At 70.6% G+C, this 57,671-nt stretch carries 47 protein-coding genes (1 of these 47 running past the window's edge); 27 read left to right on the top strand and 20 right to left on the bottom strand.

Annotated elements, in window-relative coordinates:
- The 6 genes from IEY79_RS23180 to IEY79_RS23155 form a co-directional block, all read right to left on the bottom strand.
- Window positions 1–194 carry the 5' end (the start) of a DUF6895 family protein gene (locus tag IEY79_RS23180; protein ID WP_229701058.1) on the bottom strand. 814 nt of this gene lie to the left of the window's left edge, so only the first 194 of its 1,008 coding nucleotides appear in the window; it begins with the start codon at window positions 192–194; its stop codon lies off the left edge, out of view.
- Window positions 191–883, bottom strand: coding sequence for a hypothetical protein (locus IEY79_RS23175; protein WP_189109500.1), 693 nt, complete (start codon window positions 881–883; stop codon window positions 191–193). The genes IEY79_RS23180 and IEY79_RS23175 overlap by 4 nt, the downstream gene beginning before the upstream one ends.
- Before the next feature lie 13 nt (window positions 884–896).
- Window positions 897–1,082: a hypothetical protein gene (locus IEY79_RS23170; protein WP_189109499.1), complete on the bottom strand. Its 186-nt coding sequence runs from the start codon at window positions 1,080–1,082 to the stop codon at window positions 897–899.
- A gap of 77 nt (window positions 1,083–1,159) precedes the next feature.
- On the bottom strand, window positions 1,160–3,226 hold the full coding sequence (locus tag IEY79_RS23165) for a lipopolysaccharide biosynthesis protein (protein ID WP_189109605.1): 2,067 nt from the start codon (window positions 3,224–3,226) through the stop codon (window positions 1,160–1,162).
- 79 nt (window positions 3,227–3,305) lie between these two features.
- Window positions 3,306–4,457, bottom strand: coding sequence for a DegT/DnrJ/EryC1/StrS family aminotransferase (locus tag IEY79_RS23160; protein WP_189109604.1), 1,152 nt, complete (start codon window positions 4,455–4,457; stop codon window positions 3,306–3,308).
- A gap of 255 nt (window positions 4,458–4,712) precedes the next feature.
- Window positions 4,713–5,618, bottom strand: a complete 906-nt coding sequence (locus tag IEY79_RS23155; RefSeq protein ID WP_189109498.1) for an RNA polymerase sigma factor SigF — start codon at window positions 5,616–5,618, stop codon at window positions 4,713–4,715.
- Between the two features lie 328 nt (window positions 5,619–5,946).
- On the opposite strand from IEY79_RS23155, the gene IEY79_RS23150 reads away from it, so the two are divergent.
- Window positions 5,947–6,315 carry an STAS domain-containing protein gene (locus tag IEY79_RS23150; RefSeq protein WP_189109497.1) on the top strand — a complete coding sequence of 123 codons (369 nt, stop codon included), beginning with the start codon at window positions 5,947–5,949 and terminating at the stop codon, window positions 6,313–6,315.
- A 191-nt stretch (window positions 6,316–6,506) separates the two neighbouring features.
- A complete protein-coding gene (locus IEY79_RS23145; RefSeq protein ID WP_189109496.1) occupies window positions 6,507–6,995 on the top strand; it encodes an ATP-binding protein in 489 nt (162 codons plus the stop codon).
- A gap of 115 nt (window positions 6,996–7,110) precedes the next feature.
- On the opposite strand, the gene IEY79_RS23140 is transcribed toward IEY79_RS23145, so the two are convergent.
- Complete coding sequence (locus IEY79_RS23140; RefSeq protein ID WP_189109495.1) at window positions 7,111–8,664, bottom strand: peptide MFS transporter; 1,554 nt, start codon at window positions 8,662–8,664, stop codon at window positions 7,111–7,113.
- 260 nt (window positions 8,665–8,924) lie between these two features.
- Between IEY79_RS23140 and IEY79_RS23135 the strand changes: the two genes are divergently transcribed.
- The gene (locus tag IEY79_RS23135; RefSeq protein ID WP_189109494.1) at window positions 8,925–9,602 is read left to right on the top strand and encodes a response regulator transcription factor; all 678 of its coding nucleotides are present in this window, start codon (window positions 8,925–8,927) and stop codon (window positions 9,600–9,602) included.
- 70 nt (window positions 9,603–9,672) lie between these two features.
- Window positions 9,673–10,938, top strand: a complete 1,266-nt coding sequence (locus IEY79_RS23130; protein WP_189109493.1) for a sensor histidine kinase — start codon at window positions 9,673–9,675, stop codon at window positions 10,936–10,938.
- Here the strand turns inward: IEY79_RS23130 and IEY79_RS23125 are convergent.
- A complete protein-coding gene (locus IEY79_RS23125; protein ID WP_229701057.1) occupies window positions 10,931–11,434 on the bottom strand; it encodes a GtrA family protein in 504 nt (167 codons plus the stop codon). The two genes, IEY79_RS23130 and IEY79_RS23125, sit on opposite strands and share 8 nt — an antisense overlap.
- Window positions 11,435–11,579: 145 nt before the next feature.
- Between IEY79_RS23125 and IEY79_RS23120 the strand changes: the two genes are divergently transcribed.
- The 4 genes from IEY79_RS23120 to IEY79_RS23105 all read left to right on the top strand — a co-directional run bounded on the left by IEY79_RS23120 (window position 11,580) and on the right by IEY79_RS23105 (window position 15,782).
- Window positions 11,580–12,719, top strand: coding sequence for a 5-(carboxyamino)imidazole ribonucleotide synthase (locus IEY79_RS23120; protein WP_189109492.1), 1,140 nt, complete (start codon window positions 11,580–11,582; stop codon window positions 12,717–12,719).
- Window positions 12,716–13,240 (top strand): 5-(carboxyamino)imidazole ribonucleotide mutase, encoded by a 525-nt coding sequence (purE, locus tag IEY79_RS23115; RefSeq protein ID WP_189109491.1) that lies wholly within the window; start codon window positions 12,716–12,718, stop codon window positions 13,238–13,240. Before IEY79_RS23120 ends, purE begins: the two co-directional genes overlap by 4 nt.
- A gap of 7 nt (window positions 13,241–13,247) precedes the next feature.
- Window positions 13,248–14,441 carry a dipeptidase gene (locus tag IEY79_RS23110; protein ID WP_189109490.1) on the top strand — a complete coding sequence of 398 codons (1,194 nt, stop codon included), beginning with the start codon at window positions 13,248–13,250 and terminating at the stop codon, window positions 14,439–14,441.
- A 141-nt stretch (window positions 14,442–14,582) separates the two neighbouring features.
- Window positions 14,583–15,782: a dipeptidase gene (locus IEY79_RS23105; RefSeq protein ID WP_189109489.1), complete on the top strand. Its 1,200-nt coding sequence runs from the start codon at window positions 14,583–14,585 to the stop codon at window positions 15,780–15,782.
- Between the two features lie 79 nt (window positions 15,783–15,861).
- Here IEY79_RS23105 and IEY79_RS23100 read toward each other — a convergent pair whose 3' ends face one another.
- A complete protein-coding gene (locus IEY79_RS23100; protein WP_189109488.1) occupies window positions 15,862–17,208 on the bottom strand; it encodes a UDP-glucose dehydrogenase family protein in 1,347 nt (448 codons plus the stop codon).
- Between the two features lie 229 nt (window positions 17,209–17,437).
- On the opposite strand from IEY79_RS23100, the gene IEY79_RS23095 reads away from it, so the two are divergent.
- Window positions 17,438–18,610 carry an acyl-CoA dehydrogenase family protein gene (locus IEY79_RS23095; protein ID WP_189109487.1) on the top strand — a complete coding sequence of 391 codons (1,173 nt, stop codon included), beginning with the start codon at window positions 17,438–17,440 and terminating at the stop codon, window positions 18,608–18,610.
- Window positions 18,611–18,676: 66 nt separating this feature from the next.
- Here IEY79_RS23095 and IEY79_RS23090 read toward each other — a convergent pair whose 3' ends face one another.
- Window positions 18,677–19,954 (bottom strand): LCP family protein, encoded by a 1,278-nt coding sequence (locus tag IEY79_RS23090; RefSeq protein WP_189109486.1) that lies wholly within the window; start codon window positions 19,952–19,954, stop codon window positions 18,677–18,679.
- Window positions 19,955–20,073: 119 nt separating this feature from the next.
- On the opposite strand from IEY79_RS23090, the gene IEY79_RS23085 reads away from it, so the two are divergent.
- On the top strand, window positions 20,074–20,622 hold the full coding sequence (locus IEY79_RS23085) for an acyl-CoA thioesterase (protein ID WP_189109485.1): 549 nt from the start codon (window positions 20,074–20,076) through the stop codon (window positions 20,620–20,622).
- Window positions 20,623–20,646: 24 nt separating this feature from the next.
- Here the strand turns inward: IEY79_RS23085 and IEY79_RS23080 are convergent, their stop codons facing one another.
- Window positions 20,647–22,224, bottom strand: a complete 1,578-nt coding sequence (locus tag IEY79_RS23080; RefSeq protein ID WP_229701056.1) for an LCP family protein — start codon at window positions 22,222–22,224, stop codon at window positions 20,647–20,649.
- 188 nt (window positions 22,225–22,412) lie between these two features.
- Between IEY79_RS23080 and IEY79_RS23075 the strand changes: the two genes are divergently transcribed.
- The gene (locus IEY79_RS23075) at window positions 22,413–23,444 is read left to right on the top strand and encodes a glycosyltransferase family 2 protein (RefSeq protein ID WP_189109484.1); all 1,032 of its coding nucleotides are present in this window, start codon (window positions 22,413–22,415) and stop codon (window positions 23,442–23,444) included.
- Between the two features lie 131 nt (window positions 23,445–23,575).
- Here the strand turns inward: IEY79_RS23075 and IEY79_RS23070 are convergent, their stop codons facing one another.
- The 4 genes from IEY79_RS23070 to IEY79_RS23055 form a co-directional block, all read right to left on the bottom strand.
- Complete coding sequence (locus IEY79_RS23070; RefSeq protein WP_189109483.1) at window positions 23,576–25,324, bottom strand: LCP family protein; 1,749 nt, start codon at window positions 25,322–25,324, stop codon at window positions 23,576–23,578.
- An 83-nt stretch (window positions 25,325–25,407) separates the two neighbouring features.
- The gene (locus IEY79_RS23065) at window positions 25,408–27,294 is read right to left on the bottom strand and encodes an LCP family protein (protein WP_189109482.1); all 1,887 of its coding nucleotides are present in this window, start codon (window positions 27,292–27,294) and stop codon (window positions 25,408–25,410) included.
- A gap of 224 nt (window positions 27,295–27,518) precedes the next feature.
- Window positions 27,519–28,907, bottom strand: a complete 1,389-nt coding sequence (locus tag IEY79_RS23060) for an LCP family protein (protein ID WP_189109481.1) — start codon at window positions 28,905–28,907, stop codon at window positions 27,519–27,521.
- A gap of 179 nt (window positions 28,908–29,086) precedes the next feature.
- A complete protein-coding gene (locus tag IEY79_RS23055; protein WP_189109480.1) occupies window positions 29,087–29,851 on the bottom strand; it encodes a TIGR03089 family protein in 765 nt (254 codons plus the stop codon).
- Between the two features lie 137 nt (window positions 29,852–29,988).
- On the opposite strand from IEY79_RS23055, the gene IEY79_RS23050 reads away from it, so the two are divergent.
- The 3 genes from IEY79_RS23050 to IEY79_RS23040 all read left to right on the top strand — a co-directional run bounded on the left by IEY79_RS23050 (window position 29,989) and on the right by IEY79_RS23040 (window position 34,415).
- The gene (locus IEY79_RS23050; protein WP_189109479.1) at window positions 29,989–31,257 is read left to right on the top strand and encodes a peptidoglycan recognition protein family protein; all 1,269 of its coding nucleotides are present in this window, start codon (window positions 29,989–29,991) and stop codon (window positions 31,255–31,257) included.
- A gap of 63 nt (window positions 31,258–31,320) precedes the next feature.
- Entirely contained in the window at window positions 31,321–32,403 is a 1,083-nt protein-coding gene (gene manB, locus IEY79_RS23045; RefSeq protein WP_189109478.1) for a mannose-1-phosphate guanylyltransferase, read from the top strand.
- Between the two features lie 980 nt (window positions 32,404–33,383).
- Window positions 33,384–34,415 (top strand): DNA-3-methyladenine glycosylase family protein, encoded by a 1,032-nt coding sequence (locus IEY79_RS23040; protein ID WP_189109477.1) that lies wholly within the window; start codon window positions 33,384–33,386, stop codon window positions 34,413–34,415.
- Between the two features lie 26 nt (window positions 34,416–34,441).
- Here the strand turns inward: IEY79_RS23040 and IEY79_RS23035 are convergent, their stop codons facing one another.
- From IEY79_RS23035 to IEY79_RS23025, 3 genes are read right to left on the bottom strand one after another with little or no spacing between them, the layout of a single operon-like run.
- A complete protein-coding gene (locus IEY79_RS23035) occupies window positions 34,442–35,767 on the bottom strand; it encodes a coenzyme F420-0:L-glutamate ligase (protein ID WP_229701055.1) in 1,326 nt (441 codons plus the stop codon).
- Window positions 35,764–36,732, bottom strand: coding sequence for a 2-phospho-L-lactate transferase (gene cofD, locus IEY79_RS23030; protein WP_189109476.1), 969 nt, complete (start codon window positions 36,730–36,732; stop codon window positions 35,764–35,766). Before cofD ends, IEY79_RS23035 begins: the two co-directional genes overlap by 4 nt.
- A 13-nt stretch (window positions 36,733–36,745) precedes the next feature.
- Window positions 36,746–37,246 carry a cysteine dioxygenase gene (locus IEY79_RS23025; RefSeq protein ID WP_189109475.1) on the bottom strand — a complete coding sequence of 167 codons (501 nt, stop codon included), beginning with the start codon at window positions 37,244–37,246 and terminating at the stop codon, window positions 36,746–36,748.
- Window positions 37,247–37,887: 641 nt separating this feature from the next.
- Here IEY79_RS23025 and IEY79_RS23020 point away from each other — a divergent pair.
- The 3 genes from IEY79_RS23020 (at window position 37,888) to IEY79_RS23010 (ending at window position 43,834) form a co-directional block, all read left to right on the top strand.
- Window positions 37,888–38,151 carry a WhiB family transcriptional regulator gene (locus IEY79_RS23020; protein WP_023541320.1) on the top strand — a complete coding sequence of 88 codons (264 nt, stop codon included), beginning with the start codon at window positions 37,888–37,890 and terminating at the stop codon, window positions 38,149–38,151.
- Between the two features lie 278 nt (window positions 38,152–38,429).
- Window positions 38,430–42,218: a glycosyltransferase gene (locus IEY79_RS23015; RefSeq protein ID WP_189109474.1), complete on the top strand. Its 3,789-nt coding sequence runs from the start codon at window positions 38,430–38,432 to the stop codon at window positions 42,216–42,218.
- The gene (locus IEY79_RS23010; protein ID WP_189109473.1) at window positions 42,215–43,834 is read left to right on the top strand and encodes a DUF5719 family protein; all 1,620 of its coding nucleotides are present in this window, start codon (window positions 42,215–42,217) and stop codon (window positions 43,832–43,834) included. Before IEY79_RS23015 ends, IEY79_RS23010 begins: the two co-directional genes overlap by 4 nt.
- A 29-nt stretch (window positions 43,835–43,863) precedes the next feature.
- Here IEY79_RS23010 and IEY79_RS23005 read toward each other — a convergent pair whose 3' ends face one another.
- Window positions 43,864–44,292, bottom strand: a complete 429-nt coding sequence (locus IEY79_RS23005; protein ID WP_189109601.1) for a metallopeptidase family protein — start codon at window positions 44,290–44,292, stop codon at window positions 43,864–43,866.
- A gap of 272 nt (window positions 44,293–44,564) precedes the next feature.
- Between IEY79_RS23005 and IEY79_RS23000 the strand changes: the two genes are divergently transcribed.
- The 9 genes from IEY79_RS23000 to IEY79_RS22960 all read left to right on the top strand — a co-directional run bounded on the left by IEY79_RS23000 (window position 44,565) and on the right by IEY79_RS22960 (window position 55,004).
- Window positions 44,565–44,993 carry a DUF3499 domain-containing protein gene (locus tag IEY79_RS23000; RefSeq protein WP_189109472.1) on the top strand — a complete coding sequence of 143 codons (429 nt, stop codon included), beginning with the start codon at window positions 44,565–44,567 and terminating at the stop codon, window positions 44,991–44,993.
- A gap of 240 nt (window positions 44,994–45,233) precedes the next feature.
- Entirely contained in the window at window positions 45,234–46,850 is a 1,617-nt protein-coding gene (locus IEY79_RS22995) for an L-lactate permease (protein WP_189109471.1), read from the top strand.
- Between the two features lie 94 nt (window positions 46,851–46,944).
- Complete coding sequence (locus IEY79_RS22990; RefSeq protein ID WP_229701054.1) at window positions 46,945–48,303, top strand: phosphomannomutase/phosphoglucomutase; 1,359 nt, start codon at window positions 46,945–46,947, stop codon at window positions 48,301–48,303.
- Between the two features lie 208 nt (window positions 48,304–48,511).
- Window positions 48,512–48,694, top strand: a complete 183-nt coding sequence (locus IEY79_RS22985) for a Trm112 family protein (protein WP_189109470.1) — start codon at window positions 48,512–48,514, stop codon at window positions 48,692–48,694.
- Between the two features lie 96 nt (window positions 48,695–48,790).
- A complete protein-coding gene (locus IEY79_RS22980; protein ID WP_189109469.1) occupies window positions 48,791–49,927 on the top strand; it encodes an SIS domain-containing protein in 1,137 nt (378 codons plus the stop codon).
- Between the two features lie 115 nt (window positions 49,928–50,042).
- Window positions 50,043–51,212, top strand: coding sequence for a mannose-6-phosphate isomerase, class I (manA, locus tag IEY79_RS22975; RefSeq protein ID WP_189109468.1), 1,170 nt, complete (start codon window positions 50,043–50,045; stop codon window positions 51,210–51,212).
- A gap of 99 nt (window positions 51,213–51,311) precedes the next feature.
- A complete protein-coding gene (locus IEY79_RS22970; protein WP_189109467.1) occupies window positions 51,312–52,379 on the top strand; it encodes a cation diffusion facilitator family transporter in 1,068 nt (355 codons plus the stop codon).
- 366 nt (window positions 52,380–52,745) lie between these two features.
- The gene (gene ahcY, locus IEY79_RS22965) at window positions 52,746–54,203 is read left to right on the top strand and encodes an adenosylhomocysteinase (RefSeq protein ID WP_189109466.1); all 1,458 of its coding nucleotides are present in this window, start codon (window positions 52,746–52,748) and stop codon (window positions 54,201–54,203) included.
- Window positions 54,204–54,389: 186 nt separating this feature from the next.
- The gene (locus tag IEY79_RS22960) at window positions 54,390–55,004 is read left to right on the top strand and encodes a hypothetical protein (RefSeq protein WP_189109465.1); all 615 of its coding nucleotides are present in this window, start codon (window positions 54,390–54,392) and stop codon (window positions 55,002–55,004) included.
- Window positions 55,005–55,038: 34 nt separating this feature from the next.
- On the opposite strand, the gene IEY79_RS22955 is transcribed toward IEY79_RS22960, so the two are convergent.
- Window positions 55,039–55,986 (bottom strand): RDD family protein, encoded by a 948-nt coding sequence (locus IEY79_RS22955; protein WP_189109464.1) that lies wholly within the window; start codon window positions 55,984–55,986, stop codon window positions 55,039–55,041.
- 119 nt (window positions 55,987–56,105) lie between these two features.
- Between IEY79_RS22955 and IEY79_RS22950 the strand changes: the two genes are divergently transcribed.
- Window positions 56,106–57,113, top strand: coding sequence for a stage II sporulation protein M (locus IEY79_RS22950; protein WP_189109463.1), 1,008 nt, complete (start codon window positions 56,106–56,108; stop codon window positions 57,111–57,113).
- The last annotated feature ends 558 nt before the right edge of the window (window positions 57,114–57,671 follow it).

The following is a 57,671-nucleotide window of genomic DNA, read 5'->3' as shown; positions in this document are numbered from 1 at the left end:
GGCTTCAGCGTGCGGTTGACCTCGGCGTCCGGGGACAGCACGTCGCCGGGGAGCCGGAAGAGGTCGCGATGGTCGTGGACCCATCCCAGGGCGGTCCGGGAGACGCGGGCCGCCGCCGACCCCGGGACGCCGTGGGGCAGCCCCGGAAACTCCTCCGACGGTCCGGGGACCTCGGTCGTCCGGGGCGTACTCATCCTCGTCCCCCGGCACGGATGTGCCGCGCGGCGTGGACATGCAGACCGACCCGGGCGTCGGTCCCGGCCATCTGGCCGACGAATTCGAGCCCGGTGTCCAGCCCGAGCGTGTCGGGGACACCGTCGATGACGCTCAGCCAGCGCCCGGCACCGGCCGCCTGGAGCCAGTCACGGCGCCTTACCGCGCGTACGAAGCCGCGCGCCACGTCCACGGGCCTGCGTGCCGCCGCCTGGGCGACCGCCGAATCGGCGCCCGGGACTGCGAGCGCCCCGAGGAGCGAAAGCTGGTGCGTCAGCCGGGGCCAGTCCAGGCCGTCCAGCCAGGAGGCGTCGGGCCCGTCGTGCGCCCCGGTCGCGGGTTCGTCGAGCCGGTGCAGCGTCTGGGTCATCGCCCAGTGGCTCCACACCGTCGTCTCGGACGACCTGGCGCCGGGGGCGAAGGCGTGCAGGGCGCGCTGGAAGACCGCCAGGTCGTCCGGGAGCGGCCGACGGCGGGTGAGCACGCTGGGCAGCAGGACGTCGGCGCCCAGCACGCGCACCGCCGCCAGGCCCAGCCGGTCGTCCGCGAGGGTGCCCACGGTGCCGCCCACCACAGAGGAGTGGCCCCCGTCCCGCAGGACGGAGACCACCTCTGAAGCGAGGTCATGCACCACGCCCGCCAGGCGCGGAGAGGTACCTGACTGCTCCATTCGACGTCTCCCGTCAGCCCTTCTTCGGGCGGGGGGTGGGAGGCGAGAGGAGGACGGCGCCCGCGCCGCCCACCAGCGCGAGCGCGGCGCACTCACGGCTGTCGCGGTAGGTCCCCTCCGCCTCGCTCGGGCTCAGGACGGCGTCGATGTCGAGGTCGAAGTCCCTGGTGGCTTCACGGGCGTTGGTCTCAGTGGACATGCCATTCATCCCCTCAGAAGGAAGCTGATTTCCCGTACCCACTCAGTTGACATCACGGGTGTGATACTCGCAAACGCTCACCGGCCGGACGGGGCTCTTCCCCTGGTGATCCGCGAGAGTACGGCGGTGACGGCGGCCACCAGCAGACCGATGGTCACCGGGACGGCGACCGTGGCGAACGCGCCCTGTGCCGACCAGCCCACCACCGCGAGGCACCAGACCGCCGTCGCGACCGCCCGGCCGTCCAGCCCCCCGCCCCCGCGCCCGCGTGACGCGCGGAGCGCGACGGCGGCCAGCCCCAGGCAGAGCAGTTGCAGTGCGACGGGAAGAAGCACCAACGCCCTTGCCTCACCGACCAGTTGGGCGAGAGCGTCGGTGAGCGGCCGGTGCCAGGGGCCGGACACCTCCTCGGGCCGGACGCCGAGGAGGGCCGGCGCCCCGTGCAGCGCGCCGAACAGGGCCAGCAGGCCGGCTGTGAGCAGGAGCGGACGCGACCGTACAAGCGCCACGGCCGCGCACTGGACGACGACGAGCAGCACCCCGGCGCCCACGGTCCACGGCGGAAGCGCGGCGATGAGCTGGGCCCCCGACACCCGGTCCGCGCCGATGCCGGCCGTACCCCACAGCGGTATCCAGAACAGCCCGGCGGCCACAGCCAGCAGCAGCCACAGCGCGGCGGCCGACAGGTGCCCCCCGCCGCGCGGCGGGGGGGCCGTTCGGGTCGGTGGCCTTGGCCGCGGGGGAGCCGTGGACTTCGGTGCCCGTACCACCGGCAGCCCGAAGGCCGGGGTCGCCGTGTCGTACCCGCCTCCCGAGTACGTGGTCCGCCTCACCGCGTCGAGCGGTTCGTCCCCAGGACGCTGCCCTCGCTCGGCGGCCTCGCGCGCCCACGTCGTCCCGTACTCCTTGTCCCGGTCCCGCCCGTGTCCTTTCAGCGCCGACCGCAGCCCCGGCGCCGCGACCAGCGCGACCAGCGTCATGGACAGGAGCATCGCCAGCCCGGCCCCCGAGATCCCGGCGGGCCCGAGCAGCACGACCGCGCTGCCGAGGACACACACGCACATCGCGCCCTGAAGGGCGGCGAGCATGCCCGTACGGCCCTGGACACGCAGCACGCCGATGTACAGCTCCACGACGACCCGGGGCAGCGCGGCGGCGGCCAGCAGCCGCAGCACCGTCGAGCCGTGCTCGGCGTAGTCCGCCCCGAAGGGCGCGAGCACCTGCGGCGCGAAGACCACCAGCACCAGCACCACGGGCACCAGCAGCAACGCCATCCGGCGCAGCGCCCCCCGTACGCCCTCGGCCAGCCGCTCGGGGGAGTGCGAGGCGTGCGCGGTCAGGGACGAGGCCATGTTGATGGCCATGAACTCCATCGTCCCGCCGACGGTGTAGGCGGTGTAGAAGAACGCGTTGTGCGCCGCGTCGAAGCGGACGGCGACCATCACCGGCAGCAGGTTGATCATCGCCAGGCTGAACAGGGCGCCGACCGAGTCGCCGGCCAGGAACCGCCCGATGTCCCCCGGGCGCGGCGGCTCACGGTCCCGGTCGGCGGCGGCCTGGCGCGGGATGAGCCGGCGGAACACCAGCCAGCCGAGGGGCAGTACGGACAGGGCGATCGCCGCCGCCCACGACACGAAGACGCCGAGGACCGGCATCGCGGTGGCGAACGCGACAAGGAGCACCAGTTTGCCGAGGGAGAAGACCGCGTTGCCGACCGGCACCCAGAAGGCCCTGCGCAGCCCGGTGAGCACCCCGTCCTGGAGGGTGAGCAGCGCCCAGGCCACGCACGCGCCGGTGAAGACGAGCCCGGCGGTGACGCCGTCGAGCGGCGCGTACGACGGGCCCCACAGGTCGAGCGTCAGCAGGAAGACCACACAGGCGACGCAGACGACCGCCGAACTGACCGCGTACGCCCGCCGGACCAGCGCCCCGGTCGCGCGCCCGGCCCGGGGCACGTAACGCACCACCGCCCCGATCATGGTGGTCGCGGTGATGGATGACAGCAGTCGCATGGCGGCGATGGCGGCGGAGCCCTGGCCGACGGCCTCCTCGGTGTAGTAGCGGGCGGCGACCAGCCAGAAGCCGAGACCGAGGGCGGCGGAGACGCCGGTGGAGAGCATCAGCGCGTACGCGTTGCGGAACATCGAGTCGCTGTTGGCCGCGCCGCCGCTCCCGCCTTCGCCGGCGGGCTCTTCCCGCGCCACCGTCTCCGTGCGCGAGGTGTCAGTCACCGACGCGCTCCGGGGGTGAAGCGGGCTCGGCCCCCGACTCGCTCAGTACGGCGATGACTTGGGGGGCCCGTAACGGATCGGCCGGCAGCGCGTGCCGGGCGAACCAGGCTGCGGGCGCGGGGTGCGGCGACGCGTCGGTGAAGACGTCACCCGCGTACACGTCGAGCGGCGGGTCGTACAGATAGCCGGTGGTGATCCGGCGACGGGCGAGCGCGGCGACGGCGGCGTCCCGGTCGGCGACCAGCAACGGCACCCGGAACAGCGGCTGCGCCGCTCCGTGCGGCCCGGGAGCCGCCCACGACGTCCCCAACAGCCGCCGCGTGCCCTCCCGGTGGGCCCCGAGCAGCGGATCGAGCCCGGACAGCAGCCGTTCGGTACGTCCGAGGCGGACGCGGCCCGGCGTGATGCGGTACCGGTGCATGTCCACCCGCACCCACGAGTCGAAGCCGCCCAGCCCCGGCTCACCGGCCAGCGCCTCCTTCAGATCACCCGGCCGCAGCTCCATCCGGATGTCCCGGCGCTCCTCGGCACCGGCCGCGCGCAGCAGTCCCCGCGCCGCCCGCACCAGCCGCATCCCGCGCACGCCTGCCTCCGCGTACGGGCGTACGGCGTAGGTGAGTTCGGCGGCGAGCCTGGACGGTTCGAGGAGCGCGTCGCGGGCCGCCGCCAGTTCCGTACGGAGCCCGGGGTCGGCCACGGCGAGGAACCCGCCGGTCTTGGCGCCCACATGCTTGGAGAGGCTGAAGACGGCCGCGTCCCCGAAGGTGCCGACGGCCTGCCCGCCGACCTCGCTGCCGATGGCATGGGCGGCGTCCTCGATCAACGGGATGCCCAACGCGTCGCAGCGGGCGCGCAGTTCGGGCGCGGGATCGGGGTTCCCGTACAGATTCGTGGTCAGTACGGCGGACAGCCCGCGCCAGTCGGACTCCGGGACGGCCGCCAGGTCGATCGACCCGTCCCGCGCGTCCAACGGCGCCTGGACCGGGCGCAGTCCGGCGGCGAGCACCACGAACATGATCACGTCGTCGTTGACCGGCGACATCAGCACCCGGCCGCCGGGCGGGCACCAGTGGCGCAGCGCCACATAGAGCCCGAGCCGGCACGACGGCACGTAAAGACACTCCCTGCCGAGACGTCGCCGCATCAGACCTTCCAGCGCGGCGTACGGCGTCGGACAGCCCACCCCAAGAGCCATACCGTTTCCCCCTGCCCCCGGATCAATGTGGCCTTACGGGATGCTCCCGTCAATACGGTCTCCGGCCGGTCCGGCGCATCAGGGGCGGGCGGTCGGTGCGGCGGTGCGCCGCGCAGGGCCGGCCGGTGGGGGCCGTGGAGCGACGAACGGGGCGCCGCGGCCGTAACTTCCAGGCCGCGACGCCCCGTTCACCGAAATCCCCGCTCACTCGTCGAGGGTCAGACCCTTCCGCAGCTTGACGAGGGTGCGTGACAGCAGCCGGGACACGTGCATCTGGGAGATGCCGAGCTCCTCACCGATCTCCGACTGCGTCATGTTGGCCACGAACCGCAGCGAGAGGATCGTCCGGTCGCGAGCCGGAAGCCCGGCGATCAGCGGCTTCAGCGACTCGACGTACTCGATGCCCTCGATCCCGTGGTCCTCGTAGCCGATGCGGTCCGCGAGCGCGCCCTCGGTGTCGTCCTCCTCCGGCTGCGCGTCCAGCGAGCTCGCCGTGTACGCGTTGCTCGCCGCCATCCCCTCGACGACCTCGTCCTTGGTGATGCCGAGCCGGCCGGCGAGTTCGGCGACGGTCGGCGCGCGGTCCAGCTGCTGGGACAGCTCGTCGCCGGCCTTGGCCAGTTCGAGACGGAGCTCCTGGAGCCTTCGCGGGACCCGTACCGACCAGGAGGTGTCGCGGAAGAAGCGCTTGATCTCGCCGACGATCGTCGGCATCGCGAAGGTGGGGAACTCGACGCCCCTGCTGAGTTCGAAGCGGTCGATGGCCTTGATCAAGCCGATCGTGCCGACCTGGATGATGTCCTCCATGGGCTCGCTGCGGGAGCGGAACCGGGAGGCGGCGAACTTGACCAGGGCGAGATTCAGCTCGACCAGGGTGTTGCGCACGTACGCGTGCTCGTGGGTGCCCTCTTCCAGGCCTTCGAGGCGCCCGAAGAGCGTCTTGGACAGAGCCCGGGCGTCCAGTGCGCCGATCTCGTCGAGGGGCGGGATCTCTGGCATGCCATCGAGGCCCGGGAAACCGGCCGCGAGTGTGGCGCCGGTCTCGTCAGGTTCGGACGGGATTGTCGACGGCGCGTCTTGGGTACGCGGTTCGTCGAGCCGGGGTGACATGGTCTCCTCCATACGTTCTCGGCATATGGCTGCCGATGCCAATACGCGCTGCTGCGGTTTGCGGCGCCTCCATGGCCGGTCGTTTCGGTCCGGATTCTTGTGTCGGTTACTAGCCCTATCGGTTCAGCGCGGACGCGTGCAAGTGTCAATTCGTACGTATGTCCGCCTTGTGGGGGAGATTGGCTTCCGGAGACCGTTTGAAAGGCGTAATGTTCCGTCGAACGTCACGGCACGTGGCGCGACGACGGGCACGATCAGAGCGCGACTGCGACAACTTCTGAAACATCTGACGACGGCGCACGACATGGCAGAAGAGGGACGGACGGGCATGGACCGCCAGACGGTCGGCAGCACGAACCGGGGCCGGCTTCGGGTCGAAGTTCGGACCGAGGGCCGGAGCGAGGTCGTGACAGCCGCGGGTGAGTTGGATCACCACACCGCCGAGCTGTTGCGCGCACCTCTGGACGAAGCACTCGACCAGGGCCGGGTACGGCTCGTGATCGACTGCTCGCAGCTCGAATTCTGTGACTCGACCGGGCTGAACGTACTGCTTGGTGCCCGTCTCAAGGCCGAAGCGGCCGGCGGGGCCGTCCATCTGGCCGCGATGCTGCCGGTGGTCGCCAGGGTCTTCGAAATCACCGGCGCCGACGCGGTCTTCACCGTGCACGATTCGCTGGAAGCGGCTCTTGCCGACTGACCCGGGGGCCCTGCGAGGTCCTCGCGGGAACCAGATGTTGCAAGAGTCACGTCACCCACGTAGGTCTTGTGGGTGTTGTCACGATTACGCCGGGCAGAAGAGACCCCAGGCCGGTCGGGACAGGCCAGACACTCTCTGTACCGAGGTAACGACTAATTCGCGAACCGGTGAATCGGTGAGGTGAAGCGCTGATGAGCACCACCCGGCAGTTTCCGCCGGGCGATTTCGGCTCCGAGCCGGACGGCGCGGGTACCCACTCCGCCGAGCCCGAAGGCCGGGTACGCACCCTGGCACTGGGCAACGCCAGCGGTATCGTCCCGATGGCCCGCGACTTCACCCGGCAGGCCCTCTACGACTGGGGCTGGCTGCCGGCGGAGACCGCGGACCGCCGCGCCGCCGCGGAGGACGTACTGCTCGTCGTCTCCGAGCTGGTCACCAACGCCTGCCTGCACGCCGATGGCCCCGAAGAGCTGCGGGTCTCCTCCGACAGCAAGATGCTGCGCCTTGAGGTCACCGACCGGGGCGCCGGCCAGCCCGCGCCCCGTACGCCGCACCGCGCCGGACGACCGGGGGGGCACGGCATGTTCATCGTGCAGCGGCTCTGTCTGGACTGGGGCGTCTCCCGTACGCCGGGAGCGCCCGGCAAGACGGTCTGGGCGATCCTCGCGGCCCCGTCCTAGGCTCGTGTCCTCAAGGTCCCGCCCGGTCCGCGACGCCCGGCACGGCACCTCGCCGCGTTGGGGCCGGAGCCGCGGTCCCGGCATCGGACATCGGCCCGTCAGCGCACGTCCCCCATCAGCGCACGTCCCCCATCAGCGCACGCACCTTCCTGCGGTACATGAAGACCGCGAAGCCGGCGAGCGTGGCCAGCGCCGCCTCCAAGGCGACCACCCCCGTACGGCTCAGATCGACACCGGCGATGGAGAGCATCCCCGTCACCGAGTCGCCCGCGGTGACCGCGAGGAACCACACGCCCATCATCCGACTGGCGTACTTCGCCGGAGCCATCTTCGTCGTCACCGAGAGACCGACCGGTGAGACGCACAGCTCGCCCACCGTCTGGATCAGATAGATGCCCACCAGCCACACCGGGCTGACCAGGGTGCCGTCCGCCGCCAGCATCAGCGGGATCAGGAAGAAGAAGAACGAGACGCCCACGAAGGCCAGGCCCGCGGAGAACTTCACGACCGTGCTCGGCTCCTGGCCCCGCCGGTTCAGCCAGAGCCAGAGCCAGGCGACGACCGGGGCCAGCGCCATGATGAAGACGGGGTTCAGCGACTGGTACCAGGACGTCGGGAAGCCGATGCCGAAGACATGGTCGGCGGCCTTCGTCGTCCCGAACGCCTGGATCGTCGACCCGCCCTGGTCGTAGATCATCCAGAAGACGGCGGCGGCGACGAAGAACCAGATGTAGCCGGACATCTTCGTCTGCTCGGACGGCGAGAGATCCTTGTCGCGCTTTATCCGGATCAGCACCCCGGCCGGGATGACGATGCCCGCCAGCGTCAGCGGCACCATCGCCCAGTTGATCGTGAAGTGGCCGGTGAAGACGACCAGTCCGTAGAAGACCGAGCCGATCAGCAGCCAGGTCAGCCCCTTCGTCAGCCAGCTCGCCCGTTCCTCGCGGGACAGCGGCGTCGGGACGATGCTGCTCCGCGGGGCCAGGTGCTTCGTACCGAGCAGGAACACGATCAGGCCGATGCCCATGCCGAGCGCCGCGAGCGCGAAGCCGAGGTGCCAGCTGTACTTCTCACCGACGGTGCCGATGATCAGCGGCGCGAAGAAGGCACCGATGTTGATGCCCATGTAGAAGATGGTGAACCCGCCGTCGCGGCGCGGGTCGTCGGTGCCGTCGTAGAGATGGCCGACCATCGTGGAGATGTTGGACTTCAGCAGCCCCGAGCCGAGAGCCACCAGCGCCAGACCGGCGAAGAAGGTGCCCGAGCCCGGCAGGGCGAGCGTCAGATGCCCCACCATGATGGTGCAGGCCGCGATCGTCACGGTCTTGCGCGGGCCCCAGACCCGGTCGCCCAGCCAGCCGCCGGGCATGGCCAGCAGATAGACCATCGACAGATAGACGGAGTAGATGGCCGTCGTGGTGGCCAGGGTCAGCCCGAGGCCGCCCTCCTGGAGGCTCTTCGACGCGTCGGGGCCGCCCGAGATCAGATAGATCGTGAGCAGAGCCCTCATGCCGTAGAAGCTGAAGCGTTCCCACATCTCCGTCATGAAGAGCGTGGCCAGTCCGCGCGGGTGGCCGAAGAACGTCTTCTCGGGAACGCCGTGGGGGCCGGTGGCTGTGGGGCGGCCGCCGGTCGGGTCGGGGGAGTCCTTGGTGAGGCTGGACGCCATGGGGGGATCCTTGCTCGATCGGGTTCATGAAAACGGGATCTTCGGCCGCCGAGCTGCCAAAGATCCCCAATTGGTCCTACGGAACGCCATGCCACCCTAGGGCATGACAGAGAGGCATATGGAATGACTTGAGGGATGAATCACAGGCATCTGTGTCACCGTGGGCCTCATTCGAAGGCGGGTGGCCCAATCGCATCCCAGAGCCACAGGCATCGGCGATCACTGCCCGGAGGCTCCTCCACGCGGACTACCATCACCTCATGACCCGTGTACTGCTCGCCGAGGACGACGCGTCCATCTCGGAGCCACTGGCCCGCGCACTGCGCAGGGAGGGCTACGAGGTGGAGGTACGCGAAGACGGTCCCACCGCGCTCGAAGCCGGCCTCCAGGGCGGAGTGGACCTGGTCGTACTCGACCTCGGGCTCCCCGGCATGGACGGTCTCGAAGTCGCCCGGAGACTGCGCTCCGAGGGCCACTCCGTGCCGCTGCTGGTGCTGACCGCCCGCGCCGACGAGGTGGACACGGTGGTCGGCCTCGACGCCGGCGCGGACGACTACGTCACCAAGCCCTTCCGGCTGGCCGAACTGCTCGCCCGGGTCCGGGCCCTGCTCCGGCGCGGCGCGAGCGAACCGGCCGCCTCGCCCACCACGCACGGCGTCCGCATCGACGTCGAGTCGCACCGGGCCTGGATGGGCGAGGAGGAACTCCAGCTCACCGCGAAGGAGTTCGACCTGCTGCGGGTCCTCGTCAGGGACGCGGGCCGGGTCGTCACCCGCGACCAGCTGATGCGCGAGGTGTGGGACACCACCTGGTGGTCCTCCACGAAGACCCTGGACATGCATATCTCCTGGCTGCGCAAGAAGCTGGGCGACGACGCGGCGAACCCGCGGTACATCGCGACGGTACGGGGTGTCGGTTTCCGTTTCGAGAAGAGCTGAGGCGGGCGGTCCGGCCCGATCCGGCCCGATCCGCCGGACAAGACCAAGGGCCGAGCAGAAGTAGGGCACAGTGCGCCGTCGTCTGATCAACTCCACGCTCGCCGTGGTGCTCGTCGTGATCGCCGTCTTCGGGGTCTCCCTCGTCATCGTGGAGACCCGCACCATCAGCAACAGCGCCCAGGAGAGAGTGGACCTGGAGGCCGTACGGCTGGTCAGCATCGTCGACAGCCGGCTGCTCGGCGGCGAGCGGGTCACCGAGGCGATCCTGCGGGAGCAGATCGACGGCGGGCGGTACGCCAAGGTCGAGATCCCGGGCCGCCCGACCGTCGAGATCGGCAATCGTCCCGACGACGGCGCCATCAGGGGCAGCGCCGAGGGCGAGCAGGGCGAGACCGTCACCGTCGAGGAGTCCCGCGCCTCCGTCACCCGTGAACTCGGCCGCACCCTGATGATCATCGGCGCGGTGGCACTGCTCGCCGTGATCGCCGCCGTCCTGCTCGCCGTACGCCAGGCCAACAAGCTCGCGTCCCCGCTCACCGACCTCGCCGAGACCGCCGAACGCCTCGGCTCCGGCGACCCGCGCCCCCGCCACAAGCGCTACGGCGTGCCCGAGCTGGACCGGGTCGCCGATGTCCTCGACGCCAGCGCCGAGCGGATCGCGCGGATGCTGACCGCAGAGCGCCGGCTGGCCGCCGACGCGTCCCACCAGCTCCGTACGCCCCTCACCGCGCTCTCCATGCGCCTGGAGGAGATCTCCACCACCGACGACCCGGACACCGTCAAGGACGAGGCGACGATCGCCCTGACACAGGTGGAGCGGCTGACCGACGTGGTGGAGCGGCTGCTCACCAACTCGCGCGACGCCCGCACCGGCTCCGCGATCGTCTTCGACCTCGACGACGTCGTACAGCAGCAGATCGAGGAGTGGCGCCCGGCCTACCGCAGCGCCGGACGGGCGATCGTCTGCTCCGGCACCCAGCACATGCGGGCCGTCGGCACCCCCGGCGCCGTCGCGCAGGTCCTCGCCGCGCTGATCGAGAACTCCCTGATGCACGGGGGCGGCACGGTCGCCCTGCGCAGCCGTATCACCGGCAACCAGGCCGTGATCGAGGTCACGGACGAGGGCCCCGGTGTCCCGCCGGACCTCGGATCACGGATCTTCGAGCGCGCGATCAGCGGGCACAACTCGACGGGCATCGGGCTCGCGGTCGCCCGTGACCTGGCGGAGGCGGACGGCGGGCGGCTCGAACTGCTCCAGCAGCAGCCGCCGGTCTTCGCGCTCTTCCTCAGCCGTGAGGTGCGGATCCGCAAGGAGCCGAGGAAGACCGTCAGGTGACCCGGCCGGTCTCCGCCTCCGGGACCAGCTCGGGCACGGCCGCCGGCTCCGGCTGGAGGCGGCGGAACACCCAGGTGCGGTACGACCAGAAGCGGAACAGCGTCGCCACGCCGATCCCGAGGAACTTGAACACGTTGCTCTGCAGCGGCCCGTCCCAGCCGAAGCCGTACGTCGCGGTGTAGAGCACACCGTTCTCGATGACCAGCCCGACCGCGCTGAACAGCAGGAAGAGAGTCAGCTCCTTCGTCCGGCGGCTCTTGTCGCGGTCCCGGTAGGCGAAGTACCGGAAGCCCACGTAGTTGCAGGCGATCGCGACGACGGTGGCCAGGATGCTGGCCCGCACCACCTGGAGTTCGGTGGTGTGCCGTACGAGGTTGAAGACGGCCAGATTGACCAGCAGACCCACCCCGCCGACCGCGCCGAACTTGGCGATCTCATGGGTGAGCAGGAACAGCCGCTCCCGCAGGGCTGGTCGCTGCGTAGGCGCGGCAGTCATCAGGTCGCTCAGCCCCGTCCGGTCGGCGTGCTCGGTCGACGACGCAGTCTCGTCGGTGAAGTCGTCCGCGGCGCCGCGGACGGCGCCGACCGGCCCACTGTAACCACCGGACCGTGCCGCACCGGGCGACGGATACCCTGGGAGTGTGACGTTCCCGGTAGTCGGCATGGTCGGCGGCGGTCAGCTCGCCCGTATGACCCACGAGGCGGGCATCCCCCTCGGCCTCAGATTCAAGCTCCTCTGCGAGACCCCTCAGGACTCCGCGGCCCAGGTGGTCGCCGATGTGGTCGTCGGCGACCACACCGATCTGGAGACCCTGCGTGCCTTCGCGCGCGGCTGCGACGTGATCACCTTCGATCACGAGCATGTGCCGATCGAGCACCTGCGTGCCCTGGAGGCGGACGGTATCGCCGTACGCCCCGGGCCCGGCGCCCTCGTGCACGCGCAGGACAAGGGCGTGATGCGCGCCAGGCTCACCGAGCTGGGCGCGCCCAGCCCGCGCCACCGCATCGTCACCGGCCCCGCCGACGTCGCGGCCTTCGCCGCCGAGGTGGGCGGCTTCCCGGTCATCCTGAAGACGGTGCGCGGCGGCTACGACGGCAAGGGAGTCTGGTTCGCCCGATCGGAGGACGACGCCGAGCAGCCCTTCCGGGCCGGCGTCCCCGTCCTCGCCGAGGAGAAGGTCGACTTCGTCCGGGAGCTCGCCGCCAATATCGTGCGCTCGCCGCACGGCCAGGCGGTGGCGTACCCCGTGGTGGAGTCCCGGCAGGTCGACGGCGTGTGCGACACCGTCATCGCGCCCGCGCCCGGCCTCTCCGAGGAACTGTCCGGCGAGGCGCAGCAGCTCGCCCTGCGGATCGCCGCCGAGCTGGGCGTCGTCGGTCATCTCGCCGTCGAGCTGTTCGAGACGGCCGACGGCCGCATCCTCGTCAACGAGCTGGCCATGCGCCCGCACAACTCCGGCCACTGGACGCAGGACGGCGCGATCACCTCGCAGTTCGCCAACCACGTACGCGCGGTGCTCGACCTGCCGCTCGGCGACCCGCGCCCGCGCGCGCCGTGGACGGTCATGTGCAACGTGCTGGGCGGCGACTACCCGGACATGTACGCGGCCTATCTGCACTGCATGGCCCATGACCCGCAGCTCAAGATCCACATGTACGGCAAGGACGTGAAGCCCGGCCGCAAGGTGGGCCACGTCAACACCTACGGTGACGACCTGGACGACGTGCTGGAGCGCGCCCGCCACGCCGCCGGCTACCTCCGAGGAACGATCACCACATGAGCTCTCCCCTCATCGGCGTCGTCATGGGGTCGGACTCCGACTGGCCCGTCATGGAGGCCGCCGCGCGGGCGCTCGACGAGTTCGAGATCGCCTACGAGGTCGACGTCGTCTCCGCGCACCGGATGCCGCGCGAGATGATCGCGTACGGCGAGGAGGCCGCCGGGCGCGGACTCAGGGCGATCATCGCCGGCGCGGGCGGCGCCGCCCATCTGCCGGGCATGCTGGCCTCCGTCACCCCGCTTCCGGTCATCGGCGTCCCCGTACCGCTGAAGTACCTGGACGGCATGGACTCACTGCTGTCGATCGTGCAGATGCCCGCCGGCGTGCCGGTCGCCACCGTCTCCGTAGGAGGAGCCCGTAACGCCGGACTGCTGGCCGCGCGGATCCTCGCGGCCGGCGATCCGCAGTTGCGGGCCCGTATGGAGGACTTCCAGCGCAGCCTGAACGAACAGGCGACGGACAAGGGCAGACTCCTGCGAGCCAAGGTCAGCGGTCACGACAGCTTCGGCTTCGGGAAGTGAGGGCCCCATGGGCACCGAGGACTATCTGGAGCAGGCGCGCGAACTGCTCGAAGACTTCCCCGTGGTCGACGGGCACAACGACCTGCCCTGGGCCCTGCGCGAACAGGTCTCCTACGACCTCGACCGGCGCGACCTCGCGGACGACCAGTCGGCGCACCTGCACACCGACATCCCGAGGCTGCGGGCGGGCGGCGTAGGAGCGCAGTTCTGGTCGGTGTACGTACGCTCCGACATGGCCGGCGACACGGCAGTCAGCGCGACCCTGGAGCAGATCGACGTCGTCGGGCGCATGATCGCCCGCTACCCCGACGACTTCGCCGCCGCCCGCACCGCCGACGACATGGAGAACGCCCGCCGCACCGGGCGGATCGCCTCCCTGATGGGCGCCGAGGGCGGCCACTCCATCAACAACTCCCTCGCCACGCTGCGCGCCCTGTACGCGCTCGGCGTGCGGTACATGACGCTCACCCACAACGACAACCTCGCGTGGGCCGACTCGGCGACCGACGAGCCCGGTGTGGGCGGCCTCTCGCCCTTCGGCCACGAGGTCGTACGCGAGATGAACCGCACCGGCATGCTGGTCGACCTCTCGCACGTGGCCGCCACGACGATGCGCGACGCGCTCGCCACGAGCACCGCGCCCGTCCTCTTCTCGCACTCCTCCGCGCGGGCGGTCTGCGACCACCCGCGCAACATCCCGGACGACGTGCTGGAACTGCTGCCGGCCAACGGCGGCGTGGCCATGGCCACCTTCGTACCGAAGTTCATCCTTCCCGAGGCGATCGCCTGGACGCGGGCCGCCGACGAGAACATGCGCGAGCACGGCGCGCACCCGCTCGACACGACCGAGTCCGGGATGAGGATCCACCGGGCCTTCGAGGCGGTCAACCCGCGTCCGGCGGCCACCGCGGCGACGGTCGCCGACCATCTGGACCATATGCGCGAGGTCGCGGGCATCGACCACATCGGTATCGGCGGTGACTTCGACGGCACGGCGTTCACGCCGGAGGGCCTTCAGGACGTCGCGGGCTACCCCAACCTCGTCGCGGAGCTTCTCGCCCGCCGCTGGTCGCCCGAGGACCTGGCGAAGCTGACCTGGCACAACGCGGTACGGGTGGTGCGCGCCGCGGAGGACGTGGCCCGGGTGCTGCGCGAGGAGCGCGGTCCGTCGACGGCGACCATCGGGGAACTGGACGGCTGAGGGGTCCGCGTACGGGGCGCGGGGCCGGTTTCGCCGGGCCCGCGCCCCGCGGCGTACCCCCGAACGCCCCGTCCGCCGCGACCCGTCCGTCCGCCCGTGGCACGGTGGCCGTACTGCCTTCGCACCCCACGGAGCCTCGTCATGGCAGATCTGCAGGACGACCCTTACGACACGGACACGACAGCCGCGGCCGGTGATCTCGACGCGACGTCCCCGCGGCCGGCCGCCGAATCGGCGGCGCCGACGGACACGGCTTCCGTGGCCACGTCCGCCTCGTCCGCCGAGCGCGCCCGCGCTCTGCTGTCCTCGCACCCCGTCGTCGACGGCCACAACTGCCTCGCCCCCACGCTGCTGCGGCGCCGCGGGGCCAGTCACAGCCACGACCTGGAACAGGGCGACAGCTTCCTGGACACCGACATGCCACGGATCAAGGCGGGGGCGCTCGGCGGGCAGTTCTGGTCGCTGGAGGTCGACGCGGACGAGGTCCGCACGGGCCGGGCCGTGAGCACCACGCTGGAGCTGATCGACCTCGTACGGGACCTGATCGCGTCCTACCCGGAGAGCCTGCGCATGGCGCTCGGCGCCGGGGACCTGGCCGACGCGCGCAACTGCGGACGGGTCGCCTCGCTCCTCGGCCCCGTCTCGGGCCCGGCCATGGGCGACTCGCTGGCCACGCTGCGCGCGTTCCACCTCCTCGGTGTGCGCGCCCTCGCCCTCGCGGGCGCGCGCTGGGCCGATGACGGGCTCAGCCGCTTCGGCCACGAGGTGGTGCGCGAGCTGAACCGGCTCGGCGTCGTCATCGATCTGTCCGGCGCGTCCGACGAGACGATGCGGGCGACGCTGGCCGTCACCAAGGCACCGGCGATGTTCTCCCACTCCGCCGTGCGCGCCCTCGGGGACCGCCCCGGCGACGGCGGCGTCCCGGACGACATCCTGACGCTGCTCGGCGCCAACAACGGTATCTGCATGGTGAGTTTCGCGCCCGACCAGCTCACCCGCGATCCGGCCGCCCGCGACGGCAAGAGTCCGTCTCTCACGGAAGTCGCGGACCATGTCGAGCGGGTACGGGACGTGGCGGGCCCGGCGTGCGTCGGTCTCTCCGGGACGTACGGCCGCGAGTCGGACACGCCGCACACCGTCGGCCTCGAAGACACCTCGTGCTACCCGCGGTTGATCACCGAACTGCTCGACCGCGGCTGGGACGACACCGCCGTCACGGATCTCACCTGGGGCAACGCGGCACGCGTGCTGCGCGACACCGAGTTCCTGGCGCGCGCCGCCCAGCAGCGCCGGTCGCCGTCGACGGTGACGATCGAGGAACTGGACGACGCCCGACGGTAGTTGGTGCACCGCGATCCGTGCCCGCGACCGGTGCCACCGCGACCGGTGCCCCGGCGCGGAGGAGCCGTGCCGGGCGGCCTCAGGCCCTCGGCCGGCCCATCGCCCGGTAGGTCCAGCCCGCCCCGCGCCACACCGCCGGGTCCAGCGCGTTGCGCCCGTCGAGGATCAGCCGCCGCGTCACGGCCCCGCCGAGCTCCTCCGGGTCCAGCTCGCGGAACTCGCGCCACTCGGTCAGATGCAGCACCACATCGGCGCCGCGCACCGCCTCCAGCGCGGACCCGGCGTAGCCGAGCGTCGGGAAGAGCCGGCGGGCGTTGTCCATGCCCTTCGGGTCGTACACGGTGACCTGGCCGCCCTGGAGATGGATCTGCCCGGCGACGTTGAGCGCGGGGGAGTCCCGTACGTCGTCCGAGTCCGGTTTGAACGTCGCGCCCAGGACCGCGACGCGCTTGCCGAGGAACGACGAGTCGCCGCCGACGGCCTCGCGGGCCAGCTCCACCATGTGGCCGCGCCGCCGCATGTTGATCGAGTCGACCTCGCGCAGGAACGTCAGCGCCTGGTCCGCGCCCAGCTCGCCCGCCCGTGCCATGAACGCCCGGATGTCCTTGGGCAGACAGCCGCCGCCGAAGCCGATCCCGGCGCGCAGGAACTTCCTTCCGATGCGCTCGTCGTAGCCGATGGCCTCCGCCAGCTTCACCACGTCACCGCCGGCCGCCTCGCAGACCTCCGCCATCGCGTTGATGAAGGAGATCTTGGTGGCGAGGAAGGAGTTCGCCGCGGTCTTCACCAGTTCGGCGGTCGGGAAGTCCGTCACGATGAACGGTGACCCCTCTCCGACGGGCGTCGCGTACACCTCGCGCAGCACCTTCTCCGCGCGCTCGCTCCCGGTGCCCACCACGATCCGGTCGGGGTGGAGCGTGTCCTGTACGGCGAAGCCCTCCCGCAGGAACTCCGGGTTCCAGGCCAGCTCGACCTCGCCGCCCGCCGGCGCCAGCTCGGTGAGCCGGCGCGCGAGCCGCTCGGCGCTGCCGACGGGCACGGTCGACTTGCCGACCACCAGCGCCGCGCGGCCCAGCTGCGGGGCCAGCGAGTCGAAGGCGCTCTCCACATAGCTCATGTCGCAGGCGTACTCGCCGTGCTTCTGCGGGGTGTTCACGCAGACGAAGTGGACGTCGCCGAAGGCGCCGATCTCCTCCCACGAGGTGGTGAAGCGCAGCCGGCCGCTCGACCCCTCGATGCCCGCGACATGCTTGCGCAGCAGGTCCTCCAGGCCGGGCTCGTACATCGGGACCCGTCCCGCCGACAGCATCTCGATCTTCTCGGGGACGACGTCGAGCCCGAGGACTTCGAAGCCCAGTTCCGCCATGGCCGCGGCGTGGGTGGCGCCGAGGTAGCCGGTACCGATCACAGTGATCTTGAGGGCCATGTCGTGCTCCTGGGAGTGCGGTCGGGATGCGGTGCGCCCGGCGTGCGATCGAGGCTGCGATCGCACCGTGAGTGCGCGGCCGAGCATAGCCCCGCGCTCCGGACGTCCTTTCGGTCGCCCGTACGGCAAGGTGCGGAAGCTGTCGGAAAACTCACGTACATCACGGCGCCCCGGACCTCTAAAATTAGTGTTACTTAACGGTAGTTAGCATTCAGGGGAGTGAAAGACCGTGGCCGGATCGGCTGATTTCGACCTGTACCGCCCGTCGGAGGAGCACGACATGCTCCGGGAGGCGGTGCGTGCGCTCTCCGAGGCGAAGATCGCGCCCTTCGCCGCCGCGGTCGACGAGGAGGCCCGCTTCCCGCAGGAGGCGCTCGACGCGCTGGTCGCCGCGGATCTGCACGCGGTCCACGTCCCCGAGGAGTACGGCGGCGCCGGGGCGGACGCCCTGGCCACGGTGATAGTCATCGAGGAGGTCGCCCGCGTCTGCGCCTCGTCCTCCCTGATCCCGGCCGTGAACAAGCTCGGCTCGCTGCCGGTCGTCCTCTCCGGCGGTGAGGACCTGAAGAAGAAGTACCTCGGCCCGCTCGCCAAGGGCGACGCGATGTTCTCGTACTGCCTCTCCGAGCCGGACGCGGGATCGGACGCCGGCGGCATGAAGACCAAGGCCGTACGGGACGGCGACGGCTACGTGCTCAACGGCGTGAAGCGCTGGATCACCAACGCCGGCGTCTCCGAGTACTACACGGTGATGGCCGTCACCGACCCCGACCGCCGTACGAAGGGCATCTCCGCCTTCGTCGTCGAGAAGGGCGACGAGGGCGTCTCCTTCGGCGCCCCCGAGAAGAAGCTCGGCATCAAGGGCTCCCCCACCCGCGAGGTCTACCTCGACAACGTCCGCGTCCCGGCCGACCGCCTCATCGGCGACGAGGGCACCGGCTTCGCCACGGCGATGAAGACCCTGGACCACACCCGCATCACGATCGCGGCCCAGGCCCTCGGCATCGCCCAGGGCGCGCTCGACTACGCGACGGGCTACGTCCAGGAGCGCAAGCAGTTCGGCAAGCCGATCGGCGACTTCCAGGGCGTGCAGTTCATGCTCGCCGACATGGCGATGAAGCTGGAGGCGGCCCGCCAGCTCACCTACTCGGCGGCGGCCCGCTCCCAGCGCGTCTCCGACGGCGGCGGCAAGGAACACCTGACCTTCTTCGGCGCCGCGGCCAAGTGCTTCGCCTCCGACGTGGCGATGGAGATCACGACGGACGCGGTCCAGCTCCTCGGCGGCTACGGCTACACGCGCGACTACCCGGTGGAACGGATGATGCGCGATGCCAAGATCACCCAGATCTACGAGGGCACGAACCAGATCCAGCGCATCGTGATGGCGCGCAACCTGCCGTAGGTCCCCGTACAACGAGACGCCCCGGCCCGCACGAGCGGGCCGGGGTGTTTCGTTGTACGGGCGGTCTCAGTTCGAGGTGACCGTGACCTTCTCGTCGTTGTTCAGCTGCTCCACCAGTTGCTTGACCTTGGCCTTGTCCCAGACCAGGTTCCCGCCGGTGCTGCCCGTGATCGGTATGTTCATCGACTTGCCGTCGCCGCCCGTGACGCCCTTCATCGCGAAGAACATCTGGCTCAGCGACCAGAGCGACATGTCCTTGTCGACGATCAGGGTGTCCAGGCCCGCGCCCATCGTCGGGTAGAGCTTGAACGGGTTGAGGACCGTGCCGGGCGTGGCCGTCTGCGAGGCGAGGGCCGCCAGGAACTTCTGCTGGTTCTTCGTACGGTCCAGGTCGCTGCCCGCGAAGGCGTACCGGGTACGGACGAACGCCAGGGACTGCTCGCCGTCCAGCGTCTGCTTGCCCGCCTTGAAGTCGGCGCCCGACTTCTCGTCCTTGAAGGCCTTCGGGATGTCCAGCTCGACACCGCCGATCGCGTCCACGATGTTGGCGAAGCCCGCGAAGCCGATCTCCACGTAGTGATCGATGCGCAGACCGGTGTTGAACTCGACGGTACGCACGAGCAGTTCGGGCCCGTCCTCCGCGTACGCCGCGTTGAGCTTCGTCTCGCGGCCCTGGTTCGGGAACATCTTCCCGGACTCCGAGCCGCGGAAGGACGGGATCACCACGTTCGAGTCACGCGGCAGCGAGATCAGCGTCGGGCCGTTCGAGCCGTCGTGCAGGATCATCATCGAGTCGGTGCGCTTGCCCTCCGCGCTGCCCGTGTGGAGGTCCTTCTTCTCCTCGTCGGACATGCCCTCACGGCTGTCGGAGCCGACGATCAGATAGTTCGTGCCGTCGCCCGCCTCCGGGCGCTCGATGACCTTCGAGAGGTCCACCTCGCGCTTGAGCTTGGAGTCGGCCCAGAAGTAGGTGCCTATGGAGACGACGAGGAAGACGGCGACCAGGGATATCGCGGTGATCTTGATACGGCGCCGCCAGTCCGGTGCGTGGTCCGGCGGGTAGCCGCCGCCGTTGTTGTACGACCCCTGCGGAGGCACCCGGGGCGGGCCGCCCTGACCGCGGTCGGCGGGGGTGCCGTAGACCTGGCCGGTGTTGTAGTCGCTGTTGTACGGGGGCGGGTCGTATCCCCCGTCGTACCCCTGCGACGGCTGCTGGGGGACGGCGCGCCGCTGCACGTGCGGCATCGCGCGTACGCCTTCGGGCTGTCCGCCCGCGCCGCGTCCGTAACGCTCGCCGCCACGGTCAGCGCGGTCGCCGTTCCATCCGTCAGGCCAATCGTTCATGCCGACCAGTGTGCGGCTCGCAGGTGTCGCGCATACAGGGGTGGAGGAAAATCACAGCATCCCTGTTGCCAAGCTGATGCAATGCGGGCCGTCACGGACCCCCGCATAGGGTGGAGGGCATGACAGACCAGGCCGTCCGCCCCGAGACAGATATTCCGGGTAAGCCCACCTCAGCGTCCCGCACCACGCTCAGCCACATCATGAGCGGCAGTGACACCAACCTTCTCGGCACGGTGCACGGCGGCGTGATCATGAAGCTCGTCGACGACGCCGCGGGCGCGGTCGCCGGCCGGCACTCCGGAGGGCCCGCGGTCACCGCGTCCATGGACGAGATGGTCTTCCTGGAGCCGGTACGGGTCGGGGACCTGGTCCATGTGAAGGCCCAGGTCAACTGGACGGGACGGTCGTCCATGGAGGTCGGCGTCCGGGTGCTCGCCGAGCGCTGGAACGAGTCGACCCCCGCCCAGCAGGTGGGCAGCGCCTATCTCGTCTTCGCCGCCGTCGACGCGGAGGGCAGGCCCCGCCCCGTACCGACGGTGATCCCGGAGACCGAGCGTGACAAGCGGCGCTACCAGGAGGCGCAGATCCGGCGTACGCACCGGCTCGCCCGGCGGCGCGCGATCATGGAGCTGCGCGAGAAGCGTGCCGCCGACGGGATCGACGACTGATACGGAGTCCGTACGCGGCCCTCGTCACGGGCACACCACCTGGTCGCCCGTCACCGCGCCGAACTCGCCCTGGTGCACATCCTCGGCGCGCACCGGTCGTACCGTCCTGTAATCCTTTCCTGCCATCACCTTCAGCGTGGCCCCCTGCCGGGGCACCGGCTTCAGCTCACAGCCCGGCAGGGCGGCCGCCAGGGACTTCGCCGAGCGGTCCCAGCGCGGGTCGAACAGCACCTGCGTACGCGTCACCTCTGGGCCCGTGTGGTTCAGCGGGGCACGCGTCGTACGGAAGCCCGTCGCGCGCAGGGCGCCGTCCACGCGCTGGCCCAGACCGTCCCCCCGCGTCGCGTTGTAGACCTGCACCCTGATCTGCTGCGGCGACACCTCGACCATCGTGGCCGGCGGCGGCTTCGGGGCCCCCGGCCCGCGCGGCCCCAAGGGGGCCGGGGGCGTCAGCGACTTGTCCTCGCGCAGCGCCCGGAACAGCTTCTTCGACTTCACCGGGTCCCATTTCAGCGTTGAGCCGATGCCCTTGACCGGGAAGCCGCCTTCGGTGACCGGCACCGACGTGAACTCCGACGACGCCGGTGTGAAGTCGCGCATCGCCTTGCCGAGCGTGAGCATCTCCTGTGTACCGAACCCCTTGTCCGCCCGGACCGAATCGAGCATGGTCGAGGTCACACCGCGGAATTTCACCGGGTTCAGCAGCACACCGCTGCTGGTGGCCTGTTTGATCAGCGCGGCCATGAAGCGCTGCTGGCGCTGCATCCGGCCGAGGTCGGACGAGCCGTCGAGATAGCGGGACCGTACGTACTGGAGAGCCTTGCCGCCGTCCAGCTTGTGCGTCCCGGCGTTCAGGTCGAGGCCGGTGTGCGAGTCCTTGAGCGGCTTGGCGGTGCAGATCTCCACCCCGCCGAGCGAGTCGACCGTCTTCATGAAGCTGGTGAAGTCGATCTCCAGATAGTGGTCGACCTTCACGCCGGTCATGCTCTCGACGGTCCGGACCGTCAGATGCGGGCCGCCCTCCGCGTACGCCGCGTTGAGCTTCACCGGGTGGGGCCCGTGCTTCTCACCGGTGTTCCCGTCGGTGTGCGGGGGCAGCTCCGCGTAGCTGTCGCGCGGCAGGCTCACGACGCTCGCGCGCTCACGGTCCTCCGAGATGTGCACGAGCATGATCGTGTCGGTGCAGCGGCAGGGAGCGCCGCCGAGCCGGTACTTCGCCCGCTCCTTCTCGGTGATCTTGTCGCGGCCGTCGGTGCCGACCAGGAGGATGTTCATGCCGTGGCCCCCGTCGGGGCGGTTCTTCATGTCCTTGAACGGGTCCACCCGGCCGATCCCGGTGTCGAGACTCGTCACGACGGCGTGCCCGATGCCGCCCGCGCCGAGCACCAGCACCGAGAGTGTCGTGGCCACCCGCATCCCCCAGCGCGGCCGTCCGGGACGGCCCGGCCGCCCGTTCCGCCGTCCGCCACGGAGGCCGCGCGCACCTCGGACACCGCGCGCACCACGGGCGGCGCCGGCGGTCCGCTCGGACCGGACGCCGGTCTGCGCCGGTCCGGGCCGGCCGGCGGGCCGGGGGCGGGGGGAGCGGGGTGGTGTGGGCACGGGGGGACACCTCCGCGGGTGACGGGAACGACTGGACTGCCGGGGGACGGGGCGAGGGCGGCCAGGGGACGCAACGTAGGCCCATACGATCAGCAGCCTTGCGCTGAGCCCGCCCGACGCGCGTCGGGGTCCCCCATTCGCGGTAACGTGGCGTGCCAGAACCCGCCTCCGGACGCCCGAAGGATCACATGCCCGCCCAATCCCCAGCCGTGTCCGTGATCATGCCGGTGCTCAACGAGGAGCGGCATCTGCGGAACTCCGTCCGGCACATCCTGGAGCAGGAGTACGACGGCGAGATGGAAGTGGTCATCGCCCTCGGCCCGTCCACGGACCGTACGGACGAGATCGCGGCCGAACTCGTGACCGAGACCGCCGACAGCGCCCGCGCGCGGGTGCAGACCGTGCCCAATCCGACCGGTCGCACGCCGGCGGCGCTCAACGCGGCGATCAAGGCATCGAAGCACCCCGTCGTCGTACGCGTGGACGGCCACGGCATGCTCTCGCCGAACTACATCGCGACCGCCGTACGCCTCCTGGAGGAGACGGGCGCGCAGAACGTCGGCGGCATCATGCACGCCGAGGGCGAGAACGACTGGGAGCGCGCCGTCGCGGCGGCGATGACCTCCAAGATCGGTGTCGGTAACGCGGCCTTCCACACGGGTGGCGAGGCGGGACCCGCCGAGACCGTGTATCTCGGAGTCTTCCGGCGCGCGGCGCTGGAGCAGCAGGGCGGCTACAACGAGGAGTTCATCCGCGCCCAGGACTGGGAGCTGAACTTCCGGATCCGGGAGGCCGGCGGTCAGATCTGGTTCTCGCCCGAGCTGCGTGTCCAGTACCGGCCGCGGCCGTCCGTCCGGGCGCTCGCCAAGCAGTACAAGGACTACGGCCGTTGGCGCCATGTCGTCGCCCGCTTCCACTCGGGCTCGATCAATCTGCGCTACCTCGCGCCGCCGGTCGCGGTCAGCGCCAACGCGCTGGGTCTCGTCGTCGGTCTGGCCCTCACCCCCTGGGCGCTGATCGTCCCCGGCGGCTATCTGGCCGCGATCGTCGCGGGCTCGATACCGGCGGGCAGGGGCCTGCCGCTCAAGGCGCGGCTCCAGATCCCGCTCGCGCTCGCCACGATGCACATGTCGTGGGGGGTCGGCTTCCTGACCAGCCCGCGCTCGCTCGCCAGGAAGGTCATCGCGAGCCGCCGCCCGGCGGTCCAGCAGACCGCCTGAGCGAGGCCGTCACGTACGGCGCCGTCATGCACGGCGCTGTTGCGTACGGCGCCGTGACCTACGACGCCGTGACGTACGAAGGAGCCCCGGGCGTGTCGCCCGGGGCTCCTCGTCGTACACCGGAACACACCCTAGAAGGTGAAGCCGGGCTGGATCTCCATGCACTCGGTCTCGTCGGCCCCGTTGAGCGCACGCGCCGTGTCCGGCGTCTTCGTCTCGTCCGGCGCGGCCGACTTCGGGTAGGTGTCACCGGAACGCCAGTCGGCGCCCACGACCACCGTGACCCCCGACACGTCCGCCGACTTCTTCGCCGAGGAGACCGGAATCCCGAGCGACTTGGCGACCGCCTGCGCGTCGCCCTCCAAGTCGGCGCTGGGGAACAGGACTTGGGTGCGTTCGGTGGGATCGGGCGTCGAGTCGGACACGGCCTTCGTATAGCCCTTGCCGACGAGCAGTCCCGCCACCGCCGTGGCCCGCTGCGGCGTCGGCGCCTGCGTGGTGCTCCCGGTGCCGTTGCGTACGAGCACCCCGGTGTCGGCCGGAGCCGCCGCCGGGTCCTTGGTCTCGGCCGGGGGCTTGCGCTTGGACGCCTTGCCGTCGAGCGGCACGTCGTCGCGGACCATGGTGAACAGCTGCTCGGCGTCGCCGGGCTTCGGGAAGACCCGCCCGGCCTGGGTGCCCTCGCCGTACACGTTGGGCATCGTCGCCATCGTGATGCGGTTCGTGGGGACCTTCTTGAGCTCTTCCGCCAGGTCGTACAGCTTCTTGACGCCGCCGAGGCCCTTGTCGACGGTCAGCGCGTCGGTGGCCGCCTCGGCGAGGCTCATCAGCTTTCCGGGGTCGGTCAGCTTGGCGCCCTTGCGCAGCTCCCGGACCATCGAGTTCATGTACATGTGCTGGGCGTGGGTACGGGCGAGGTCGCTTCCGTCCTCGAAGCCGTAACGCGTACGCAGCCACTGGAGGGCCTGCTCGCCCTGGATGACGTTCTCGCCCTTCTTGAGCTTCAGCCCCGAGCCCTTGCCCTCGGCGTTGCGGGAGTGGACGTTCGCCTGGACGCAGACCGGCACGCCGCCGATGGCGTCGGCCATCGACACCACACCCGCGAAGTCGATCATCATGAAGTGGTCGATGGTGATGCCGGTCAGCTCGTACCAGGTGGCCACGGTGCACCCGGGACCCCCGCGCCCCAGGCTCTCGTTGGTCTGTACGTTGTCCGTGCTCGCCGGGTACACCTCGCGGGTGTCCGGGTCCGTGCACTTGGGCATCTTCAGCATGGTGTCGCGCGGCATGCTGACGACCGACATGTTGCTGCGGTCGGCCGAGACATGGAGCAGCATCTGTACGTCGGCGAGAGGCGTGCCGCCGAAGGTGTCCTTGGCGCCGCCGAGCTTCTGGTTCTCCTTGGAGTCCCGGGCGTCGGAGCCGATGAGAAGGATGTTGAGCGGGGTCTGGCCCGCGGAGTTGGCCTTGTGGTCGGCCATCGGCTTGTCGCCGAGCGTCAGGTCTTCCTTCTTGAGCTTGCCGTCCAGATGACGGTAGTAGAGGTATCCGGCGCCGGCCGTACCGAGGACCAGCAGGGCGAGGGCGGCGGAGACCCAGAGAAGTATTCGGCGCTTGCCGCGGCGGTTGCGCGGGCGTGAGCCGTTGCGGCGGGAGCCGCCCTTTCTCTTCCGGCCGGAGCGGTCACCACCCTCACCGCCGGCGGCGGCACCGTCGCCGGAGGGGGAGACGGAACCGTCACCGGGACCGGCGCCGCCGTTCCCTCCGCCTGACGCCCCGTCAGGACCGGCCGTGTCGCCCGGACCGTCCTCGTACAGACTGTCGTCCCAGCCCAACTCGCGGGCGTGCGGGACGCGTTGCCGCGTCCCGGGTCTGCGCATGCTCTGCCCCACTCCGTACCCCCCTACCCCTGTCGTTCAGGCGCTCCGCACGAGTCGGGGCTCCGGGCCTGCCGGAGCCGGGCTCACTTGGCGCACACTTGCTTGTCCGCTTCCACCTTCTGCACGCCTTCCGGCGCCTTTGCCGGTCCGACGATGGGAATCCCCGCGCCCTTGAAGTCCGCGCCGAGGGTGAGGGTCATCGCCTCCAGCCCCACGGCGTCCTCCTTGCCCGGCTTCATCGCTTCGGCGGGAAGGCCCATCATGTCCGCGAGACGGCGGGCCTGGTCGGCCTGGTTGGGCGCGTACTCCAGCGATGTCTTGGCCAAGTCCTCGGGCGCGTTGCCCTTGTTGGTGGACTTGTTGACGCCTTCCTCGTTCTGCAGCCAGGCGAGCGTCTCCTGGGCGGAACCCTGCGGCCCGCCACCGTTGAACACATCGACCCTGACATCGGCGGGGTCCGCCTTGGTTCCCTTCAGAAGCGCCGCCTGCTTGCTCTTGGCGGCCTTCTCCTTCTGCTTCACCTCGGTGAGGGAGGTGTCGCTCTGCATCATCGCGAAGAGCGGCTTCGCCTGCGCCTCGTTGACCACGACCGTCGCCTTCACGACTTCGGCCGGGTTGTCTATGACAGGCAGCGTGGTGAAGCTGATGTTCTTCGGATTGACCTTGGCCAGCTCCATACCGACGTCGCGCAGCTTCTCGATGCTGCCGATCCCGGTGTCGACCGTGAGCGCGTCGGTGGCCGCCGTCGCCAGGTCCCACAGCTTCGCGGGATTGGTGAGCGTCTCGCTCGACTTCATCTTCCGGATCAGGGAGCCCAGGAACTGCTGCTGGGTCTGGATCCGGTCGAGGTCGCTCTCGTTGCCGAAGCTGTGCCGTGTACGGACGAAGGCGAGAGCCTGCTCGCCCTTGATCACGTGCTTGCCCTTGGTCAGTTTCAGATGCGAGTCGGGGTCGTCGACGTCCTTGGCGACGCACACCTCCACGCCGCCCACCGCGCTCGTCAGTGTCTTCACCGCGTTGAAGTCCGCCATCATGAAGTGGTGGACCGGCAGGCCGGTCAGCTCCTCGACCGTGCGCATCGTGCAGCCCGGGTCGCGCTCGGCCTGGCCGAGGCTGGTGTTGAACCGGACGCCCTGCTCGCCGGGGATGACCTTCGTGCCTTCCTCGGTCTTCGTCTCGCAGTCCGGGATGTCGGTGATCAGGTCGCGGGGGATGGAGAGCGCGGTCGCGTTCGTCCGGTCCTTGGAGACATGGAAGAGGATGGTGGTGTCGGCGTGGCCGACGCTGTTCTTGTCGCCGTAGCTCTCGTTCCCGGCCCCGGTGCGCTTGTCGGTGCCGATCACCAGGATGTTGACGGCCTGGTCCTTCTTGAAGCCGCCGCCCGCACCCTGGACATCGATCGTCTTGATGTTGCCGTTGAGCTCCTGGTACGCGTAGTAGGCCGCGCCCGCGCCACCGATGAGGACGAACGCGGTGATGCCGCCGGTCCAGCCGAGAATCTTCTTCTTGCGGGACTTCGACGGGGCCTTGCGCTTGCGGCGGCCCGCGGCGGCGGCCCCGCTGTCGGCGTTGTTCGCGGCACGGCGGCCGCGCTGGCCGGGTACGTCACGGCGGGACGTACCCGAAGCGCCGGTGGAACCGGAGGAGTTACGGGCGCGGGGGATGCGCGCGCCGGCGCCGTCACTCGCGCCGTCGGCTCCGGCTGCCGCTCCGGCGCCCGCACCCGCTCCCGCGGCGCCGGGCGCCCTGCGGTCCCTGGCGGATCGGCCGCGCGGCGAACCGTCGTCCGTGGGAGGCGTGTTTCTGGACCGGCGAGGGGCGCCGGACCCGTTTCCCGCATCACGGGAAGGGGCGGACGGCTGCCCTTCGGAGTGGTTCAGTCGCAATTCGTAATTGCCGGTCTGCGGGTTGAGTACCCACTGGTCGGCGGGGTCGATCCCGCCCGACTCGCCACGGCTATGCGCATCCACGGTTGCTTGAGTCCTCCGTCGGTGCCACGCGAAGCGCCTCTTCCCCCAAAGGCGCTCGGTCTTTCGATCCGGCAGTGCGCGACCGCACGGTCCGATGAACCGGATCGAGTCACACTATCCGCCCAGTTCAGCGTCGAGCGACGCCGGTGACAAATTCGACTCCTCTTACAAGGGGGCAATCTGCCCAATCGTCATAGACTGCCGACGACTCCTTGGTATTCCTTTTACTCGCACAGTCCGGCGGCGGCATTTGTGCCCGGGAAACTCGGGGTCGGAGTGGCGTTCGACGATCCGGGGCCGTCCGGTTTCTCGTCCGTTTCCGAACTTCCCTCGTCACGCTGTGTGTTCTCCTTCTCCCCGGCGGGAGCGATCGAGACCGGCTCGTCCTTGCGCAGTTGCGAGAAAAGGCGCCCCGCGTCCGGCTGTACGAGTTCGTCACGATTCGGATCATTGACATAGGGCTGGCGTGGGACCGTCATGAACTGCACCTTTTCCGTCGGTACGTTCCGCAGGCCGCGCGCCAGGTCGTAAAGGTCCTTGAGCGTGTTCAGACCGGGGTCGGTCGTCAGGGACTTGGTCGCCGCGTCCAGTACCGGATACAGCCGTGCGGGATTGAGCAGAACACCGTTGCTCTGCACCTTCCTGACGAGAGACCCGAGGAACTGCTGCTGGCGCTCCATCCGTTCGGTGTCGCTGCCGTCGCCGATGGTCTTGCGCGCCCGTACGAAACCGAGGGCTTCCTCACCGCTGAGGGTCTGCTTGCCCGCCGGCAGCTTCAGATGCGCGTCGACGTCGTCGACGGGCCGCTTGAGGCAGACGTCGACACCGTCGACCGCGTCCACCATGTCTTTGAAGCCGCTGAAGTCGATCACCATGTAGTGGTCGATGCGAATGCCGGTGAGCTTCTCGACCGTACGGATCGAACACGCCGTACCGCCGAACTGGAAGGCCCAGTTGAACTGCGCGGACTGCTTCTTGGAGCGTCTGCCGTCCGAGGTGAGGCAGCTCGGGATCTCGACCATCAGGTCGCGCGGAATGGATACGGCGGTCGCGCTCTGCCGGTCGGCGGCCAGGTGCAGCAGGATCGTGGTGTCGGAGCGCTGCGAGCCGCCGTCGTCCCGGCCGTACTTGCCGTTGCCCGCGCCCGCGCGGGTGTCGGAGCCGATGAGCAGGATGTTCTTCGCGTCGACGGCGATGGGCCGGGGGCGTTCCTTCTCGTACGTACGCAGCTCGGCGGCGGCGGTCGTGTCGGTGGTGATGTTGCTGTCGAGCTTCTGGTAGAACCACCAGCCGACTCCGGCGGCTGCGAGGACGACGACGGAGGTGCCGAGGGCGGTCCAGCGGAGCCAGTGGCGTTTGCGGGGGGCGGCGGGGTCGGGGTCGGGGTCGCCGGGTGACTCGCCCTCCGGCTTCTCACCGTCCTTGCCGCTGCCGTTGCCGTTGTTGCCGCTGTGGCTCCCGCTCCCACTCCCGCTCTCTGTCGAGCTCGCGGTCTCGTTCTCGTCCGGGTTCGCGTCGCCGTCCGACCCGGGCGACGCGGTCGGCGGCTCGTCGTCTGCCCGGGGGTCCGGTTCGGGCGGCGTGCCAGCGCTGTCGGTCACGGCGAAGTCCATCCTTCATGGCGTCGGCGGCGTACGGCTCCGCCGGTTTCAGGGGTAGACGGCTGAATCGCACACTTGGTTGTGCACTGAACTAGAACTACCGACGATCATCTACCGGAGGCGGCGTTCGGAGCCGGAACCCGTCGGGCCGTCAGGTCACCGTGTCGCCGACCGGACGGTATCCCGAACGCTCAGCCCTTGCCCTCCGCCGTGGCCGTGACCCGCTCGCTCTCGACCCGCTTGGCCAGCCCTTCCGCCGGCAGCTGGTCCAGATTGCGGCAGAGCACCACCGACGACCCGGCGGCGAGCGGTGCGTACAGCCCGGCCGACAACCCGTCCCACGTGTCGTACGGCTTACCGGACAGCAGCCGGCTGCCGGGCGCCGTCAGACCGAGGGCCGCCGCGTCGGCGCGGGAGCGCTCGACGAGCTGGGCGGCCGTCAGCTCCGTACCCGCGACGACCAGCGCGGGGGCGTCCGGGTCCACCGGCTCGAACGGCGCGAAACGGTCGCCCTGGCCGGGCACCTCGACCGCGTAGTCCGCGAAACCGTCGGGCGTCCGCGGGAAGCGGCCGCCGAGCGGACGCAGCGCGAGGGCCAGCCGTTCGCCACGGCAGGCTCGGGCGGCGTCCAGCGTGTCGGGGCCGGTGACGACGAGGTCCGCGCCGGCCGGGTCGCCGCCGATCTCGACGGTCACTCCGACCGAGGAACAGGCGAGCAGCCAGACCGCGGTCTGCCAGTGCGCCGGCAGCAGCAGCGCGAGCCGGTCCCCGGGCGCGGCGGCGAGGTCGCCCTGGAGGAGGTTGGCGGTCTTGGACACCCAATTGGCGAACGTGGCCACGGACAATTCCACGCGTTCACCGGTGGCATCGTCGTAGAAGGTGACCAAGGGGCGGGCCGGATCCGTGGCGAGGGCGGATCGCAGCAGGTCGGCGGGGGTGCGGTCGCTGGCGTTCACCCGGGCAAGGGTACGCGGGGCGGCCGGGCGCGCACCGCCGTACCGGTGACGCCGTCCACCGATTGGTCCGATGGCCCGTCAGTTTCCGCCGTTGTTCCCGGAAGGCGGCCACCGCCCCGCGGCCGCACGATCGGCACATGCGTCTATTCCTGTCTTCCTCGATCGGCGTCGCCTGCGCCGCGGCACTCGTACTCCCGCTCTCCCTGCCCTCCGGGGCCGTGGCGGCTCCCCAGGACACCCGGGCGGGCTCACCCCTGCCGGGCTCCACCGAGTCGCTGCCACTGGTCCCGCTCGACCCCGAACGTTCCTCCGGTGAAGTCACCGAGCAGGGGCTGCCCAAGCAGGACGTCCAGCCCTTCTCGCTCGTCGGTGTCGTCTGGGACGACGCGGACGCCGAACTCCACGGCTCGGTCCAGGTCAGAAGCCGGTCCGCCAAGACCGGTAGCTGGTCCCGCTGGCAGCGCCTGGAGACCCACGACGCCGAGCACGGCGCGGATCGCGGTACGTCGGAACGCGAGTCCGGCACCGTGCGGGGCTCCACCGCGCCGCTGTGGGTCGGGCCGTCGGACGGTGTCCAGGTACGGGTCCGGGCGGACGGGAACCCGGACGCCCGCCCTGAGTCTCGTCCCGTACGCCCGCCGCTGCCGCACGGGCTGAGCCTGGAACTGGTCGACCCGGGGGAGGCGCCGGAGCAACTGCCGGTGACGGAGGCCGACGCGTCGCGCGGCCAGGGGGCCGACTCCGACAACCCGGCCACGTCTGAGGGCGGCAGCGGTACCGGAGCTGCCGCGAAGCCGTACAAGGCCCCGCGCCCGAAGATCGTCTCGCGCAAGGGGTGGGGCGCGAACGAGAAGCTGCGTGAACGCAAGTTCGGCTACACGAAGACGGTGAAGGCGGTCTTCGTCCATCACAGCGCGACGGGCAACAACTACACCTGCAAGCAGGCGCCCTCCGTCATCCGCGGTATCTACCGCTACCACGTGACGAGCAGCGGCTGGCGGGACATCGGCTACAACTTCGCCGTCGACAAGTGCGGAAACATCTACGAGGGTCGCGCCGGGGGCGTGACGAAGCCCGTCATGGGCGCGCACACGCTCGGCTTCAACACGAACAGCACGGGCATCGCCGTCCTCGGGTCGTACTCGACCGTCAACCCGCCGGCGGCCGTGACGACGGCGGTCGCCAGGCTCAGCGCCTGGAAGCTCGGGCTGCACGGGATCAACCCGAAGGGCAAGGTCACGATGACCTCGGGCGGAAGCAACAAGTACAAGAAGGGCAAGAAGGTGAGCATGAACGCGGTCTCGGGTCACCGGGACGGGTTCGTGACCGACTGTCCGGGCAACAGGCTGTACGGCAAGCTCGGTGCGGTCCGGGTATCCGCCGCGAAGTACCAGGGTCGCTCCTAGACTGGCTCGTCGCCCCCCGCAACGGGGGACCGCCGACCCCAGCAGGAAGCAGAGACGAACAAGGTGACTGAAGCGATCCTCCTGGTCGGCGGCAAGGGCACCCGGCTGCGGCCGCTCACGGTGCGTACGCCCAAGCCCATGGTCCCGGCGGCCGGCGTCCCGTTCCTCGCACACCAGTTGGGACGGGCGCGGGCGGCCGGGGTCGAGCACATCGTCCTCGCGACGTCCTATCTGGCCGAGGTGTTCGAGCCGTACTTCGGGGACGGCTCGTCCCTCGGCCTTCGTCTGGAGTACGTCACCGAACGCGAGCCGCTCGGCACCGGCGGCGCGATCCGCAACGTGGCCTCCCGTCTGGACTCGGGACCGGACGACCCGGTGCTGATCTTCAACGGCGACATCCTGACGGGCCTGGACATCGGCGCGCTGGTCGGCACCCACGCGTCGTCGGGGGCGGACGTCTCGCTGCATCTGACGCGGGTCGAGGACCCGAGGGCGTTCGGGCTGGTGCCGACGGACGACGACGGCCGGGTCACGGCGTTCCTGGAGAAGCCGCAGACGCCGGAGGAGATCGTCACCGACCAGATCAACGCGGGGGCGTACGTCTTCCGCCGCTCGGTGATCGACTCGATCCCGGCGGGCCGCCCGGTGTCGGTGGAACGGGAGACGTTCCCGGGCCTGCTGGAGTCGGGGGCGCATCTGCAGGGCATGGTCGACTCGACGTACTGGCTGGACCTGGGCACCCCCCAGGCCTTCATCCGCGGCTCGGCGGACCTGGTCCTGGGCGTCGCCCCGTCCCCGTCCGTCCCCGGCCGCTGCGGCGACCGGCTGATCCTGCCAACGGCCAGGGTCGCCCCGGACGCGAAGCTCACGGCGGGCACGGTGATCGGCGAGGGAGCGGTGATCGCGGAGGGCACCCGCATCTCGGGCAGCGCGATCCTTCCCAACGCGGTGATCGGCCCAGGCGCGGTGATCACGGACTCCCTGGTGGGCGCGGGAGCCCGAGTGGGAGCCCGCACGACCCTGTCGGGCACGGTGATCGGCGACGGCGCGACGGTGGGCCCGGACAACGAACTCCAAACCGGAGCCCGCATCTGGTGCGACACGACGCTCCCACCGCGCTCCATCCGCTTCTCCTCGGACGAGTAGGGGGCGTCCCGCCTGGGCGTCCGGTGTCTGTCCGGGACGCCGCCCGCCGGCCGCCGACGTTTTCGCGCGCCGCGGTTGGCGCTGTCGCCCCTTCGACTCGGCCCTGCGAGCGCACCCGACTTCGCCGATACGGCCGACGCCGCCTGGGCCGGGGGCCGACCGGGTGCGGACGGTTTTGTTCGGGGCAGTCGGCGCCGCCGCCTGGGCCGGGGGCCGACCGGGTGCGGACGGTTTCGTCCGGGGCAGTCGGCGCCGCCGTCTGGGCCGGGGGCCGACTGGGTGCGGACGGTTTCGTCCGGGGCAGCGGACGGGTGCGCTGCCCCGGTTTCGGTCGGCTTCGCCGAGGCGCAGCCCCATCTCAGGGGGCGGGGTGTTGCCTCGGTCCCGGCCGAGCGTGCCAGGTGCCGTTGTCTGTCCGGCAGGACGACCCCTGTTCCCGAAGCTGACCCGCGCGGGCGACTTCGCCCGGCGTAGCCCGTGGCGGGAGCGCCACGTGTCGGCGCGGCGCAGCCCGCCGTCTCGCGTTTTCCTGTCACGGGGGCGCGAGCGCGGCCGGCTTGGCCTGACGCAGTCGGGGCCGCCGTCTGGGCCGGGGTTCGGCCGGGTGCGGACGGCCTCGTCCGGGGCCGTGGACGGGTGTGCTGCCCGGGTTCTGGCCGGCTTTGCCTGGCGCCGTTGTCTGCCCGCAGGGGCGGCCCCCTGTTCCCGGAGCTGCCCTGCGCGGGCGACTTCGCCCGGCGCAGCCCGCCGTCTCGCGTTCCTCCCGCACGGGGGTGCGTCGGCCCGGTTCTGGCCGGCCTTGCCAAGCGCAGCCGGTGGTTCTGCCCACAGGGGGCCGGGGCGCAGGCGGTCACCTTGCCTCCCCGGCACGGGGGTCCGGGGGCCTGCCCCCGGTTTCGGGAAGGGGCGGGGTTGGGGAAAGGGTCCCGCCCGGCAGCGCCTACCCTCTTCACAGACCCCGACCCCCAAGGACCCTCCCCGTGGCAGGCCGCTTCGCCCCCCGCCCCCGCACCACCCCCGCCCTACCCACCCCACGGCAGAGCCGCCCCGCCACACCCCCCAAGACGCGCCTCTGGGTGCCGGACGGGGACTTCGAGCTGGGGCTCGTCCTCGGGCCCCTCCGGCGCGGGCCCGCCGACCCCACCTTCCGGATCTTTCAGGACGGTTCGGCCGTCCGTGCCACCCGGACCCCCGAAGGTCCCGGCACCCTGCGGGTCAGGGCCGGCGACGGCGGCGTGCGCGGCGAGGCGTGGGGCCCCGGCGCTGACTGGCTGCTGGAGCGGCTGCCCGAGATGCTCGGCGCGTCGGACGACCCCGACGCCTTCGTCCCGCGCCACAGACTCGTCGCCGCGGCCCAGCGCCGCCGCCCCGGCCTGCGCCTGTGCCGCACGGGCCTCGTCATGGAGTCGCTGATCCCGTCGGTCCTGGAGCAGAAGGTCACGACGATCGAGGCGAACCGATCCTGGCGGCACCTCGTACGGAAGTACGGCGAGCCCGCCCCCGGCCCGTACGGCGACTCACCCCTCGGCCGCTCCGGCAGCCGCCCCGACGACCGCCGTGACAGCCGGATGCACGTCATGCCCGACTTCCGCACATGGGCCATGATCCCGTCCTGGGAGTGGCACAAGGCCGGTGTCGACGCCAAGCGCTCCGACACCATCGCGCGCGCCGTCCGCGTCGCCCGCCGCCTGGAGGAAGCCACCACCATGGAGCCCGAACTCGCCGCCGCCCGGCTTCAGTTGATCCCCGGCATCGGCCCCTGGACCTCCGCCGAGGTCCTTCAGCGGTCGAACGGCGCCCCCGACGCCGTCACGGTCGGCGACCTCCATCTGCCGGGCATCATCGGCTACGCGCTCGCCGGCCGCCCCGACACCGACGACGCCGGGATGCTCGAACTGCTGGAGCCGTACGCCGGACAACGCCACCGTGCCGTACGGCTCATCCTTCTCACCGGCCGTACGCCACCCCGCCGCGCCCCCCGCATGCCCGTCGGCAGAATCGCGCATCTGTAGCCGTACGACAGAGGACAGAGAGCTCCTCAGCGCACCGAGATGAAGTCCTCCGCCGCCCGCCCCGGCCGCTCCTTCGGCTCAGCCGCCGCGTGCCCGACCGCCACCGCGCCCATCGGGTCCCAGTTCGCGGGCAGTTGGAGCACGTCCCGCACGACGTCGCGGCAGAACATCGTCGACGACACCCACGCGGAGCCGAGCCGCTCACCCGCCAGCGCCACAAGGAAGTTCTGCACACCGGCGCCCGTCGCGACCACGAACATCTCGCGCTCCGCCGTGTCCCGCCGCTCGTCCCCGTAGGCGTGCGCGCCGTCCGCGACCAGGCACGGCACCACCAGATACGGCGCCGCGCGCAGCACGTCCCCGCGCCGCACCCGCTTGGCCACGGACTCCTCCGACTTGCCGTCGCGGCGCAGGTCCGCGATCCACGCGTCCCGCATCGCGTCGAGCAGCCGGACGCGCGACTCGGGCGACTCCAGCAGCACGAACCGCCACGGCGTCGTGTGATGCGGCGCCGGCGCCGTCACGGCCGCGGCGACCGCGCGCCGCACCGCACCCGGATCGACCGGCTCGTCCGTGAACTCCCGGACCGTACGCCGCTGGGTGACCGCTTCCCGTACCGCCTCCGACGTCCCGAGCCGGAACATGTCGTCGGCCGCGCCGCGCACCATCGCCCGCGCGCCGTCCGCGGATTCGCCCACCAGCCGCGCGAGGCCGGTCACCACCGCCACCGGCAGCCCGGCGGACTTGCCCTTCACCAGGTCGCCGGCGGCGGCCAGTTCGTCGGCGAGAGCGACGACGGTCGCGCTCAGCGGATTGCCGTGCGCGTCCGTACCGCCACGCAGATCGTCCAGGACCCGCACGCCCGCCGCGCCGATGGCGACGTCCGTCAGCCCGTTGCGCCACGGCCGGCCGAAGGTGTCGGTGACGATCACACCGACGTCCACGCCGAGCGCGTCCCGCAGCCCGTCCCGCAGGGCACGAGCGGAGGCGTCGGGGTCCTCGGGCAGCAACAGCACCGTCCCCGAAGGGGTGTTGGAAGCGTCGACACCGGCCGCCGCCATCACCAGCCCCTGCCGGTTCTCCACGATCCGCAGCGGCCCGCGCCGCGCGACGACACGGACGGTCTCCGCGTCGATCGCCGCCTCGCGGTCCTGTGCCTCGACGATCCTGCCCTCGGCCTTGGACACGATCTTCGACGTGACGAGGAGGATGTCGCCGTCGACCAGGCCGGGCCCCGCCGCGACGATCAGCTTCGCGAGATCGTCGCCCGCGCGGACCTCCGGCAGCCCGTCGAGCGCCCGGACGCTGTACGACTCGGTCACCGGACCTCCGCCTTCTCCGAGAGAAGTCACGCCCGCACCTCCTCGGCCAGCGCCAGCGCCTCGCGCGCCATCGCGGCCGTCGCTTCCAGGTCGGTCATCATCAGCGGTACGGCCCTGCTCCGGATCCCCGCGCCCTCGATCTCCGCGACCGACGCCGCGTCCACCGTGTCGACCAGCCAGCCGTCCAGCAGCCCCGAACCGTAGTGCTGTGCCACGGCCGTGGCCGTCGACTCGACGCCGATCGCCGCGAGGACCTTGTCGGCCATGCCGCGCACGGGCGCGTCCCCGACGATCGGCGAGAGCCCGACGACGGGCACCCCGGCGTCGGCGATCGCCTCACGTATCCCCGGCACGGCCAGGATCGTGCCGATGCTGACGACGGGGTTGGACGGCGGGAAGAGGATCACGTCCGCCGCGGCGAGCGCCTCCAGCACGCCGGGCGCCGGCTTGGCCTGGTCGGCGCCGACGGGGACGACCGCGTGGGCCTCCACGGAGGCGCGCATCTTCACCCAGTACTCCTGGAAGTGCACGGCCTTGCGCTCGCCGGTGGGGCTGTCCGGCACGTCGACGGCGACATGCGTCTCGACGCGGTCGTCGGACATCGGCAGCAGCCGCACCCCGGGCTTCCAGCGCGCGCAGAGCGCCTCGGTGACCGCGCTCAGCGGATAACCGGCGCCCAGCATCTGCGTGCGGACGATATGGGTGGCGAAGTCACGGTCGCCGAGGCCGAACCACTCGGGCCCCACGCCGTACGCCGCGAGCTCCGCCTTGACCTGGAACGTCTCGCCCTCGCGTCCCCAGCCCTGCTCTTCATTGATGCCACCCCCGAGGGTGTACATCACCGTGTCGAGGTCCGGGCAGACCTTCAGCCCGAACAGATGGATGTCGTCACCCGTGTTGCCGATCACCGTGATGTCCGCGTCCGGCGCGGCCTGCTTGAGGCCACGCAGGAAACGGGCACCACCGATACCGCCGGCCAGAACCACAATGCGCATGCTGTGCAGTTTGTCAGGCGGGTACGACATCCTGGGCCGCCGGGGCGCAGCGCGCGGAGTGCATCGGCATTTCGGTCAGACCCGGGAAGTAGATGTGCAGACTGACGGCCGGTTCGATCGAGTCGTTGACCACCTCGTGGACGTAGCCGGGGGCGAAGACCCGCTGCGCGCCGCCACCGAGGCTCCGGCTCGTCCGCTCCGTACGCTCCGTCAGTTCGCCCTCCAGGACCGTCAGGACACCTGAGGAGAGGCCGTGGTCGTGCAGCCCGCTGCGCTGGCCGGGCACCCAGGAGAGCAGCCAGACCTCGTAACCGGGTCCGGTGCTCAGCCGGTGGTACCAGCGGCTCGCGGCGTCGTACTCGACGAGCGTGGCCCACCGGGAGCGGTCGGCGGCGATGGCACGGGCCAGACCGGCGAACTCGGCCACGGTGCCCGGATGCTCGCGCGCGGGCTGGAGCAGGTGCGCCACCTCAAGGATGTCGCCTGCGATCTGAAGGTCACTGTCGCTGTTCATGGGTGTGGAGGTTCCTCGGCAGAAAGGGGAGAACGACCCCGGGAAAAGGGGGGAACGGGGAACTACGTGTCCGGCCGGAGCTTCGGTGGCTCAACAGCAGGGACAACAGGAACAGCAACAGCGAGCCTGGACAGCGCTGCGGAACCCACGGGTGTGGGTCGCGTAGGGCGCTGAGGCGGTCGGCATGCCTTCAAAGGTGGCGGGAACGGTTCCCGGCTGTCAACTCAATGACCGATTTGGCGCCAATGTTTCACCTCATCCGGTTACTGAGTTCGGAGAAAGGTTTGTGCGGGCGCTGACGTGGAGACATGGCGCAGCAGTCGTGCTCGCAAACACCGTCATGCTCCCGTGATCAGACTGTGATTCGGATCGCTTCCGTGGCTGAATCGCAACATCGGCCGGACTCCGGGCGTCTCCCTCGCGGAGGGAGTGGATGTGAGCTGGCCAGTGGTATGTGTCAGGTTTTTGGTGATTTCAACACTTTCCGCATAGCCTTGGTTCCGCAGAGTGAATACCGGGACCAATAGCAGATCTCGGCTTGACTGGCTCGTATCCGCACACTTGTAATTTCACTCGTGTCGTTCGGCCGAAAACGGTAGCGGCCGCAAGCACGGGGACGTAAAGACAGACGAGGGGCGCACATGACCGAGCTGTTCGAACAACTGCTGGTCGAGGACGCGGACGAGGAACTCGGCTGGCAGGAGCGCGCGTTGTGCGCCCAGACCGATCCCGAGTCCTTCTTCCCCGAGAAGGGCGGCTCCACCCGCGAGGCCAAGAAGGTCTGTCTCGCCTGTGAGGTCCGCTCCGAATGCCTGGAGTATGCCCTCGCCAACGACGAGAGATTCGGTATCTGGGGCGGTCTGTCCGAGCGTGAACGGCGCCGTCTCAAGAAGGCCGCGGTTTGAACAGTTCAGGCCATTCTCCGATCGCGCCCCACGCGATAGCCCGCGCAACACCTCGCGCGACATCTTCCGAACGGTCCGTCGGCTGCGACCTCTTCGCAGGCGGCGGACCGTTGTCGTGACCGCCGGAGACCGCCCGGCCCGGCGCTCCCTCCCGGGTCGTCCGGTTTGTCCAGGCGCTCGGCGATCCGGCGCCTGTTCGTACCGTTAGTGTGGGGCCCCGTCCGAGACGCCCCAACGCCCCGTCGGGGCGACCCCCCGGCCGGAGGGCCCCTACCTCGATGTCCGCCACCACAGCCGCGTTCGTTCCCGCCAATGCACCGGAGTACCCGCGGCACGTCGTGACCGCAGTGCTCGTCTCCCACGACGGTGCCCGCTGGCTCCCCGACGCCCTCACCGGGCTGATCGGCCAGGAACGCCCCGTACAGAACGTCATCGCCGCCGACACCGGCAGCGCCGACGAATCGGCCACGCTGCTCACCGAATCGCTCGGCCCGGACCGTGTCGTCCACCTCGCCCGCCGTACCAGTTTCGGTACGGCCGTCGAGGAGGCGGTCCGTACCGCCGGCGTGCTCACGCCCGACGACCTGCCGTATCTGAAACGGCCGAGCGGCTGGGACCCTGTCACCAGAACCTGGCAGGACGACGCGTACGACATGCCCGAACTGCCCCACGGCGAGCCCGTGCAGTGGCTGTGGCTGCTCCACGACGACTGCGCGCCCGACCCCGACGCCCTCGCCGAGCTGCTGCGCGTCGTCGACACCGACTCGCACGCCGCGATCGTCGGCCCCAAGCTGCGCGGCTGGTACGACCGCAAGCAGCTTCTGGAGGTCGGCGTCTCCATCGCCAACAGCGGCCGCCGCTGGACCGGCCTCGACCGGCGCGAACAGGACCAGGGCCAGCACGACCAGGTCCGTACCGTGCTCTCCGTCTCCAGCGCGGGCATGCTCATCCGCCGGGACGTGTGGGAGGAGCTCGGCGGCTTCGACCGCAGACTCCCCCTGATGCGCGACGACGTCGACCTGTGCTGGCGCGCGCACGCCGCGGGACACCGGGTGCTCGTCGCACCCGACGCCGTCCTCAGACACGCGGAGGCGGCCGCACGCGAGCGCCGTACCGTCGACTGCGCCGGCCGCTCCGTCGTCAACCCGCACCGGGTCGACAAGGCGGGCGCCGTCTACACGATGCTCGTCAACTCACGCAGCGGCATCCTGCCCTACGTACTACTGCGGCTGGTCGTCGGCACGCTCCTGCGCACCGTCGCCTACTTGGTGGGCAAGGCGCCGGGACAGGCCGTCGACGAGGTCATGGGCCTGTTCGGCACGCTGCTGCGGCCCGGCAGAATCATCGGCGCGCGAAAACGACGCGGCAAAGGCGTCGTGGAGCCGAGCGAACTTCGCGCGCTTTTCCCGCCACCCGGCGCCACCGTCCGGGCAACGGTCGAGCAAGTAGCTGGAAGCCTCGGTGGCGGCTCTGAGACCGAGGCCGGTGGCTCACGCCACGGCGCGGTGGAGTCGGGCCCCGGCGGGGACGACGCGGACTTCCTGGAGGTCGAGCAGTTCGCGCGGCTCAAGCGCCTCGCGCACCGGCCGGGCCCCGTGCTCTTCGCCGTACTGCTCGTCGTCTCTCTCGTCGCCTGCCGGGCACTGCTCGGCGGCGGCGCCCTCGCGGGCGGCGCGCTGCTGCCCGCGCCGCCGGACGTGGCGGGCCTGTGGTCCCGTTACGCCGACGGCTGGCACCCCATCGGCACGGGCGGCACCCAGACAGCGCCTCCGTACCTCGCGGTCCTCGCCGCCCTGTCGGCGCTGTTCCTCGGATCGACCGGCTTCGCGCTGACCCTGCTGCTCGTCTGCTCCGTGCCGCTGGCCGGAGTCACCGCGTACTTCGCCTCCCGCCCGCTCATCGAGTCGAAGCTCCTGCGGGCCTGGGCGAGCGTCGCGTACGCCTTCCTGCCCGCCGCCACCGGCGCCCTGGCCACCGGGCGGCTCGGCACGGCCGTACTGGCCGTCCTGCTGCCGCTGATCGCACGGGCGGCCGTCGCGGCCTACGGGTTCCGCGCCGGGGACAGCGAGAGCGCCGCGCGCGGGAGTTGGCGCGCCACCTGGGCGTACACCTTCCTGCTCACCTTCGCGATGGCCTTCACGCCCATCGTCTGGCCGATGGCGCTGGTCCTCGGCATCGGCGTCCTGGTCTTCCGGCGTGACGACATCGTCGCGTACGGGCTGCGCCTGCTCGCCGTGGTCGGCACCCCGCTGCTCGTCCTGGCCCCCTGGTCGCTCTCGCTGCTGACGTCTCCGTCCGGCCTCTTCCGCGAGGCGGGGCTGGAGTTCGGTACGGGACAGGCCACCGCGCTCGATCTGCTCGGCCTGAGCCCCGGCGGCCCCAAGGCCGCCGGCGGACTGCTGCTGATCGGTGTCGTCCTGGCGGCACTGGCCGCACTGCTGCGAGGCGAGCGGCAGTTCGCCGTACGGGTGGCCTGGGTGGCCGCCCTCGTTGCACTGGTCTTCGCCGTCCTCGCCAACAACTCCGGCTGGGCCGGCCCCGCCACCCTCGTCTACGGTCTCGCCCTCATCGCGGCGTCCGTCCTGGGCGCGGAAGGCGCCAGGGAACGCGTCGCAGCGATGAGCTTCGGCTGGCGCCAGCCCGTCGCGGCGGTCATCGCGCTCGCGGCCGGGGCGGCCCCGCTGCTCGCGGCGGGCGGCTGGATGATCAGCGGCGCCTCGGGCCCGCTGGAGCGGCGCGACCCGGTGCAGGTACCGGCGTTCGTTGCCGAGGAGAGCATCACCCGCGACCAGCCGCGCACGCTGATCCTCGGCGGTACATCGCCGGCCGAGGTGTCGTACTCCCTCGTACGCGGCTCGGGCGGCCGGATCGGTGACGCCGAGCTGACCGAGTCGGGCGGCAGCGACCCCGGGCTCGACAAGGTCGTCGGACGCCTCGTCGCGGGCTCCGGCGCGGACCAGACCGACCAGCTCAGCGGCTTCGCGATCCGCTACGTCCTCGTACGGGACGGCGCCCCGGCGCAGATGTCGCGCGTGCTCGACTCCACCCCCGGCCTCAGCCGGCTCAGCCAGCTCGACGGCAGCGCGCTGTGGCGCGTCGACCGTCAGATCTCGCGGGCCACGATCATCGAGGGGGAGAGCGACGCCGAGCCGCTGCCCGTCGGATCGTCCACCGTCGAGGCCCACACCGACATCCCGGCGGGCAAGGACGGACGGGTCCTGCGGATCGCCGACCGGGCCGCCGAGGGCTGGCAGGCCACGCTCGACGGCCGCGTCCTTGAGAAGACGACCGTCGACGGCTGGGCGCAGGGATTCCAGCTCCCCGCCGAGGGCGGCCGGCTCGACCTCACGTACGAGGACACCTTCACCCACACCGCGTGGGTCTGGGCGCAGGGCGCGCTCGCCGTCGTGCTGCTCGTGCTGGCCCTGCCGGGGCGGCGCAAGGAGATCGACGACGACCTGCCCGACGAGCGCGCCGACGTGCCCGCGCAGCCCGTGTCGGGCGAGGGCCGCCGGGCGCGCAGGCTGCGGGCCGCCGCGCAGGCCGAGGCCGAGGGCCAGGACGAGCCGGAACGCGCCGAGGGCGCCGTCGGGCCGGGGGAGGCCGCGGAGGCCGCCGGGACCGCCGGCGTCGCACCGCCGATGCCGGCGGAGGACCCGTACGTCACGGCCGCCGCCGTGCCGCAGCAGCAGTCGTACGGGGAGTGGGACGGACAGACCGCCTACCAGGGCGCCGACTACGGCTCGTACACGAACGAACAGCAGTACCAGGGCGGGCAGAACGAACAGCAGCAGTACGAAGGCGACCCCTACCAGGGCGCGCGGCAGTACGACGGCGGTGCTCCTCAGTACGAGGGCGCTCCCCAGTACGACGCCGACGGCTACCAGGTGTACCCGCAGTACCAGGCCGATCAGTACCAGCAGCAGGCACCGGTCCAGTACGACCAGTACGGATACGTCGTCCAACAGCCCTACGCGGAAGGGCAGCAGCCCTACACCGGCACCCAACAGCCGTACACCGACGGCAACGAGAACGAGCAGCGTCCCGACGGGAGCAGCAACCAGTGAACCGCACGACACTCTCCCTCCTCGCGGCCGCCACCGCGCTCGCGGCGGTCACCGGTTTCGCCGCGGTCACCGCGCCCGGCGGCGACGACGCGACGGCGACGGCGAAGACACCCGCGCGGCTTCCCGTGGAGCGCAGCAGCCTGCTCTGTCCCGCGCCCAGCACGTCGGAGCTCGCCGAGACGGTGTACACGTCCTTCACCCCGGGCGGTACGGCGGGCGGGGGTACGGGCGGTGCGGCCGAACTGGCCCCGTCCGTCGCGCCCTTGGACGACACGGAGGCCGCCGACGACGAGAAGAAGACGGACGAGGCGGCGACCGACGACGAGACGGAGGACGACCCGGCCAAGGACGACGGGACGAAGGACGACGAGACCAAGAAGCCCGCGGCGGACGGCGCGGACGGCGCGGACGCGAAGGTCAAGCCGTTCCTGGCCCTCAAGGGGCCTGGAAAGCCCGTCTCGGCGAGCAAGAACGCCGCGGACGCCCCCGCGCTCGTCGGGTCCGCCACCGGCGCTCTCGCGCCCGGCTGGACCACTCAGCAGACCACCACGATCACGGCCGGAGAATCGCGCGCGCTGCTCGGCATGAGCTGCACCCCGCCCGACACCGACTTCTGGTTCCCGGGCGCCTCCACCGACAAGTCGCGCCAGGACTACGTCCACCTCACCAACCCGGACGACACGGCGGCCGTCGCCGACATCGCGCTGTACGGCAAGGAGGGCACGCTCAAGTCCAGTACGGGAGAGGGCATTCCGGTCCCCGCGCGGTCCAGCGTCCCCGTCCTGCTGTCCACCCTCACGGCGGAGGCCGAGCCGAACGTCACCGTCCACGTCAGCACCCGCACGGGCCGCGTGGGCGCGGTGGTGAACGCCGCCGAGGAGAAGGCGGGCGGCGACTGGCTGGCCGCCTCCGCCGACCCGGCGCCCCGCCTCGTACTCCCCGGAGTCCCGGAGGACGCCACCTCCGTACGACTGGTGGTCTTCGCGCCCGGTGAGGACGACGCGGAGCTGAAGGTGCAACTGGCGGGCAAGAGCGGCACGATCGTCCCGGCCACCGCCAGTGAGACGCTCAACGTCAAGTCGGGCATGACGGCCTCGCTCGACCTGGGGGACGTCACCAAGGGCGAGGCCGGCTCGGTGAAGGTCGGGCCGGCGGAGGGCGGGGGCGAAACCCCGGTGGTCGCCGCGCTGCGCGTCGTACGGGGCAAGGGCACCGACCAGGAGGTCGCCTTCATCCCCGCGACCGGCCCCGTGACGGAGCGCGCGACGGTCGCCGACAACCGCGCCAAGGGCTCGACGCTGTCGCTCACCGCGCCGAACGGGACGGGCAAGGTGAAGGTCACGGCCTCGGCGGGCAGCGAGGGCGGTGAGCAGGTCGTCAAGACGTACACGGTCAAGGGCGGCACGACGCAGGCGGTCACCCCGCCGGTGCCGACGGGGCTCAAGGGCTCGTACGCGCTGACGGTCGAACCCGAGTCGGGCGGTCCGGTCCACGCGGCGCGCACGTTCGCGGAGACGAAGGACGGCGTGCCGATGTTCACGGTGCAGACACTGCCGGACGACCGGGGCATGGTGTCCGTACCGGCGACGAAGGAAGACCTCTCCGTACTGAAGTGACGCCGAGGGTGGGGCGCGCCTCGCCGCGGTCAGTCCTGGCCGTACCGCGGATCGACGGATTCCGGTGCCAGCCCGAGCAGTTCGGCGACCTGTTCGACCACGACCTCGTGGACGAGCATGGCGCGCTCCTCGCGGTTCTTCGTACGGATCTCGACGGGCCGCCGGTAGACGACGATGCGCGCGGGCCGGTCCTTGCCCTCGGGGACGGACCGGCCGAGCGGCACCGACTCGTCGTCCGCGCCGGGCACGTCGAGCACCAGGAAGTCGATCTCCGCCAGCTGGGGCCAGCGCCGCTCCAGCCGCTCCACGGAGTCCCGTACAAGATCACGGAACGAGTCCGAGCGGCTCGCCGAGAGCGGGACCTGCGGCGGCGCGACCGGACCCCGCATACCGCGGCCGTGGCGGTCTCGGCGACGTGGTCTCGGTTCGGTCGGCTGCTGCGGTACAGGACTGTCCATCACTGACGCAGGGTAGCTCTCCGCGGAACGCCGCGACGGTGCCCGAGGGGCCCACCGGACGTCATGTCGCAAATTGAGCATTCCGGCCAAGCTTGGGCTCGTTTCGCTACGTCCGCCGGATCGTGGAACTCGCCTTCATTGGCGGGATTTGCCCCAAGTGGTGACTGGGTCACTGACGGTGATTGACCGATTACTCGTCTTCCCGCGCAGGTCAGGGCAGTTGCGTGGGTGCCGGATGGGGTGAACGCGGCGTCACGACACGGTGGGGTGAGGTGGGGGAGAGTCGTCGCGGCCCGCTCAAGAGTGCGGTACCGTCCAACATCGTGAGCCCTGTACGTCGCTGTTCGCGCACCGCGTGCGGCCGTTCCGCTGTCGCGACACTGACGTACGTCTATGCCGATTCGACCGCGGTCCTCGGTCCGCTCGCCACGTATGCCGAGCCCCACTGCTACGACCTGTGCGCGGAACACAGTGAGAGACTCACCGCGCCCCGTGGCTGGGAGGTCGTCCGGCTCACGGACGGGTCCGCGCCGGCCCGGCCCAGCGGCGACGATCTGGAAGCCCTGGCGAACGCCGTGCGTGAGGCCGCGCGCCCGCCGGAGCGGACGAGCGGACCGGGCGGCAACGGGCCGCGTGGCACGGATCAGACGGAGGTCGGGCGCCGCGGGCATCTGCGCGTGCTGCGTTCCCCCGACTCCTGAGGCCCGACCGCGGAGCGCTGAGCTCTGACTCCTGAGCTCTGAGCTCTGACCCCTGAACTCTGAGTCCTGGTCCTGATTCGGGCGGGTCTGTTCGGGCAGGTCTTCCGACTGGGGCGAACCGGTCCCGCGAGTTTCCGTGACGGATCCTGCACGGGCCATTGACCTCTTTTGTCGTGCACACGATCATTCCTCCAGCCGTGAGAGATCACTTTCCGCATCGCGGAATTCGGAGGCCCTGTCGTGTTCGAACAGCAATTGGAACCCGTCGCCGATTCACTCGGCCTGTCCGCCCTGGTCGCCGCGCTTCCCCTGGTCACCGTGCTGGTGCTGCTCGGCGCCGTCCGTATGAAGGCTCATCGCGCCGGACTGATCGGTCTGGCCGTCGCCGCCCTGGTCGGCTGGCTCGCCTTCGGGATGCCGATCGGCCAGACCGTCTCCGCCGGCGCACAGGGCATCGTCTTCGGCCTCTTCCCGATCATGTGGATCGTCGTCAACGCCCTCTGGGTGTACCGGATGACGGTCCGCACCCAGCACTTCGACATCCTGCGCCGCTCGTTCGGGCGATTCTCCGACGACCCGCGCATCCAGGCGCTCGTCGTCGCCTTCTGCTTCGGCGCGCTACTCGAAGCCCTCGCCGGCTTCGGTGCGCCGGTCGCCATCTCCGCGGTGATGCTCGTCGCGATCGGCTTCGACCCCGTGAAGGCGGCGGTCGTCGCCCTCGTGGCGAACACCGCGCCCGTGGCCTTCGGCGCGATGGGTACGCCGGTGGTGACGCTGGCCCAGGTGACCGGCCTGCCGCTGGACTCCGTCGCCTCCGTCGTCGGCCGCCAGACGCCGCTGCTCGCCGTTGTCGTACCCCTGGTGCTCGTCTGGCTCGTCGACGGCAGGCGGGGGCTCCGCGAGACCTGGGCGCCCGCCCTGGCCTGCGGACTCGCCTTCGGTGTCGCGCAGTTCGTGGCGTCCAACTACGTCTCCGCCCAACTCGCCGACATCGGGGCCGCGCTGGTGGGCGCCGCCGCGCTGCTCGCCGTGCCCGGCGCGCGCAAGCCGGCCGACGAGGCGGTGCGGACCTCCGTACTGACGGGCGTGCGCAGCGAGGACCTCGACGTCGAGGACGAGCGCCGCGAAGTCGTCCGCGCCTACGCCCCGTACGGACTGATCGTGGTGATCTTCTCCCTCGCGCAGATCCCGCCGATCAAGGACCTGCTGGCGAAGGCGACGCAGTCCTTCGACTGGCCCTTCCTCGATGTCGCCGACTCGGAGGGAAAGCCGGTCGGGGCCAACGTCTTCTCGCTGCCGCTCATCTCGACCGGCGGCACGCTCGTCCTGATCGCCGGCCTCCTGACAGCCGGTGTGATCGGGCTCAAGGCGAAGGACGCGGTCAAGGAGTGGGCGGCCACCGTGCACGAACTGCGGTACGCGATCCTCACCGTCGTCTCGGTACTGGCCCTCGCGTACGTCATGAACCTCTCCGGACAGGCCGCCACCATCGGTCACTTCGTCGCGGCGGCGGGCGCGGGGCTGGCCTTCCTCTCGCCGGTGCTGGGCTGGTTCGGGGTCGCTGTCACGGGCTCCGACACATCGGCCAACGCGCTCTTCGGCGCCCTTCAGGTGACGGCCGCACGCGAATCGGGGCTGTCACCCGAACTGCTGGCCGCGGCCAACAGCTCCGGTGGTGTGCTCGGCAAGATGATCTCCCCGCAGAATCTGACCATCGCGTGCGCCGCCGTCGGTCTCGCCGGCAAGGAAGGCGACCTCCTGAGGAAGGTCCTTCCGTGGAGCCTCGGGCTGCTGCTGGTGATGTGCCTGATCGTGGTGGGACAGAGCACCTTCGTGCTGGACTGGATGCTGCCGTAGGCGGTGTGACAGGCGAGGGGTCGCGCCCTCCGGGTCCTTTCTCGGGGCGGGTAGTTTGTGCTGACTGTCCGCAGAGACCTCAGGAGGGGTGGCCGTGGCCGACTTGGGCCAGATCGTGAAGGCGTACGACGTACGTGGCGTGTACCCGGACCAGCTCGACGACCGGCTCGTCGAGCTGTTCGGGGCGGCGTTCGTGGAAGTCACGGGCGCCACGGCGATCGTCGTCGGTCACGACATGCGGCCCTCCTCGCCCCATCTGTCGGCGAGCTTCGCCAAGGGCGCGGTCAGGCGCGGGGCGGACGCCACGCTGATCGGGCTCTGCTCGACGGACCAGCTGTACTACGCGAGCGGGGCGCTGGACCTGCCGGGCGCGATGTTCACCGCGTCGCACAACCCGGCGCGGTACAACGGCATCAAGATGTGCCGCTCCGGCGCCGCCCCGGTGGGCCAGGAGACCGGCCTCGCGGAGATCCGCGCTCTGGTCGAGTCATGGCTGGCCGAGGGGCCCCCGGAAGCGGCGGCGAAGCCGGGAACCATCACGCAGAGTGACACGTTGAACGACTACGCGGCACATCTGCTGTCCCTGGTCGATCTCTCGGCGATCCGCCCGCTGAAGGTCGTCGTCGACGCGGGGAACGGCATGGGGGGCCACACCGTCCCCACGGTCCTCGCGCGGCTCCCCGTCGACCTGGTGCCGATGTACTTCGAGCTGGACGGCACGTTCCCCAACCACGAGGCCAATCCGCTCGACCCCCGGAACATCGTGGACCTCCAGGCCCGCGTGCTCTCCGAAGGCGCGGACCTGGGCCTGGCGTTCGACGGCGACGCGGACCGCTGCTTCGTCGTCGACGAGCGGGGGAGGGGCGTGTCACCGTCGGCGATCACGGCCCTGGTCGCCGAGCGTGAACTCGCCAAGCACCCCGGCGGCACGGTGATCCACAACCTGATCACCTCCTGGTCGGTCCCCGAGGTCGTCAGGGAGCGCGGCGGCGTCCCGGTCCGTACGCGTGTGGGCCACTCCTTCATCAAGCAGGAGATGGCCCGCACCGGCGCGATCTTCGGCGGTGAGCACTCGGCGCACTACTACTTCCGCGAGTTCTGGAACGCGGACACGGGCATGCTCGCCGCCCTCCACGTCCTGGCCGCACTCGGCGGTCAGGACGGGCCGCTCTCCGGACTCGTCGCCTCCTACGACCGGTACGCCGGCTCGGGCGAGATCAACTCCACGGTGGACGACCAGGCGGCCCGGCTCGCCGCCGTGCGGAAAGCCTTCGCCGACCGCGAGGGCGTCACGCTCGACGAGCTCGACGGCCTGACGGTGACCACCCACGACTGGTGGTTCAACCTCCGCGCCTCCAACACCGAACCGCTCCTGCGCCTCAACGTGGAGGCCCGCGACGAACCGACGATGTCCAAGATCAGGGACGAAGCCCTTGCCTTGATCCGCTCCTGAGGGCGGGACAGCGCGCTCCGGCGAGGGCATGAGGGAAGCGTCCCGTGCCCGGCCCACCCTCGCCCCCCAGCCCAGTCCAGCCCCAGTCCAGCCCCACTTCCAGCCTCAGCCCCGGAGCGAGCCTCGCGTCACCCTCCGGCGGTAGGCTGACATGGCTCGATCCGCACCACTCCGCACGCCTCAGCTCGTTCGAAGGGACACCCACCACATGCCGCTCGAAGCCGGCCTCCTGGAGATCCTCGCCTGCCCGGCCTGCCACTCGCCGCTCAGCGACCACACGGCGGACGACATCCCCGAGCTGATCTGCACCGGCGAGGACTGCGGCCTGGCCTACCCGGTCCGGGACGACATCCCCGTACTCCTCGTCGACGAGGCCCGCCGCCCCGCCTAGAAGAGCCCGCCCGCGCAGGCCACTCGCGAAACGCCACCGCCACCGCCCGTGCCCACGCGCCGTCCACGGCGCCCGGCGATCGGAGACCTACCCGCCATGCTCGACGAGTCCTTGCTCGACGCGCCGGACGCGCTGGCCCGCGCCGACCACCGCGGGCTCCTCCTCGGCGCCGCGGAGGCCGGAGCACGCGTCCGTACCGCCGTCCGGCACGCCGCCGAGGCGGGCATCGGGAACCTCAACCCGGAGGGCCGCCCCCGCGCCGTACTGTTCGCGGGCTCCGGCACCGCCGCGCTCGGCGTCGCCGACCTGCTTGGCGCGCTCGCCGGTGCCGCCGCGCCCGTCACGCTGCTGCGCCCCACCGGCGTCGCCCCCGCGGCAGGCGCCCTGCGCTGGGCCCTCCCCGGCTGGGCCGGCTCCGTCGACCTGCTCCTCATCGCCACCACCGACGGCGGCGAACCCGGCCTGGCCCTCCTGGCCGAGCAGGCCTACCGCCGAGGCTGCAGCGTCGTCGCCGTCGCCCCGAGTCAATCCCCGCTCAGCGAGGCCGTCGGCGGTACGCGCGGTCTCTCCGTGCCCATGGCGCCGACACCGCAGGAGCAGTACGAGGAGACCCAGGCCGCCAGCCCGGGTGCCCTCTGGGCGCTCTTCACCCCCCTTCTCTCCCTTCTCGACCGTGTCGGACTGCTCACCGCGTCGGCCGAGACACTTCAGCTCGTCGCCGACCGCCTCGACACCACGGCGGAGCGCTGCGGCCCGGCCATCGCCACATACAGCAATCCGGCAAAGACTCTGGCCGCCGAACTCGCCGAGAGCCTCCCGCTGATCTGGACGGAAGGCACGGCAGCCGCCCCGGTCGGGCGCCGCTTCGCCGCCGTACTGGCCGAGTTGTCCGGCCGCCCCGCGCTCGCCGCCGAGCTTCCGGGCGCACTGCCCGCACACGGCCTCCTCCTGGGCGGCGACTTCGCCGGCGGTGCCGCCGACCCCGACGACTTCTTCCGCGACCGCGTCGAGGAGCCCCAGGCGCTGCGCGCCCGTGTCGTGCTGCTCCGCGACCGGCCCGTCGGCGGACTGACCGCGGCACCCGCGGCCCGTGAACTCGCCATCAGCCACGAGACGGCCATCAGCGAACTGGAGCCGCAGGAGGGCAGCGAACTCGAAGCCCTAGCCGAACTCGTCGCCATCACGGACTTCACGGCCGTCTATCTGGCCCTGGCATCCGGCAACCGCGAATGACTCCGACCGGCTTCCCCGACCGACCCCCGCGCTGAACTCACCTCGCACACCCCCGACTTCGCACCGTCAACTCCACGCGCCCGCACGTCACCGTCACGCGACCAGGAAGCACCCCATGGACCGCCTCTCCAACACTGTGCGCCCCTATGCCTGGGGCTCCACGACCGCCATCCCGGAACTGCTCGGCACCGCCCCCACCGGCGAGCCCCAGGCCGAGATGTGGATGGGCGCCCACCCCGGGGCCCCGTCCCGTGTCAACCGCACCACCACCCTCCTCGAACACCCCCTCTCCGAAGTCATCGCAGCCGCCCCCGAGGCTGAACTAGGAGCCCCCACCGTCAAGAAATTCGGTCCACGTCTCCCCTTCCTTCTCAAACTCCTTGCCGCAGGCGCCCCGCTCTCCCTTCAGGTCCACCCCAACCTCGCCCAGGCGAAAGAGGGCTTCGCGGCGGAGGAGCGCCAGGGCGTCCCCATCGACGCGCCGCACCGCAACTACAAGGACGCCAACCACAAGCCCGAACTGATCTGCGCCCTCACCCCCTTCGACGGCCTCTGCGGCTTCCGTGCCCCCGACAAGACTGCCGACTTCCTCGCCCGGCTGGACGTCGACTCGCTCAAGCCGTACGTCGACCTTCTGCACGCCCACCCCGAGGAAGCCGCGCTGCGCGAGATCCTCACCGCCGTGCTCACCGCCGACCCCGACGAGATGTCCCACACTGTTCATTCCTCCGCGGAAGCCGCGGCACGCCTCGGCGGCGAGTACTCGCCATATGCCTCGATCGCCCACCATTACCCCGGAGATCCCGGCGTCATCGCGGCCATGCTGCTCAACCACGTACAACTCCAGCCCGGCGAAGCCCTTTTCCTCGGCGCCGGCGTCCCGCACGCCTATCTCAACGGTCTGGGCGTGGAGATCATGGCCAACTCGGACAACGTCCTGCGCTGCGGCCTCACCCCCAAACACGTCGACGTACCCGAACTGCTCCGCGTCGTGCGCTTCGAGCCGACCGAACCCGCCGTACTCCGCCCCGAGGCGTCGCCGTCGGGCGAGGAGCTGTACGACACCCCGATCGATGAGTTCCGTTTGTCCCGCTACGTCCTGGCGCCCGGCGCGGAACCCCGCGAAATCACCGCGGGCACCCCGCAGATCCTCCTCTGCACGCAAGGCACCCCGCGCGCCAACGACTTCGACCTGGCGCCGGGTGGTTCGGTCTTCGTCCCGGCCGGTGAAAAGACCGAACTGACCGGTACGGGCACGGTCTTCCGGGCCACCGTCATCGCCTGAACCAACGCTTCGCGTACGGTCCGCTTCGGCGGCTGCAACAATGTCCCGCCGTACCCGCGGCGCCAGGGCCGCAGACCGAGGAAGGGATCCACCGCACCCATGAGCGCGTCAGGCGGAACCAAGGCGATCGTGGCGGCGCTCGCCGCGAACCTCGCAATCGCAGTAGCCAAGTTCGTGGCATTCCTCTTCAGTGGTTCGTCGTCGATGCTCGCCGAGAGCGTGCACTCGCTCGCCGACTCAGGCAACCAGGGGCTTCTGCTCCTGGGCGGCAAGAAGGCCAAGCGCGAGGCGACACCGGAACACCCCTTCGGCTACGGCCGTGAGCGCTACATCTACGCGTTCCTCGTCTCCATCGTGCTTTTCTCCGTCGGTGGCATGTTCGCCATCTACGAGGGCTACGAGAAGATCAAGCACCCGCACGAGATCGAGGCCTGGTACTGGCCGGTCGGCGTCCTCGTCTTCGCGATCATCGCCGAGTCGTTCTCGTTCCGCACAGCCATCAAGGAGTCCAACGCGACGCGTGGCAAGCGCTCGTGGAAGGAGTTCATCCGCCACTCCAAGGCCCCCGAGCTCCCGGTCGTCCTGCTGGAGGACCTCGGTGCGCTGGTCGGACTGATCCTCGCCCTCGTGGGTGTGAGCCTGGCACTCGCCACCGGAGACGGCGTCTGGGACGGCATCGGCACCCTCTGCATCGGCATCCTGCTGATCGTGATCGCGATCGTCCTGGCGGCCGAGACGAAGTCCCTGCTGCTCGGCGAGGCCGCCGGCCTGGAGGACGTGGAGAAGATCAAGGCCGCGATGGTCGACGGGACCGTCGTCACCGGCATCATCCACATGCGTACGCTCCACCTCGGCCCCGAGGAACTGCTGGTGGCCGCCAAGATCTCGGTCGAGCACGACGACACGGCGGCCGAGGTCGCGCACGCGATCAACGCGGCCGAGTCGAGGATCCGCGAAGCGGTCCCGATCGCCCGGGTGATCTACCTGGAGCCGGACATCTACAGCGAGGCGGCGGCAGCGGCGGGCACCAACCCGGCCAAGTCGCCGGGCGTCACGGACGCCGAACCGGCGCCGGAGCCGAGTCCCGGCACAACCCCCGGAGCGACCCCTGAGGCTGCCCCCGAGGCGAGTTCCAAGGCGACTCCCGAGGCCGACAAGGACCACTGATCACCCGCTCGCATCAGTAAGGAGGCCCCGGCGCATTCCGCGCCGGGGCCTCCTTACCGATGACGCGTCCGTACGCCTCACTCACGCGGCGAAAAGCCCCTGAGGCACGCGTCGAGGACCCCTCGGGGCCCGCCGATGACGGGGACCGGACACCGGTGCGCTGTGGGGCCGCTGGGCCGATCGGTGTAGATTCGTCATCAGAGCCAGACGTCGCTGCTGATGGCGGTCGGGCGGTCTGCGGCGCGGACCGGCCGAGGGAGAGAGGGCCTCCGACGGACTGCGTTGCGTACGTCCGGGCATTCGTATGCCCGCCGCCGCAGAGTCAGCCGTACCCACCCTCGACCCCTTAACGAGGAGCAGCTCGCTATGACCACTGTCGCCAACCGACAGGACTTCAAGGTCGCCGACCTCTCGCTTGCCGAGTTCGGCCGCAAGGAGATCACCCTCGCCGAGCACGAGATGCCCGGCCTGATGTCGATCCGCAGGGAGTACGCCGAGGCGCAGCCCCTCGCCGGAGCCCGCATCACCGGTTCGCTGCACATGACCGTGCAGACCGCCGTCCTCATCGAGACGCTGGTCGCGCTGGGCGCCGACGTCCGCTGGGCCTCCTGCAACATCTTCTCCACCCAGGACCACGCCGCCGCCGCGGTGGCCGTCGGCCCGAAGGGCACCCCGGACAGCCCGCAGGGCATCCCGGTCTTCGCCTGGAAGGGCGAGACGCTGGAAGAGTACTGGTGGTGCACGGAGCAGGCCCTGACCTGGCCCAACTCGTCCACCGGCGGCCCGAACATGATCCTGGACGACGGTGGCGACGCCACCCTGCTCGTCCACAAGGGCGTCGAGTTCGAGAAGGCCGGCAAGGCCCCCGACCCGGCCACGGCGGACAGCGAGGAGTACAGCTACATCCTCCGTCTGCTCAACCGCACCCTCACCGAGAACCCGCAGAAGTGGACCCTCCTGGCGTCCGAGATCCGCGGAGTCACCGAGGAGACCACGACCGGTGTCCACCGTCTCTACGAGATGCACCGCGACGGCACCCTCCTCTTCCCGGCGATCAACGTCAACGACGCCGTGACCAAGTCGAAGTTCGACAACAAGTACGGCTGCCGCCACTCCCTGATCGACGGCATCAACCGCGCCACCGACGTACTGATCGGCGGCAAGGTCGCCGTCGTCTTCGGCTACGGCGACGTGGGCAAGGGCTGCGCCGAGTCCCTGCGCGGCCAGGGCGCCCGCGTGATCATCACCGAGATCGACCCGATCTGCGCGCTCCAGGCGGCCATGGACGGCTACCAGGTCGCGACGCTGGACGACGTCGTCGGCATCGCCGACATCTTCGTCACCACGACGGGCAACAAGGACATCATCATGGCCGCGGACATGGCCAAGATGAAGCACCAGGCGATCGTCGGGAACATCGGCCACTTCGACAACGAGATCGACATGGCCGGCCTGGCGCAGGTCCCCGGCATCGTCAAGGACGAGGTCAAGCCGCAGGTCCACACCTGGACGTTCCCCGACGGCAAGACGCTGATCGTCCTGTCCGAGGGCCGTCTGCTGAACCTCGGCAACGCGACCGGCCACCCCTCCTTCGTGATGTCCAACTCGTTCGCGGACCAGACCCTGGCCCAGATCGAGCTCTTCACCAAGCCGGAGGAGTACCCGACCGACGTCTACGTGCTGCCCAAGCACCTCGACGAGAAGGTCGCGCGCCTCCACCTCGACGCGCTCGGCGTGAGGCTCACGACGCTCCGCCCCGAGCAGGCCGCGTACATCGGCGTGAAGGTCGAAGGCCCGTACAAGCCCGACCACTACCGCTACTGATCCACAGGCACCGCCGCTGACACCCAGCGGTACGGGCAGGCCCCCACACCCCCGTGTTGGGGGCCTGCCCCGCTTTCCCGCCCCCGGTCCCACCGGCTGCCGGTCCCTGTGGTTCGTGTGTACGCGAGCGGCACCCCCGTGCGCTCCCACGGCACGGCCCCGCAGGACACCGAAGGACTCCCGCACATGCCCCGTGGCCGCTACTCACTCCACGATCCCCACCACCACACCCCCCTCGGCGAAGAACACTTCCACTGCGCGCCGGGTCCCTCCGGCTGGCGCTACGTCTCCCAGATCACCGCCCCCGGCGGTGACCACGCCGGCTCCGTCGACCTCACCCTCGACGAACTCGGCCGCCCCATCCGTCTCGAACTGCACGCCGCGAGCTGGCAAGTCCGTGGCGCCGCGCTCGACGGCGTCACCTGGGTCCGCACCGACCCCACCGGCGGCGAGGCCACCGAAGGCAATGTCCGCGCCCACGCCTTCACCGGCACATCCCCCGCCTTCCTCGTCGCGATCACCCGCCTTCTCCGCCTCACCCCCGCTTCCCCGGCGACCCGAGTCCGTCTCGTCGCGTTCACGGACCCGGTCCTCGCACCCCGAACGCTCGACCAGTCCTGGGCGCTGGTGAGAAGTGAAGCGCACGCCACTGACAACGGAGCCCTGACCGTGGACGAGTACCAGGTCAGCGCCCTGGACACCGGTGAACAGCACAGCGTCCACATCAGTGGCGACGTGGTTCTCTCGGCGCCGGGCATCGAGCTCGAAGACCTCGAAACCCCGCCGTCGGCCCTGTCCTGACTTTGTCCGCCTGATCGTGTCCGCCTGACGGTGTCTATGCGGGCGGCGCGAAACCGGAGGCCGGGGGAACTGCCGGTCCTGGCTCACGACTTGCCGCTTCCACGGCATCCGGGGGCCCCTCCACCGGTCGCGCGTCCTGCGGCTCCGCGACCTCGGGCCGACCCCCGGGCGGGCGGGCGGGGGCGACCGGGCCGGTAGGTGCGCCGACCGCGGACCGGCCGGCCGTCGGCGCGGCAGAGCCGAAGGCCCGCCGCGCGTCCCGCGCCTGGCGTTCGTTGACCACAGCCGCGAGATACGCCGCCGGCGGTACGCCGGGGGGAAGCGGCACCCCCGTACGCGCCGACAGATCACCGGCCAGCCGCTGCGCCATCGACCAGCCGACGCCGGCGTCGAGTTGCCTCATCCGCGTCAGGTACTGCCGTACGGCCAGCCAGAGGTCGTCGGGCACGGAAGACAGATCCAGCTCGGAGAAGCGCCCGACGAGCCACGGGGGCGGAGGCGGTACGGCAGGGGCCCGATCGGCCGGCACACGCTCGCGTACGACCAGAGTCCCGGCGAACAGGTCCCCGACCCGACGCCCACGCGCGGACACGAGCGAAGCGATACACGCGATGACGCCGAAGGACATGAGCAGTTCCACCACGCCCATCGCCCCGCGCACCAGCGCGTGGCGGAAGCGAATCGGCCCGCCGTCGTCACGCACCACCCGCAGCCCGCAGGTCATTTTCCCCAACGACCGCCCGTGACTGAGGGTTTCCGCCGCGATCGGCACACCCACCGGTATCAGTAGGAAGCTCGCGACCGCCAGCGCCGCCACGGCCGCGGTGTCGAGCGAATCCGTCGCGATGGCGAGGACGATCGACACCACGATGTACCCGGTCCACACCACCACCAGGTCGATGACGACGGCCAACGCCCGGCTCGGCAGCTTCGCGGGGCGCAGCCCCAATACGACCGCGTCGCCCGTCACAAGCTCATTCACCGGTGCTCACCCTTCGCCGACCATCTCTGCCCCCGGACCGCTCAGTCTGCCAAGCTGGCCTGCAACGTGCCGCAGTAGTACGGACCGTACGCACCCAGTGCCTGGAGCAGCAGCCGACCATGGATCTCGACGTCTTCGTCTCGGCCCACCGACCTGAGTGGGACCGTCTGGAACATCTTCTGCGCCGTGGACGACACCTCACCGGTGCCGAGGCGGACGAACTCGTCGCCCTCTACCAGCGCACATCCACGCATCTCTCGCTGATCCAGTCCAGCGCCCCGGACCCCATGCTCATAGGACGCCTGACCCAGCTGGTCGCGCGCGCCCGCTCGGTGGTCACGGGCACCCGCCGCGCTGGCTGGCGCGACGCGGCACGCTTCCTTACGGCCGGCTTCCCCGCCGCGATGTACCGCTCCCGGCACTGGTGGATACCGGTCGCTCTGCTCTCCGTGCTCGTCGCGTCGGTCATCGGCTGGTGGATAGGCACGCACCCCGAGGTCCAGTCGGCGATCGCGGCCCCCGAAGACCTCCGACAGATGACCCGACCCGGCGGCGAGTACGAGACCTACTACTCAAGTCACCCGGCAGCCTCCTTCGCGGCCCAGGTTTGGACGAACAACGCTCAGGCCGCTGCCATGTGCCTCGTCCTCGGCGCCTTCCTCTGCTTCCCGGTGATCTGGATCCTCTTCCTCAACATGCTCAACCTCGGCGTCGGCATCGGCCTGATGTCCTCCGCCGGCCGGCTGGACACCTTCCTCGGCCTGGTGCTTCCCCACGGTCTGCTCGAACTGACGGCCGTCTTCGTTGCGGCGGGTACGGGCCTCCGGCTCGGCTGGACCCTGATCGACCCCGGTCCGTACACGCGCCGCACGGCACTGGCCCAACAGGGCCGGGCGGCGGTCGGTATGGCGATCGGACTGGCACTGATCCTCTTCGTGTCGGGCCTGATCGAGGGCTTCGTGACCCCGTCCGGCCTGCCTACCTGGGCCCGAATCGCCATCGGCGTCTTCTCCGAGCTGGCCTTCCTGGCGTACCTGTACGTGCTGGGCGGCCGAGCGGCTCGGGCGGGCGACACGGGCGACGTGGAGAGCGCCGACCAGAGCGCCCAGTTGCCCACGGCAGCCTGATGTGCGTTGACCCTTGCTGACCTGTTAGTCTCCAGTTCGCTCCACAGAGATCGGTGCCGATCGTTGACATGGTCTGTGTGGGGAGGTAGATTTGAACGGTTGGCTCCGAGTTGGACAAGCTCGGGAGCGACGGTTAATCTCTACTCGGCTCCGAGCGGGAATCGAATTTCCGCGGAGCTCTCCGATACATCATCCGAATCGCAGCGGCCGATTTAGTTCGGCCCCGTTGTTTCTGATAATGTCGGGCTCGCCGAAAGGCAAAGGGCCAGTCCGAAGGCCATTAGACCTCTTAATTGAGATCGCTTCTCCATGAGAAGTGAGACGCAAAAAGAGTCTGATAGAGTCGGAAACGCAAGACAGCAGGACCGAAGGGAAGCCCGGAGGAAAGCCCGAGAGGGTGAGTACGAAGGAAGCGTCCGTTCCTTGAGAACTCAACAGCGTGCCAAAAGTCAACGCCAGATATGTTGATACCCCGGCCTGGTCCATATACGTGGGTCGGGTTCGGGTTCCTTTGATAGAAACACAGCGAGGACGCTGTGAATGACCGGTCTTATTCCG

Origin of the sequence: Streptomyces camponoticapitis, assembly GCF_014646115.1 — a bacterium.
Taxonomy (GTDB): domain Bacteria; phylum Actinomycetota; class Actinomycetes; order Streptomycetales; family Streptomycetaceae; genus Streptomyces; species Streptomyces camponoticapitis.
This window is presented reverse-complemented; position numbering and strand designations above follow the sequence as displayed.

Excerpts from the sequence above, each read along its gene's own strand:
- IEY79_RS23175 (WP_189109500.1), bottom strand. The coding sequence starts at position 883 with ATGGAGCAGTCAGGTACCTCTCCGCGCCTGGCGGGCGTGGTGCATGAC.
- IEY79_RS23060 (WP_189109481.1), bottom strand. The coding sequence starts at position 28,907 with ATGGACTTCGCCGTGACCGACAGCGCTGGCACGCCGCCCGAACCGGAC.
- ahcY (WP_189109466.1), top strand. The coding sequence starts at position 52,746 with ATGACCACTGTCGCCAACCGACAGGACTTCAAGGTCGCCGACCTCTCG.
- IEY79_RS23050 (WP_189109479.1), top strand. The coding sequence starts at position 29,989 with ATGCGTCTATTCCTGTCTTCCTCGATCGGCGTCGCCTGCGCCGCGGCA.
- IEY79_RS23165 (WP_189109605.1), bottom strand. The coding sequence starts at position 3,226 with ATGTTCCGCAACGCGTACGCGCTGATGCTCTCCACCGGCGTCTCCGCC.
- IEY79_RS23005 (WP_189109601.1), bottom strand. The coding sequence starts at position 44,292 with ATGGACAGTCCTGTACCGCAGCAGCCGACCGAACCGAGACCACGTCGC.
- cofD (WP_189109476.1), bottom strand. The coding sequence starts at position 36,732 with ATGCGCATTGTGGTTCTGGCCGGCGGTATCGGTGGTGCCCGTTTCCTG.
- purE (WP_189109491.1), top strand. The coding sequence starts at position 12,716 with ATGAGCTCTCCCCTCATCGGCGTCGTCATGGGGTCGGACTCCGACTGG.
- IEY79_RS22950 (WP_189109463.1), top strand. The coding sequence starts at position 56,106 with ATGGATCTCGACGTCTTCGTCTCGGCCCACCGACCTGAGTGGGACCGT.
- IEY79_RS23145 (WP_189109496.1), top strand. The coding sequence starts at position 6,507 with ATGAGCACCACCCGGCAGTTTCCGCCGGGCGATTTCGGCTCCGAGCCG.
- IEY79_RS23070 (WP_189109483.1), bottom strand. The coding sequence starts at position 25,324 with ATGCGCAGACCCGGGACGCGGCAACGCGTCCCGCACGCCCGCGAGTTG.
- IEY79_RS23085 (WP_189109485.1), top strand. The coding sequence starts at position 20,074 with ATGACAGACCAGGCCGTCCGCCCCGAGACAGATATTCCGGGTAAGCCC.
- IEY79_RS23135 (WP_189109494.1), top strand. The coding sequence starts at position 8,925 with ATGACCCGTGTACTGCTCGCCGAGGACGACGCGTCCATCTCGGAGCCA.
- IEY79_RS23160 (WP_189109604.1), bottom strand. The coding sequence starts at position 4,457 with ATGCGGCGACGTCTCGGCAGGGAGTGTCTTTACGTGCCGTCGTGCCGG.
- manA (WP_189109468.1), top strand. The coding sequence starts at position 50,043 with ATGGACCGCCTCTCCAACACTGTGCGCCCCTATGCCTGGGGCTCCACG.
- IEY79_RS23155 (WP_189109498.1), bottom strand. The coding sequence starts at position 5,618 with ATGTCACCCCGGCTCGACGAACCGCGTACCCAAGACGCGCCGTCGACA.
- IEY79_RS23015 (WP_189109474.1), top strand. The coding sequence starts at position 38,430 with ATGTCCGCCACCACAGCCGCGTTCGTTCCCGCCAATGCACCGGAGTAC.
- IEY79_RS22970 (WP_189109467.1), top strand. The coding sequence starts at position 51,312 with ATGAGCGCGTCAGGCGGAACCAAGGCGATCGTGGCGGCGCTCGCCGCG.
- IEY79_RS23025 (WP_189109475.1), bottom strand. The coding sequence starts at position 37,246 with ATGAACAGCGACAGTGACCTTCAGATCGCAGGCGACATCCTTGAGGTG.
- IEY79_RS22985 (WP_189109470.1), top strand. The coding sequence starts at position 48,512 with ATGCCGCTCGAAGCCGGCCTCCTGGAGATCCTCGCCTGCCCGGCCTGC.
- IEY79_RS23100 (WP_189109488.1), bottom strand. The coding sequence starts at position 17,208 with ATGGCCCTCAAGATCACTGTGATCGGTACCGGCTACCTCGGCGCCACC.
- IEY79_RS23075 (WP_189109484.1), top strand. The coding sequence starts at position 22,413 with ATGCCCGCCCAATCCCCAGCCGTGTCCGTGATCATGCCGGTGCTCAAC.
- IEY79_RS23150 (WP_189109497.1), top strand. The coding sequence starts at position 5,947 with ATGGACCGCCAGACGGTCGGCAGCACGAACCGGGGCCGGCTTCGGGTC.
- IEY79_RS22960 (WP_189109465.1), top strand. The coding sequence starts at position 54,390 with ATGCCCCGTGGCCGCTACTCACTCCACGATCCCCACCACCACACCCCC.
- IEY79_RS23090 (WP_189109486.1), bottom strand. The coding sequence starts at position 19,954 with ATGAACGATTGGCCTGACGGATGGAACGGCGACCGCGCTGACCGTGGC.
- IEY79_RS23170 (WP_189109499.1), bottom strand. The coding sequence starts at position 1,082 with ATGTCCACTGAGACCAACGCCCGTGAAGCCACCAGGGACTTCGACCTC.
- IEY79_RS23140 (WP_189109495.1), bottom strand. The coding sequence starts at position 8,664 with ATGGCGTCCAGCCTCACCAAGGACTCCCCCGACCCGACCGGCGGCCGC.
- IEY79_RS22980 (WP_189109469.1), top strand. The coding sequence starts at position 48,791 with ATGCTCGACGAGTCCTTGCTCGACGCGCCGGACGCGCTGGCCCGCGCC.
- IEY79_RS23020 (WP_023541320.1), top strand. The coding sequence starts at position 37,888 with ATGACCGAGCTGTTCGAACAACTGCTGGTCGAGGACGCGGACGAGGAA.
- IEY79_RS23105 (WP_189109489.1), top strand. The coding sequence starts at position 14,583 with ATGGCAGATCTGCAGGACGACCCTTACGACACGGACACGACAGCCGCG.
- IEY79_RS23110 (WP_189109490.1), top strand. The coding sequence starts at position 13,248 with ATGGGCACCGAGGACTATCTGGAGCAGGCGCGCGAACTGCTCGAAGAC.
- IEY79_RS23125 (WP_229701057.1), bottom strand. The coding sequence starts at position 11,434 with ATGACTGCCGCGCCTACGCAGCGACCAGCCCTGCGGGAGCGGCTGTTC.